This window comes from Bacillus sp. SRI_025, assembly GCF_057592095.1.
In genome coordinates this window covers 690,505-748,175 of record NZ_JBYEGB010000001.1, presented here as the reverse complement: position 1 = coordinate 748,175, position 57,671 = coordinate 690,505, and the positions used below count along the sequence as shown (strand labels likewise).

58 protein-coding genes and 1 riboswitch (2 of these 59 only partly in view) are annotated in these 57,671 nt (G+C 43.0%); of the genes, 45 read left to right on the top strand and 13 right to left on the bottom strand.

Features of this window, described 5'->3' with window-relative positions; translation table 11 throughout:
- The 3 genes from licT to bglH all read left to right on the top strand — a co-directional run.
- On the top strand, positions 1-501 hold the 3' portion of the coding sequence (gene licT, locus AC20OE_RS03845) for a BglG family transcription antiterminator LicT (protein ID WP_024423922.1). The gene continues 333 nt to the left of window position 1, outside the view; only the last 501 of its 834 coding nucleotides appear in the window; its start codon lies beyond the left edge, outside the window; it ends in the stop codon at positions 499-501.
- A 327-nt stretch (positions 502-828) separates the two neighbouring features.
- Positions 829-2,736 carry a beta-glucoside-specific PTS transporter subunit IIABC gene (locus tag AC20OE_RS03840; protein WP_126682507.1) on the top strand — a complete coding sequence of 636 codons (1,908 nt, stop codon included), beginning with the start codon at positions 829-831 and terminating at the stop codon, positions 2,734-2,736.
- The gene (bglH, locus tag AC20OE_RS03835) at positions 2,708-4,126 is read left to right on the top strand and encodes an aryl-phospho-beta-d-glucosidase (protein WP_487268443.1); all 1,419 of its coding nucleotides are present in this window, start codon (positions 2,708-2,710) and stop codon (positions 4,124-4,126) included. The genes AC20OE_RS03840 and bglH overlap by 29 nt, the downstream gene beginning before the upstream one ends.
- A gap of 53 nt (positions 4,127-4,179) precedes the next feature.
- Here the strand turns inward: bglH and AC20OE_RS03830 are convergent, their stop codons facing one another.
- From AC20OE_RS03830 to AC20OE_RS03810, 5 genes are all read right to left on the bottom strand, one after another.
- Positions 4,180-5,304 (bottom strand): 5-methyltetrahydropteroyltriglutamate--homocysteine S-methyltransferase, encoded by a 1,125-nt coding sequence (locus tag AC20OE_RS03830; protein ID WP_487268441.1) that lies wholly within the window; start codon positions 5,302-5,304, stop codon positions 4,180-4,182.
- An 88-nt stretch (positions 5,305-5,392) separates the two neighbouring features.
- Positions 5,393-5,505: riboswitch (SAM riboswitch) on the bottom strand.
- 82 nt (positions 5,506-5,587) lie between these two features.
- The gene (locus AC20OE_RS03825) at positions 5,588-6,907 is read right to left on the bottom strand and encodes a gluconate:H+ symporter (protein ID WP_151284927.1); all 1,320 of its coding nucleotides are present in this window, start codon (positions 6,905-6,907) and stop codon (positions 5,588-5,590) included.
- Positions 6,908-6,957: 50 nt separating this feature from the next.
- Positions 6,958-8,379, bottom strand: a complete 1,422-nt coding sequence (locus AC20OE_RS03820; protein WP_251180924.1) for a four-carbon acid sugar kinase family protein — start codon at positions 8,377-8,379, stop codon at positions 6,958-6,960.
- A 7-nt stretch (positions 8,380-8,386) separates the two neighbouring features.
- Positions 8,387-9,280: a 2-hydroxy-3-oxopropionate reductase gene (gene garR / locus AC20OE_RS03815; protein ID WP_059377287.1), complete on the bottom strand. Its 894-nt coding sequence runs from the start codon at positions 9,278-9,280 to the stop codon at positions 8,387-8,389.
- 198 nt (positions 9,281-9,478) lie between these two features.
- Entirely contained in the window at positions 9,479-10,336 is an 858-nt protein-coding gene (locus AC20OE_RS03810; RefSeq protein WP_175297110.1) for a MurR/RpiR family transcriptional regulator, read from the bottom strand.
- A 161-nt stretch (positions 10,337-10,497) separates the two neighbouring features.
- On the opposite strand from AC20OE_RS03810, the gene AC20OE_RS03805 reads away from it, so the two are divergent.
- Positions 10,498-11,175 (top strand): DUF3298 and DUF4163 domain-containing protein, encoded by a 678-nt coding sequence (locus AC20OE_RS03805; protein WP_039182576.1) that lies wholly within the window; start codon positions 10,498-10,500, stop codon positions 11,173-11,175.
- Between the two features lie 85 nt (positions 11,176-11,260).
- Here AC20OE_RS03805 and AC20OE_RS03800 read toward each other — a convergent pair whose 3' ends face one another.
- Positions 11,261-11,440: a hypothetical protein gene (locus AC20OE_RS03800; protein ID WP_039182574.1), complete on the bottom strand. Its 180-nt coding sequence runs from the start codon at positions 11,438-11,440 to the stop codon at positions 11,261-11,263.
- A gap of 289 nt (positions 11,441-11,729) precedes the next feature.
- Entirely contained in the window at positions 11,730-12,962 is a 1,233-nt protein-coding gene (pepT, locus tag AC20OE_RS03795; protein WP_047202931.1) for a peptidase T, read from the bottom strand.
- A gap of 226 nt (positions 12,963-13,188) precedes the next feature.
- Here pepT and AC20OE_RS03790 point away from each other — a divergent pair, with 226 nt between their 5' ends.
- From AC20OE_RS03790 to AC20OE_RS03770, 5 genes are all read left to right on the top strand, one after another.
- Positions 13,189-13,512 (top strand): WXG100 family type VII secretion target, encoded by a 324-nt coding sequence (locus tag AC20OE_RS03790; RefSeq protein WP_024427532.1) that lies wholly within the window; start codon positions 13,189-13,191, stop codon positions 13,510-13,512.
- 4 nt (positions 13,513-13,516) lie between these two features.
- Positions 13,517-14,713: a DUF6861 domain-containing protein gene (locus AC20OE_RS03785; protein ID WP_024427531.1), complete on the top strand. Its 1,197-nt coding sequence runs from the start codon at positions 13,517-13,519 to the stop codon at positions 14,711-14,713.
- A 12-nt stretch (positions 14,714-14,725) separates the two neighbouring features.
- The gene (locus AC20OE_RS03780; RefSeq protein ID WP_268501910.1) at positions 14,726-15,484 is read left to right on the top strand and encodes a hypothetical protein; all 759 of its coding nucleotides are present in this window, start codon (positions 14,726-14,728) and stop codon (positions 15,482-15,484) included.
- Positions 15,485-15,505: 21 nt separating this feature from the next.
- Positions 15,506-16,033, top strand: a complete 528-nt coding sequence (locus tag AC20OE_RS03775) for a YfjD family protein (protein WP_151284923.1) — start codon at positions 15,506-15,508, stop codon at positions 16,031-16,033.
- Positions 16,034-16,131: 98 nt separating this feature from the next.
- Positions 16,132-16,596, top strand: coding sequence for a helix-turn-helix domain-containing protein (locus AC20OE_RS03770; protein ID WP_039182560.1), 465 nt, complete (start codon positions 16,132-16,134; stop codon positions 16,594-16,596).
- Positions 16,597-16,650: 54 nt separating this feature from the next.
- Here the strand turns inward: AC20OE_RS03770 and AC20OE_RS03765 are convergent, their stop codons facing one another.
- On the bottom strand, positions 16,651-16,998 hold the full coding sequence (locus tag AC20OE_RS03765; RefSeq protein ID WP_039182556.1) for a helix-turn-helix domain-containing protein: 348 nt from the start codon (positions 16,996-16,998) through the stop codon (positions 16,651-16,653).
- Between the two features lie 205 nt (positions 16,999-17,203).
- Between AC20OE_RS03765 and AC20OE_RS03760 the strand changes: the two genes are divergently transcribed.
- The 6 genes from AC20OE_RS03760 to AC20OE_RS03735 all read left to right on the top strand — a co-directional run bounded on the left by AC20OE_RS03760 (position 17,204) and on the right by AC20OE_RS03735 (position 22,928).
- Positions 17,204-18,193 (top strand): asparaginase, encoded by a 990-nt coding sequence (locus AC20OE_RS03760; protein ID WP_024427527.1) that lies wholly within the window; start codon positions 17,204-17,206, stop codon positions 18,191-18,193.
- A 28-nt stretch (positions 18,194-18,221) separates the two neighbouring features.
- On the top strand, positions 18,222-19,643 hold the full coding sequence (aspA, locus tag AC20OE_RS03755; protein WP_228280052.1) for an aspartate ammonia-lyase: 1,422 nt from the start codon (positions 18,222-18,224) through the stop codon (positions 19,641-19,643).
- Positions 19,644-19,786: 143 nt separating this feature from the next.
- Positions 19,787-21,193: a Na+/H+ antiporter NhaC gene (nhaC, locus tag AC20OE_RS03750; RefSeq protein WP_058838438.1), complete on the top strand. Its 1,407-nt coding sequence runs from the start codon at positions 19,787-19,789 to the stop codon at positions 21,191-21,193.
- 295 nt (positions 21,194-21,488) lie between these two features.
- Positions 21,489-21,914 (top strand): YwqH-like family protein, encoded by a 426-nt coding sequence (locus AC20OE_RS03745; protein ID WP_041118256.1) that lies wholly within the window; start codon positions 21,489-21,491, stop codon positions 21,912-21,914.
- 37 nt (positions 21,915-21,951) lie between these two features.
- A complete protein-coding gene (locus tag AC20OE_RS03740) occupies positions 21,952-22,215 on the top strand; it encodes a YwqI/YxiC family protein (RefSeq protein WP_024423905.1) in 264 nt (87 codons plus the stop codon).
- Positions 22,216-22,502: 287 nt separating this feature from the next.
- Positions 22,503-22,928 carry a YwqH-like family protein gene (locus tag AC20OE_RS03735; protein ID WP_039182541.1) on the top strand — a complete coding sequence of 142 codons (426 nt, stop codon included), beginning with the start codon at positions 22,503-22,505 and terminating at the stop codon, positions 22,926-22,928.
- A 48-nt stretch (positions 22,929-22,976) separates the two neighbouring features.
- Here the strand turns inward: AC20OE_RS03735 and AC20OE_RS03730 are convergent, their stop codons facing one another.
- On the bottom strand, positions 22,977-23,180 hold the full coding sequence (locus tag AC20OE_RS03730; protein ID WP_487268433.1) for a hypothetical protein: 204 nt from the start codon (positions 23,178-23,180) through the stop codon (positions 22,977-22,979).
- 137 nt (positions 23,181-23,317) lie between these two features.
- On the opposite strand from AC20OE_RS03730, the gene AC20OE_RS03725 reads away from it, so the two are divergent.
- The 7 genes from AC20OE_RS03725 to AC20OE_RS03695 all read left to right on the top strand — a co-directional run bounded on the left by AC20OE_RS03725 (position 23,318) and on the right by AC20OE_RS03695 (position 30,407).
- Positions 23,318-25,276, top strand: coding sequence for a BglG family transcription antiterminator (locus tag AC20OE_RS03725; RefSeq protein WP_487268431.1), 1,959 nt, complete (start codon positions 23,318-23,320; stop codon positions 25,274-25,276).
- Positions 25,277-25,365: 89 nt separating this feature from the next.
- Entirely contained in the window at positions 25,366-26,676 is a 1,311-nt protein-coding gene (locus AC20OE_RS03720) for a PTS sugar transporter subunit IIC (protein WP_487268429.1), read from the top strand.
- Positions 26,677-26,707: 31 nt separating this feature from the next.
- Positions 26,708-28,141 (top strand): glycoside hydrolase family 1 protein, encoded by a 1,434-nt coding sequence (locus AC20OE_RS03715; RefSeq protein WP_487268427.1) that lies wholly within the window; start codon positions 26,708-26,710, stop codon positions 28,139-28,141.
- Between the two features lie 12 nt (positions 28,142-28,153).
- Positions 28,154-28,477 carry a PTS sugar transporter subunit IIB gene (locus AC20OE_RS03710; protein WP_041087591.1) on the top strand — a complete coding sequence of 108 codons (324 nt, stop codon included), beginning with the start codon at positions 28,154-28,156 and terminating at the stop codon, positions 28,475-28,477.
- A 19-nt stretch (positions 28,478-28,496) separates the two neighbouring features.
- Positions 28,497-28,826, top strand: a complete 330-nt coding sequence (locus AC20OE_RS03705) for a PTS sugar transporter subunit IIA (protein WP_024423898.1) — start codon at positions 28,497-28,499, stop codon at positions 28,824-28,826.
- A 65-nt stretch (positions 28,827-28,891) separates the two neighbouring features.
- Complete coding sequence (locus AC20OE_RS03700) at positions 28,892-29,740, top strand: polysaccharide deacetylase family protein (protein WP_411801715.1); 849 nt, start codon at positions 28,892-28,894, stop codon at positions 29,738-29,740.
- Between the two features lie 298 nt (positions 29,741-30,038).
- Positions 30,039-30,407, top strand: a complete 369-nt coding sequence (locus AC20OE_RS03695; RefSeq protein ID WP_047202939.1) for a VOC family protein — start codon at positions 30,039-30,041, stop codon at positions 30,405-30,407.
- Positions 30,408-30,451: 44 nt separating this feature from the next.
- On the opposite strand, the gene ribD is transcribed toward AC20OE_RS03695, so the two are convergent.
- From ribD to AC20OE_RS03680, 3 genes are read right to left on the bottom strand one after another with little or no spacing between them, the layout of a single operon-like run.
- The gene (gene ribD / locus AC20OE_RS03690; RefSeq protein ID WP_047202940.1) at positions 30,452-31,543 is read right to left on the bottom strand and encodes a bifunctional diaminohydroxyphosphoribosylaminopyrimidine deaminase/5-amino-6-(5-phosphoribosylamino)uracil reductase RibD; all 1,092 of its coding nucleotides are present in this window, start codon (positions 31,541-31,543) and stop codon (positions 30,452-30,454) included.
- Entirely contained in the window at positions 31,530-32,291 is a 762-nt protein-coding gene (locus AC20OE_RS03685) for a GTP cyclohydrolase II (RefSeq protein ID WP_024427515.1), read from the bottom strand. Before AC20OE_RS03685 ends, ribD begins: the two co-directional genes overlap by 14 nt.
- Before the next feature lie 16 nt (positions 32,292-32,307).
- Positions 32,308-33,162: a VOC family protein gene (locus AC20OE_RS03680; RefSeq protein ID WP_047202941.1), complete on the bottom strand. Its 855-nt coding sequence runs from the start codon at positions 33,160-33,162 to the stop codon at positions 32,308-32,310.
- Between the two features lie 177 nt (positions 33,163-33,339).
- Here AC20OE_RS03680 and AC20OE_RS03675 point away from each other — a divergent pair, with 177 nt between their 5' ends.
- The 15 genes from AC20OE_RS03675 to cydC all read left to right on the top strand — a co-directional run bounded on the left by AC20OE_RS03675 (position 33,340) and on the right by cydC (position 49,840).
- On the top strand, positions 33,340-33,672 hold the full coding sequence (locus AC20OE_RS03675; RefSeq protein WP_047202942.1) for a winged helix-turn-helix transcriptional regulator: 333 nt from the start codon (positions 33,340-33,342) through the stop codon (positions 33,670-33,672).
- 370 nt (positions 33,673-34,042) lie between these two features.
- On the top strand, positions 34,043-34,501 hold the full coding sequence (locus AC20OE_RS03670) for an NEAT domain-containing protein (RefSeq protein WP_487268421.1): 459 nt from the start codon (positions 34,043-34,045) through the stop codon (positions 34,499-34,501).
- Between the two features lie 20 nt (positions 34,502-34,521).
- Complete coding sequence (gene isdC, locus AC20OE_RS03665) at positions 34,522-35,178, top strand: heme uptake protein IsdC (protein WP_058838446.1); 657 nt, start codon at positions 34,522-34,524, stop codon at positions 35,176-35,178.
- A 19-nt stretch (positions 35,179-35,197) separates the two neighbouring features.
- Positions 35,198-37,033: an NEAT domain-containing protein gene (locus AC20OE_RS03660; RefSeq protein ID WP_487268419.1), complete on the top strand. Its 1,836-nt coding sequence runs from the start codon at positions 35,198-35,200 to the stop codon at positions 37,031-37,033.
- Between the two features lie 76 nt (positions 37,034-37,109).
- Entirely contained in the window at positions 37,110-37,997 is an 888-nt protein-coding gene (isdE, locus tag AC20OE_RS03655) for a heme ABC transporter substrate-binding protein IsdE (RefSeq protein WP_487268417.1), read from the top strand.
- A 34-nt stretch (positions 37,998-38,031) separates the two neighbouring features.
- The gene (locus AC20OE_RS03650) at positions 38,032-39,018 is read left to right on the top strand and encodes a FecCD family ABC transporter permease (protein WP_058838449.1); all 987 of its coding nucleotides are present in this window, start codon (positions 38,032-38,034) and stop codon (positions 39,016-39,018) included.
- Positions 39,005-39,775, top strand: a complete 771-nt coding sequence (locus AC20OE_RS03645) for an ABC transporter ATP-binding protein (protein ID WP_064498835.1) — start codon at positions 39,005-39,007, stop codon at positions 39,773-39,775. Before AC20OE_RS03650 ends, AC20OE_RS03645 begins: the two co-directional genes overlap by 14 nt.
- Positions 39,776-39,801: 26 nt before the next feature.
- The gene (gene srtB, locus AC20OE_RS03640) at positions 39,802-40,551 is read left to right on the top strand and encodes a class B sortase (RefSeq protein WP_039182494.1); all 750 of its coding nucleotides are present in this window, start codon (positions 39,802-39,804) and stop codon (positions 40,549-40,551) included.
- A gap of 18 nt (positions 40,552-40,569) precedes the next feature.
- Positions 40,570-41,508: an ABC transporter substrate-binding protein gene (locus AC20OE_RS03635; RefSeq protein WP_059377261.1), complete on the top strand. Its 939-nt coding sequence runs from the start codon at positions 40,570-40,572 to the stop codon at positions 41,506-41,508.
- Positions 41,505-42,518 (top strand): FecCD family ABC transporter permease, encoded by a 1,014-nt coding sequence (locus AC20OE_RS03630; protein ID WP_144493891.1) that lies wholly within the window; start codon positions 41,505-41,507, stop codon positions 42,516-42,518. Before AC20OE_RS03635 ends, AC20OE_RS03630 begins: the two co-directional genes overlap by 4 nt.
- A 7-nt stretch (positions 42,519-42,525) precedes the next feature.
- Entirely contained in the window at positions 42,526-43,641 is a 1,116-nt protein-coding gene (gene isdG / locus AC20OE_RS03625) for a heme oxygenase (RefSeq protein WP_326996192.1), read from the top strand.
- Positions 43,642-43,962: 321 nt separating this feature from the next.
- On the top strand, positions 43,963-45,378 hold the full coding sequence (locus AC20OE_RS03620; RefSeq protein ID WP_039182485.1) for a cytochrome ubiquinol oxidase subunit I: 1,416 nt from the start codon (positions 43,963-43,965) through the stop codon (positions 45,376-45,378).
- On the top strand, positions 45,365-46,381 hold the full coding sequence (gene cydB, locus AC20OE_RS03615) for a cytochrome d ubiquinol oxidase subunit II (protein WP_059377256.1): 1,017 nt from the start codon (positions 45,365-45,367) through the stop codon (positions 46,379-46,381). Before AC20OE_RS03620 ends, cydB begins: the two co-directional genes overlap by 14 nt.
- The gene (cydD, locus tag AC20OE_RS03610) at positions 46,381-48,117 is read left to right on the top strand and encodes a thiol reductant ABC exporter subunit CydD (protein ID WP_487268412.1); all 1,737 of its coding nucleotides are present in this window, start codon (positions 46,381-46,383) and stop codon (positions 48,115-48,117) included. Before cydB ends, cydD begins: the two co-directional genes overlap by 1 nt.
- Positions 48,107-49,840 (top strand): thiol reductant ABC exporter subunit CydC, encoded by a 1,734-nt coding sequence (gene cydC, locus AC20OE_RS03605; protein WP_487268410.1) that lies wholly within the window; start codon positions 48,107-48,109, stop codon positions 49,838-49,840. The genes cydD and cydC overlap by 11 nt, the downstream gene beginning before the upstream one ends.
- Before the next feature lie 53 nt (positions 49,841-49,893).
- Here the strand turns inward: cydC and AC20OE_RS03600 are convergent, their stop codons facing one another.
- Complete coding sequence (locus AC20OE_RS03600) at positions 49,894-50,931, bottom strand: pectate lyase family protein (protein WP_059377250.1); 1,038 nt, start codon at positions 50,929-50,931, stop codon at positions 49,894-49,896.
- Positions 50,932-51,383: 452 nt separating this feature from the next.
- Here AC20OE_RS03600 and sigY point away from each other — a divergent pair, with 452 nt between their 5' ends.
- The 8 genes from sigY to AC20OE_RS03560 form a co-directional block, all read left to right on the top strand.
- On the top strand, positions 51,384-51,917 hold the full coding sequence (sigY, locus tag AC20OE_RS03595; RefSeq protein WP_058838458.1) for an RNA polymerase sigma factor SigY: 534 nt from the start codon (positions 51,384-51,386) through the stop codon (positions 51,915-51,917).
- Positions 51,914-52,225 (top strand): YxlC family protein, encoded by a 312-nt coding sequence (locus AC20OE_RS03590; RefSeq protein ID WP_047202956.1) that lies wholly within the window; start codon positions 51,914-51,916, stop codon positions 52,223-52,225. The genes sigY and AC20OE_RS03590 overlap by 4 nt, the downstream gene beginning before the upstream one ends.
- The gene (locus AC20OE_RS03585) at positions 52,222-52,434 is read left to right on the top strand and encodes a hypothetical protein (RefSeq protein WP_039182469.1); all 213 of its coding nucleotides are present in this window, start codon (positions 52,222-52,224) and stop codon (positions 52,432-52,434) included. Before AC20OE_RS03590 ends, AC20OE_RS03585 begins: the two co-directional genes overlap by 4 nt.
- A gap of 311 nt (positions 52,435-52,745) precedes the next feature.
- Positions 52,746-54,116 (top strand): NADP-specific glutamate dehydrogenase, encoded by a 1,371-nt coding sequence (gene gdhA / locus AC20OE_RS03580; protein ID WP_487268407.1) that lies wholly within the window; start codon positions 52,746-52,748, stop codon positions 54,114-54,116.
- An 82-nt stretch (positions 54,117-54,198) separates the two neighbouring features.
- Complete coding sequence (locus AC20OE_RS03575; RefSeq protein ID WP_223250414.1) at positions 54,199-54,312, top strand: hypothetical protein; 114 nt, start codon at positions 54,199-54,201, stop codon at positions 54,310-54,312.
- A gap of 123 nt (positions 54,313-54,435) precedes the next feature.
- The gene (locus AC20OE_RS03570; protein WP_059377247.1) at positions 54,436-55,827 is read left to right on the top strand and encodes a hypothetical protein; all 1,392 of its coding nucleotides are present in this window, start codon (positions 54,436-54,438) and stop codon (positions 55,825-55,827) included.
- A gap of 59 nt (positions 55,828-55,886) precedes the next feature.
- Entirely contained in the window at positions 55,887-56,498 is a 612-nt protein-coding gene (locus AC20OE_RS03565) for a class F sortase (RefSeq protein WP_487268404.1), read from the top strand.
- Positions 56,499-56,738: 240 nt separating this feature from the next.
- Positions 56,739-57,671: the beginning of a BglG family transcription antiterminator gene (locus tag AC20OE_RS03560; RefSeq protein WP_144489838.1), read on the top strand. The gene runs 1,011 nt beyond the window's last position; only the first 933 of its 1,944 coding nucleotides appear in the window; its start codon is at positions 56,739-56,741; the stop codon falls past the right edge of the window.

The window sequence follows — 57,671 nt, the reverse complement described above, 5'->3', positions numbered from 1 at the left end:
ATGGACATCAAAAATGCCTTGCTCTGGGAAATCAAACGGCTGTATAAAGATGAGTTCAGATGTGGTTTAGAAGCGATTCGGATCATTGAGGACAAGCTGAGCATCCATCTTCCTGAGGATGAAGCGGGCTTTATTGCCATGCATATTGTCAATGCAGAGCTCAATGAGGAAATGCCAAACGTGATTCAAATCACAAAACTCATTCAAGACATTTTAAACATCGTTAAATATCACTTTCAAATTGATTTAGACGAGGAATCATTAAATTATTTCCGATTTGTGACGCATTTGAAGTTTTTCGGACAGCGTCTGTTTAACGAAACACAAATGGAAAATCAAAATGAGTTTCTGTATGAAGTGGTAAAAGAGAAAAACACTGCAGCTTTTCAATGCGCAGAAAAAATTAACGAGTATGTTCAAAAAGAATACAACCGAAGTCTCATAGAAGATGAAATGCTATATTTAACTTTGCATATAGACAGAGTAATAAAAAGAAAATAAATTCAAAAAGAAAGCGTTGACATCACAAAATTAACATGATAATTTATAACTATAAACTAAATAACCCACAATCTTTTAGGATTGTTACTGGTCAAGCAGGCAAAACCTAAATCATTGTCCCTATCTTTGATAAGGCATGATTTAGGTTTTTTTATATCTAAAGACTTATAAAAATTAAATAACGATCAATCGCTATGAAGGATTGTTACTGGTTAAGCAGGCAAAACCTAAATATCGATTAATGTCTGAATCGCTATTTCTCGGACATTAATGGATGTTTAGGTTTTTTCTATATCAAGATGAAATCAACGATTGGAGGGTAACACAATGAACCACAAACAAACAGCAAAAGAAGTGCTAGAACTTGTCGGCGGTGAAAAAAATGTTAAGCAAGTCACACATTGTATGACAAGACTTCGCTTCAACTTATACGATGAAAGCAAGGCAGATAAAGAAAAGCTGCAATCAACAGACGGCGTCATGGGCGTGAATCAAAGCGGAGGTCAATATCATGTCATTATAGGCAATGATGTCTCAAATGTCTATCAAGCGATGATTGCTGACTCTGGACTATCAACAGATGTAAAATCAGGCGGTACAGAAGAAGCGTCAAAACAAAATGTGATATCAAAGCTATTCGATTTTATCTCTGGTGTCTTCACACCGATTCTTCCAGCCATCGCTGGAGCCGGTATGATCAAAGGGATTTTGGCCCTGATGCTCACATTCCAGTGGATATCAGATAAAAGCAGCACGTATGCGATTTTAACAGCTATCGGAGATGGAGCCTTTTACTTCTTGCCGATTCTGCTTGCTGTAAGCGTAGCCAAAAAAATTGGTACAAATCAGTATATCGCAGCTGCCATTGCAGCAGCAGCACTGCACCCACAGTTAACCGCTTTACTGGGTGCGGGAAATACAGAATTTCTCGGCTTGCCAGTGGTTGCCGTTGTGTACTCTTCATCGGTGATTCCAATTCTTCTTACCATTTGGCTCGGCTCATATGTTGAAAGATTCGCAGAAAAATATAGTCCAAAATCATTAAAGATCATCCTTGTTCCAACAGTTACACTTCTTGTCGTTGTACCGGTTATGCTCATCGCGGTTGGACCACTTGGTGGAATTATCGGTAATGGCCTTTCAGGTGGAATTGATTTATTGTTTAAACATGCCGGTATTCTGGCCGGACTTTTGATTGGCGGGTTCATGTCACCATTGATCATTACGGGCATGCACTATGCACTGCTTCCAATCATGATTAACAACATTACATTAAACGGTTTTGACTTTATTCTTCCAATGATGTTTGTAGCGAACATGGCACAAGCAGGCGCAGCATTCGGTGTCTTCTTAAGATCAAAAAACAAAACATTCAAATCATTGGCGATGTCTACAAGTATTACAGCTTTAATGGGTATTACTGAACCTGCTATGTATGGTGTGAACATGCGATTGAAAAAACCGTTCTTTGCAGCCCTCATTGGTGCAGCAACAGGCGGCGTGTTCATGTCGATCTTTAAAGTAAAATCATATGTGGTATCTGGATCAGCAGGCCTCCCAGGTCTCCCAACATTCATTGGACCAACATTTGTCTACTCTATCATCGGCTTAATCATCGCCTTTGTCGTAGCATCAATCATGACACTTGTTCTAGGATTCAAAGATGTACCAGTGAAAGATGATAAAAAAGCAGACAAACCAGAAGAAAAAAAAGACACAGCAGCGCTTCAAAATGAAGTGGTACAAAGCCCGCTTGAAGGTCAATTAAAGCCGCTCAATCAAGTAAATGATGCAACATTCTCTAATGAAATCATGGGCAAAGGTACAGCCATTGTACCAACTGTTGGACGCGTTGTTGCACCGTTCAACGGCAAGGTTGAAACCATTTTTCACACAAAACATGCCATTGGCTTGAAGAGTGACCAAGGCACAGAACTTCTTATTCATGTCGGGATTGACACGGTAAAGCTTGACGGAAAGTATTTCACAAGTCATGTGCAGTCCGGTGATCTTGTTAAAGCAGGAGATTTGCTTGTTGAATTTGATATCAAGGGTATTCAGCAAGAAGGCTATGATGTGACCACACCTGTTATTGTTACCAACACAAATGATTATGCTCAAGTTGATGCGAAAACAGATGGAGCGATTACAGTGAAAGAGACACTGCTTACAGTCAGTGTAGAAGAAAAAGAGGAGGGCATTCAACATGAACAAGTTAGAAAAAACATTTCCTAAAGGTTTCTTATGGGGCGGCGCTGTTGCAGCCAACCAAGTTGAAGGCGCATATAATAAAGATGGAAAAGGCTTATCGACAGCTGATGTATCGCCAAATGGTATTATGCATCCATTCGATGAATCAATGAAAGACCTAAACTTATATCATGATGCCATCGATTTCTACCATCGCTATAAAGAAGATATTGCACTCTTTGCAGAAATGGGATTCAAGAGCTTCAGACTATCTATTTCTTGGCCGCGTATTTTCCCAAATGGCGACGATGCGGAACCGAATGAAGCAGGCCTCGCTTTTTATGAAAAAGTATTTGATGAACTGCATAAGCATGGAATTGAGCCAGTTGTCACGATCTCTCACTATGAAATGCCGCTTGCACTTGTGAAAAACTACGGTGGATGGAGAAACCGTAAGCTTGTGGATCTTTATGAAACATACGCTAAAACATTGTTCACTCGCTTTAAAGATAAAGTGAAATATTGGATGACTTTCAATGAAATAAATGTCGTGTTACATGCACCTTTCACTGGTGGCGGGCTTGTATTTGAAGAAGGGGAAGACGAGAAAAGCATTCAATATCAAGCAGCGCATCACCAATTTGTTGCAAGTGCTCTGGCTGTTAAAGCAGGACATGAAATCATTCCAGATGCAAAAATTGGCTGTATGATTGCAGCGATGACCACATATCCGTACAGCTCAAGACCAGAGGATATGTTTGCTGCAATTGAGCAAGACCGTAAAACATTGTTCTTCTCAGATGTACAGGCAAGAGGATATTACCCAGGTTACATGAAACGTTATTTCCTTGAAAATGACATCAACATTGAGTTCCAAGACGGGGACGAAGACATTTTAAGAAACCATACAGTTGACTATATTGGCTTCAGTTATTATATGAGTTTTGTAACGAGTACAGATCCAAAGGTCCTTGAACAAGTTACTGGCGGTAACCTATTTGAAGGTGTGAAAAACCCTTATCTAGAAGCAAGTGATTGGGGCTGGCAAATTGATCCGAAAGGACTTCGTACAACACTGAATCAACTGTATGACCGCTATCAAAAACCATTGTTTATCGTAGAAAATGGATTGGGTGCTGTCGATCAAGTAGAAGAAGACGGATCAATTCAAGACGATTACCGAATTGATTACCTCAGAAGTCATTTGCTAGAGGCGAGAGAAGCCATCGCAGACGGAGTAGACCTGATCGGTTATACAAGCTGGGGCCCAATTGACCTAGTCAGCGCATCAACGGCTGAAATGAAAAAACGCTATGGCTTCATTTATGTCGACCGTGATAACGAAGGAAACGGTACATTAGATAGAAAGAAAAAGAAAAGCTTCGATTGGTATAAACAAGTGATTGCGACGAATGGAGATCATTTAGACGCTTAACAAAAAGAGACAAACCGCTCATACGGCGGTTTGTCTTTTTTTCGTCAAAGGGACTAAGAAGTCCACACTTGATCAGCAATCTCAATCACATGACGCAGTTTTTCCCATTGCTGTTCTTCTGTTAACAGGTTGCCTTCCTCTGTTGAGGCGAATCCGCATTGTGGACTCAAACAAATTTGGTTAATGTCCACATATTGAGCCGCTTCCTCAATGCGTTTTTTAATCTGTTCAACTGGCTCAAGCTCACCGTATTTTGAAGTGACAAGGCCTAGTACGATTTGAAGGTTTGGGTTCTTCACATATCGAAGAGGCTCAAATCCGCCAGAACGATCGTCGTCGAATTCTAAAAAGAGACCATCAAGATCTAAGCCGGCGAAAATTGTTTCTGCCGCTGCTTCGTAACCACCTTCAGCAGCCCAAGTTGATTTAAAGTTACCGCGGCAAATGTGCATAGTAATCACCAAATCCTCTGGGCGATCGGCAACAGCTTCATTGATTGTCTTCGCAAACGACTCACGAAGTTCATCCTCTTCACGGCCAAAGGCTTTGATTTGCTCGTGACCTTTTTCAGAAAAGAACACGGCCCATGCCGTATCATCCAGCTGCAAGTAGCGGCAGCCTGCATCATAAAAAGCACGGATGGCTTTCTTATACGCCTGTGCCACATCATGGTGGAATTCCTCTAAGCTGTCATACACTCCTTCTTCAAGCTTTCCACGGAAAAAGAGCATATTCGGACTTGGAATCGTCATTTTAGCCGTATGATCACCAGCGACGCTGTGAAGGAAACGATAATCCTCCAACATTGGATGATCTGTAAAATCGATCTTGCCTGTTACCTTGATCCCTCTTGCTTTTGTCGTCGTGTTATGGAATTGAATGCCCTGATCTGCTTCAAATCCTTCAACCCCATCGAGTCCTTCCAGAAAGTCAAAATGCCACCATGCACGTCTGAACTCACCATCTGTGACAACCTCTAACCCAATTTCTTTTTGCTTCTCTACAATACGTGTAATTTCTTCGTTTTCAATTTGTCGGAGCTGCTCTGCTGTCAGCGTACCGTCTGCTTTTTGCTTGCGTGCTTCCTTGATGCGTTCTGAACGAAGTAAGCTTCCTACTTGATCTGCGCGGTATGGCGGTTTCGTTGTTTTCCTTCCAATGGTTTGTACTTGTGTCATGCTGAATCCCTTCTTTCTTCAGGTTAAAAAATCAAATAAAAAAGCTCTTCCTTGGATAAGGAAGAGCATCATATACTGTGAGAACTCTGCCTTATCTTCAAACAAGCATCTGCTTGCTTAAGGAATTAGCACCATTCTGTTCCTAGGAACAGCGGTTGCCGGGTTTCACAGGGCCAGTCCCTCCACCACTCTTAATAAGGTTACCTTTTGATTCAATTTTCTTAATAAACACAATTATTCAACGTTTTTAGGGAAAAGTCAATGGTTTTTACAATTTAATTTCCTACATGAACAAATCAGCAACAAGAACACCAGCAAGTCCGACAAGTGAAAGCACGGTGACCATCAATGTCCACGTTTTAAAGGTTTGAGCCATTGATAGGTTAAAGTATTCTTTATAAATCCAGAAACCCGCATCATTCACATGAGAGAACGTGATACTGCCGGCACCTGTTGCGATCACCATTAATTCAGGGCTGACACCCGTCAGGCCAATCAGTGGTGCAGAAATGCCAGCTGCCGTGAGACCGGCGACAGTCGCTGATCCTAAAGAGACACGAAGGACAGCAGCAATGAGCCAAGTCAGAAGCAGGGGAGAAAGTGTGCTTCCTTGCATGATCCCTGCAATGTATTGATCGACGCCGCTATCAATGAGCACCTGTTTAAAGGCGCCTCCGCCCGCAATAATTAATAAAATCATGGCAATAGAGCCGATAGAATCCGCGATGGACTTCATTACGTCCTGCATGCTCTTTCCTCTTCCAAGCCCAAACGTGTAGATGGCAAGCAGCACTGAGATTAATAGTGCAATCGCCGGTTCGCCTAAAAACTCAGCGGTAGGCAGCAATGGGGAGGAAGGGAAGAAAATTTCTAGAAATGCTCTGAAAGTCATAAGCAATACAGGCAAAACAGCGGTGAAAATGCTAATGCCGAAACTAGGCATTTCTTCTTCTGTGAATTCCTTTGGATTAAATAAGTTCTTTGGGATATGTGCGTGCAACTGGTCTTTTTTAAATAGTTTTGTAAACAGAAGTCCACCTACTAAAACAGCAGGAATCGCTAAAATAATCCCAACCAATAAGGTTTGTCCCATGTTTGCTTGAAAGACATTCGCAATGGCAGTCGGCCCTGGGTGAGGAGGGAGGAAGCCATGTGTGGTGATGAGAGCAGCGACAAGCGGCATGCCCACATACAGCACAGGAAGTCTTGCAGCCTGAGCGATCGTAAAGACTAATGGAATTAAAATAATGAATCCGGTTTCATAAAATAGAGCAATTCCAATCACAAATCCAGTCAGCATCGTCGCCCATTGGATTTTTCCGATGCCAAATCGGTCAATGAGTGTCATCGCGATACGCTGAGCACCGCCAGAATCAGCCATCAATTTTCCAAGCATCGCTCCAAAACCGAGAACGAGTGCCAGGTGTCCAAGCGTACTTCCAAGTCCTTTTTCGACGGAAGCAATCGCTTCTAGTGGTGTCATCCCTTCTAACACAGCAACAATTAAAGAGACAATAATCAAAGAAATGAAAGCGTTTAACTTAAAGACAACCATGAGTAAAAGCAATAACAAAACGCCAAGTCCAATAAACACTAACGACATGATCTTTCCTCCTTTGTGGTACATAAGGGGGCGCAAACACCCCCTATGCCTTATCCTTCAAGTATGTCTACAGCTTCTTTTAACGTATCCTTTGACCCAACATTTCCCGGGAAAATCACATAAGACATGAAAGGGAATTTACTTTCTTCTCCTGTTTGCCAAACAGGGATCCCTGGTTTGATTTGACCTGCCACGGTCGCACGTCTCACGCTAAGTCCTCTTGTCCCAATATCGCTGGAGGTAATTCCGCCTTTGGCAATGAGATACTTAGGACGAATGGTGAGGCGCTGGACAATACTTGTTACAGCATCACTAATCTGTACAGAGAGCTTTAATTCTTCCTCTTGGCGATCATCCCCAAGATCAAGCCGTTCTCTTCTTGTATAAACAGCCACAGATTGACCTGCTACCAACAGTGCTTCAGTTTGCTGAATGACACGGTCAATTTCTTTGCGAAAGGCATCAGGCTCTAACACGAGGTGGGTATTAAATTCAATAAAAGCCATCTCTTTATTTTGCTCAAGCGCTTTTAATTGTTCTGTTGTTTTTTTCACATGAGAACCGATCATAATGAGACCACCATGAGGGCTTTCTTCTTGTATCAAGTCACCTCTTGTTAATAAGGCCTGATCCCCTATACCGCCAAGTACTTTTGTGAGCGCGGCCGCACTTCTGAACATCAGCTGCTGTCCTGCTTGAATGGCTTCAATGAGAGCGGTGACAAAGACTTTGACATCGTCATAGTCCACTGCGTTTACAACCACCTTTTTGAAATCCTTCACACCCATGATCTGTTGTTTGATTTGATCGATGCGTAAAGCCCGCAGATCAGCTAACGAAATGTAGGTTGTGTTCTCTTTTGTGAACAATCCCTCTGACTTTTCTTCAATCCATTCTCCTAGATGAGAGGATTGAAAGCCGAATGTACGGTCTCTTGCAAATTCTGTATCACCAGCAGGAATTAATTCGTGTCCTTCCTGTACGTAATGAGTATTGTCGATCGTAAAGCGTCCGCCTTCTTGGAAAAAAGGAAGAAGGATTTCTCCATCGAACTGGCGGGAGCTTTGCTGTTCAATGGTCGTTTTGAGTACTTCAGTTTCAAGCGGAAAGTGTCCGCGAAGAGTAGAATCTCCTCGGCTTACAATGATGAATTCCTGATTAAGCCGTTCAGCCACCTTTACAATGGTTGCAGCAATGGTTTCGTGCGCAGCGGCAGTTTCTTTCTCTGTCATACTGCGAGAATTGGTCAGTATAAAGAACATGCGGCTGTCTTCAAGAAAACCAGCCTCAATGCTTTCTTCTGACCAATCGGTGAAAACAGAGACGCCATGTACGGTTTGAATCCCTGTTGGATCATCGTCTAATACAATGACTTTATGCTGAAAGCTGCTCAGTGCTTGTTCGTATGCTGATTGAATGGCCTTTGAATCTGCTTTTGGAATGGCATTCAGTATGTCAGTGCTTTGCTTCATGATCATCTCATCCTTTCTTTACTTCGACATGAGCCATTTTTTCGTAATATTGAACGATGCCGCCATGATCAAGCCCGGATTTTCCGTCCGCTTTGAGGGCGTGGAAGATTTCAAGCAGCTGGCTAGAAAGGGGAAGAGGAACACCGATATCATGAGCAGTTTCCATGACATTGGTTAAATCCTTCAAGTTGATGTCGATGCGTCCACCAGGTTCAAAATTTCGTTCTAAGATGAGAGGAACTTTTGCATCGAGAACGGCACTTCCTGCCAGTCCGCCGCGGATGGCTTCATACATCTTATCAATGGCAATGCCTGATTTAGCGGCTAGAACGAGCGCCTCGGACATGGCCGCAATATTTAAATTGACGATGATTTGATTGGCTAGCTTCGCTGTTGTGCCGCTCCCATTTGCCCCAACTAATACGACCTCAGTGCCCATCGCAAGCAGGACATCCTTCACTTTCTCAAAGATGGATTCTTCGCCGCCAGCCATGATGGCAAGTGTTCCGTCTATTGCCTTCGGTTCTCCGCCGCTGACAGGTGCATCGATAAATTCCACCTGATGCTGTTTGGCAAGAGCAGCTAAAGCCCTAGAGGTTACAGGAGAAATTGAGCTCATATCTACGATGACAGTGCCAGGTGCGGCTGTCGTTAAAATGCCTTGATCACCTGAAACGACTGCCTCTACATGCTCTCCTTTAGGAAGCATTGTGATGATGATATCGCTTTCAGAAGCTGCCTCAGCTGCTGAAACAGCACCTTTTGCTCCGGCTTTCTGTAACGATCGAATCGCTTCCTCATTTAGGTCAAAAACCGTTAAAGTATGACCGGCTTTTAATAGATTGAGTGCCATCGGTTTTCCCATAATACCTAGTCCAATAAATCCAATCTTCTTTGTCACGTTGACCGCCTCCTATATAGAAAACCCTTACAAAAAGCGCTTTCTTTTCTTTGTGTTAGTATATATACTATCTTTTAAATTTAATAGTAGGAAATAAACTATTGTTCATTTAATGTACATGACGTGATAGGAACGTGTCAACGGAAAATATGAAAAAAGTCACAAAAAAAGACCGGAATCAGCTCCGGTCTTTTGTGTTCATGTTTTATTTTTAGCTACGGCTAATCTAGATCGTTTCACGTTTTCAATGGCATTTGATCCTAGCTCTAAAACAGCGGCGACGTATAGCACATCAATGATCACAAGCTGGTTGATACGGGAGATCATGGAGTCCGATCGATAGGTTGTCTCTCTGGAAGAGCTAAGCAGATGAAAATCAGACCGTTTTGCGAGCTCAGATTTCGGATAGCTGGTAATAGAAGCAACCCTTGCCCCTTTTTCTTTTGCAAACTGTACAGCGTCAAGAATTTCTCTGCTTTCTCCTGAATGGGAGATTGCGACGATAAAATCGTGTTCCGTGGCGTGTGTTGCAATCATATTCATCATATGCGGATCACTGCAGAGGCTCACTTCAAAACCAAGCTGCAGGAACTTATGATAAGCATCACCAGCAATAAAGCTGGACGCACCTGCTCCAAAAAAGACGGTTTTATGTGCCTGTTTCATGTGTTCAATGAATTGTGTGACGGCATGATCCTCTAAAATATGTTTCATATCTTGGATAGAGTTTGTTGTTAACTCTATGACCTTATGCTTAATGTCAGCTACACTATCGGATGCCTCGATCTCGCCGTATATGGATTGAGGCGTATTGGTCGCGATATCCTGTGCGACATGGACACGAAACACTTGATACGATTCATAGCCAATTTTTCTTAGAAAACGAAAGATCGTCGTTTCACTTGTGCTGCATTCAGCAGCGAGTGCACTGATAGAATGAAGCACAACTTTCTGAGGGTTTTGTAAGATGTAATTGGCAATCTTTTTCTGGGTTGGGGACAAACTATGAAACGTCGTCCGAATGTGACTAAAAATATTCTCTTCTATGATAAACACCACACTTCATCTAGCATTCTACATTAAGCATACAGGAACTTATGAAAACGGTAAACAAACCAGATGTGGAAAAATGAAGAATAATATGGAAAAAATACTTCTTTTGGTTCTTTTGTCATGGTATACTCATCTGGTAATAGACAAAAATGGGGGTTTTTACTATGACAATGAAAAAAGGCCTAACGATCAGCCTGCTTATTTTCTCACTGATTGTTTCCTTGTTTGCGCCAGTTGGATCTGCGGATGCCAAACAAGCAAAAAAAGCAAAAGTAAGCACACATTATTATAAAAAGAAAAAAACGTTCAAATATGCACAGGTGAAAAACCTAAGCAAGGCGCATATGAAAACCATCAATCGTGATTTAAAAGAAGATATTGCTTTCTCTTATTCTACTTACTTGTTCTTAAAGGATGAAGCGAAAAAGGAAGGCTTTGGGAAGATCACGTACGAGAGATCGTTTAAAACGAAATTTAACAATGGGAAGAAACTAAGTATCTTAAACTATGACTACATGAATGATGGCAGCATGCACGGGGACACAATGGTTTCCAGCATGAACTATGTGTTAACAAAGAAAAAAACAAAGCAGCTGTTCTTGACTGACGTTGTGAAAACAAAGAAAAAGCGTACGAAAGTAAGAGATTATATTTATAACTACACAAAGAAACATAAAAGTAAATTCTATGCGAACCTGAAAAAAAGTGACATTGAAATCAACTACAACACACAGTATTACTTCACGAAAAAGGGAATTGCTGTTGTCTTCCAGCCATATGAAATTTCACCTTATTATGTTGGAATTCCTATGATTCAAGTTCCTGCGAAGGTATATAAATAAAAAGAAAAACGACCACTGAATCTGGTCGTTTTTTGCTGTTTATGCAAACAAAAAAGAGCCCCTCATGAGGCTCTTTTATTTGGATTTATACTTGTTTAGGTGCTTCGTTTAGTGGGTGACGGCGTTTTCCGTTGTAGTGGCGGCGCATACGAAAGATTTCAAACTCCGAAAGCTCTGCGCTTTTTCTTTTTTGGGTGCGGTTATCTTTTTTGAAAGAGAATAGTAAGTAGCAGCAAAGTGAAGCGATAATCAATAAAATCATCATATGACATTCCTCCAATTCATCCTATTCTTTAAGTGTAGACAGGGTGAGTGATGTTTATAACTGAAAATAAGCAGCAGAATCGGTTTAGTTCTTAAGGTTCATTTGATCCGCTATTTTAGGTCTAAAATACTGGTTGTTTTTAACTATTATATTTCCAGTTATTTCACTCGTCAAGAAGAATTTTTTCTGGGGTTGTCTCTATTAGTACGAATAAGTGTCATAAAAGTTTCAGAAAATTGTAAACTTTTATTAAAAAACCGTTCCCGAACAGGAACGGTTGTAAACATATCTATGCTTTTTCTTCAAATAAACGAGCAATTTCAACGATAACTTCGGTTGCTTTCACCATGTTTTCAACGGAAATAAATTCATATTTACCGTGGAAGTTTTCTCCGCCAGTAAAGATGTTTGGCGTTGGTAGACCTTTATATGAAAGCTGGGAGCCATCTGTGCCGCCGCGGATTGGTTCAATGACCGGTGTGACTGAGCGATTTTCCATAGCTTCATGAGCTATGTCCACAATATGTTTCACCGGCTCAATTTTTTCTCTCATATTATAATATTGATCCTGAATGCTGAGGGTGATGCTGTTTTCTCCGTAGGTGGCTTTTAAGTCATTTGCTATTTTTTCAAACAATGCCTTGCGATTGTTGAATTTCTCTTTATCAAAATCACGGATAATATATTGCAGCTCCGCCTCTTCTACTTCTCCTACAAATTTCGTCAGGTGGAAAAAGCCTTCGTAGCCTTCTGTATACTCCGGAGATTCGTCAGAAGGAAGTTTGTTGTGAAAGAGCATCCCGATTTTCGCAGCGCTGACCATTTTGTCCTTAGCTGTTCCTGGGTGGACGTTGTTTCCTTTAATGGATACTTTCGCACCTGCTGCGTTGAAGCTTTCATATTGCAGCTCGCCAAGCGGTCCGCCGTCAATTGTGTAAGCATAGGAAGCGCCAAAGGCATCAACATCAAACTTGTGCGGCCCTCTGCCAATCTCTTCATCTGGCGTAAAAGCGACGCGGATTTTTCCATGCTTAATGTCTGGGTGTTCAATTAGGTAATGCATAGCTGTCATAATTTCTGCGATACCAGCTTTGTTATCTGCACCAAGCAGGGTAGTGCCATCTGTTGTGATCAGCGTATGTCCTTGGTACTTTTGTAAATTTGGAAACTGTTGTGGAGATAAAACGATATGTAGATCTTCATTTAAGGTAATGTCGCCGCCTTGATAGTTCTCATGAAGCTGCGGTTTTACATTTTTGCCGGTGAAGTCAGTGGCTGTGTCGATATGAGCCAAAAAGCCAATAGTCGGCACGTCTTTGTCTGTGTTAGACGGGATCGTTCCCATGACATAGCCGTTTTCATCCATTGTCACTTCTTGAATCCCAATGGACTTCATTTCTTCAACAAGCTGTCTCGCCAGATTCAATTGTCCTTCAGTAGATGGGCAGCTTTCCTTTTCTGCATCTGACTGCGTATCTACCTTCACATAACTTGTGAAACGCTGAATCATTTCCTCTTTCATCTATACGTCACTCCTTTTGTAGAATACGTCCATTTTATCACGTCTTGAATGCGCTTCATAACAAGAAAGGCTTTCTCTGGCAATTAGAGAGGAAAAAGGCCTACTTTCATTAGGTGATGTGCTGAATGGTTCTTTAGGGTGATTTTTTTGGGTGTCTTTTTATTTATAATGAGGACATATAAAATCATCCATTTGTACGTTAAATTGGGAGAAAGGGGTGCGAAAGTTGGATTCTAGTCAAACGCTGGCACTCGCTCAAAAGTTTCAGGAAGCGGCTGATGAGATTCGGCAGTCAAAGCAGCTGCTGGAAAATCGGCTGAAGGCAGTAGGATCAGGCTGGCAGGGAGAAGCAAGAGATAAATTTGATCAAAGCTTTGAAGAAACAACGGCACGCTATGATCAATTTGAAAAGGATTTGCTTGAAACAAGTCAGGAACTGCGTGATGCAGCGGTCAAAATTGAGGAGCGTAAAGCTGAAATTGCCAGAATGGAAGAGCTTGAGCGAAAGAGACGAGAAGAACGGAGAGAAAGAAACAGAGAAGGGAGATGATGTGATGGCACGTGACATTGTGGTTGATCCAGATCAGCTGACAGGGTTGGCGAATGATTTTGTAGGCGAGCTGTCAGCCATTGAAACGAAGCACCGTGATTTACATAGTGAACTGGACGGGCTGATTTTAGGCTGCGATCCTCGGTATAGAAGCTGTTTTTCTGGTGTCGGGGATGCATGGGGAGCAGGACAAGCGTTAATCAGCAAATTGAGCAGCGATGATATTGCCATTCGTCATGCAACAGATAAAATGGTCGAAGCAGATGATATATTGCGGAAATTGTACAGCATCTATGATCAATATGGTACACTCACGAGCTTAGCAGGTATCGTGATGATGCAGGCGAAATATTACGGGCTTGGGATGACGACCTTCATTAAAGAAAATGGCCGATATGCAGCGCAGCATTCGAAGCTGCTGCTTGATCTGACCAGCCGGGTAGAAGGAACGAGATTTGACAGGTTAGCAAGGATTTGGTTGAGTAAAAAAGAATTATTAAAACGATCGAACTGGCCTATGGCTGACTTGGTCCATAAGAAATTCACAAAATTTTATCCTGACGATACAGTTGCGTTCACAAACAGTGTCCGTGATTTTACAAAAGGAAGTATTAATTGGAAGGACACAGCTGCGATCAAGTCTGTTCTGAAAAATGGTGCAAGGTTTGCGAAAGGGAATGCCATCATTGCAACAGTTGTCACTGGTGCAACAGAAACAGTGGGCTGTGGATTGAAAATTGCCGAGAACTATGCAGAATTCGGTGATCAGCCAGAAGTTCTTAAGCGTGAAAATGCAAAAGCTGTTGGAAATGCAGTGAACAATACGGTCTTTATCGCTGGCGGTTCTGTCGCAGGTGCCGTTGTCGGCGGCGCTCTAGGAAGCTTCGCAGGCCCGATTGGTACCGTTGTTGGCGGAGCCATTGGTTCAGCGGTAGGTGGATTTATTGGAGAAAAAGTCGCCAAGCTGACATCCGGTTTTGCTGAACAGATGGCAGTGAAATTAAAGGACCCGATTCATGCGGTCGTGGATAAAGGGAAAAAAGCATTCGAACTGGCGGGGCAAGGTGTGAAAGCAGTCAATGATACCATTGATCAGGCAAATCAGGTGATACATAAAGGGATAGAAAAAACAAAAGAAACCGCAGATTCGCTCATAAAGGGTGCAGGCGATTTCTTTAAGGGTGCATTTTCTTTTGGATAAGGAGAGATCAAGTTGGATCAGCTAAGTCTAAGTATTGAGGAACTCATCTTTAGTTTTTACAGTGAAGGCTATTTTGAACAAGGCATGTCCTTAAAGGAAGCGTATTATCCTGATGTTGAGGATGAGCGCCTTGGGTTTTTATTTGAAATTGCGTGCCGTTCTTTGCTCGCAAAAGGTGTACTGGAATTTCGAAACAGACAATACCGTTATAAAGCGGAATACCGTCATTTCATCCAGGCGATGAATGATGCCTCTTACACCGTCAAGGCGTCTAGATTTGGAGATTTAGATGAAGAAATCAGCACCTCCTTTCACACAACTCAGGCGGGTGTATATGCGCATCATACGCTTTATGATCAACAAGTGCATCAGATTCGTAAACTGAGCGGCGATCAGCAGGCAGAAGAGCAAGTGACAGCCTTTTTCAATCTACAGATGAATGAACACCCTGAACCTGTCATCAGCCTCCAGGCAGACGAATTTGAAATGCTGTTAGAGCAAGCAAGCGAAGCAAAAAATGAGTGGCCATCCTTTCTGAATCAAGCAGAGAATCAAGAGCTCGTGAAGGCATTTGTTTCTGATGTACAGACGAGAAAAGGAAAGATGGATTCCCTCATGAAGGTCGTCTATGACAAAAATAATACGCCTGATGTGGAGTCGATGATATTTGTCATTCCAGGTGAGAACCAGTCGTGGCTTGTATCAGGAGTAAAGGAAAATCAATTTCGCATTGAGACGGCTCATCGAGACGGGTTCCGTTCTATATTCTAATGGAGAAAAGGAGAATGACGCTTGAATCCAAGTGAAGTAATAGAAGTAAGGAGCAGACCTTTTTTAAGAGTATGGGCATTCTTAGCAACGGGCGGCTTCGGTATCATCGGTATTTGGTTATTTTCAGAAGCTCTTACATTTGAATCGAACTATACATTGTTTTTATTTTTAGGCGGACTATTAGGTATTGTCTATGGCTGGATCTCCTTTTTGATGATTTTGCCTGCTTTTACGAAGAGGGGAAATGTGATTTTTCGGATTCAGCGTGGAGAGAATGGCGCTGTGCTGTACAGGGAGCGAACGATTCCTTTTCAAGATATTCAATCAATCGACATGCGCAGGCATCGGTACAGCATAAGAGGATTTCTTTTTATGGATGTGCTCATTCGGAAAGTAGATGGAAAATTGATCAGAATTCCGGCGTACAGCATTTTAGATGAAGAAGTATTTGAGCAGACCGTCAAACAGGAGATCTATCCATATTTACATCAGGCAGCCCAAGAAAATTGGAGACAGCAGCATGGCCAGGGAGAAGAGAAGACCGACTAAGCTGTTTTGTCAGAATTGTATAGGATGAGGCGCCACTTTTTCGAAAAAATCGTGTATGATGTCAGTAAAGACTGAACACTCGAAAGAGGTGATGAGATATGGATAAAGAGATGGTAATCGACCTCGTCACAGAACAAATGGCACGGATTCGAAAAGAAAAGGATTATACGCAGGATCGCATGGCGGAGGTACTTGGTCTATCGAAACGGCATTTACAGCAGGTTGAAAAAAACAGGCTGCGTCTCAATTGGACGCAATCCGCGGCCGTATGTGCATTATTCAGAGATAGTGACATTCTGAAAGGGACACTAGGGGATGACCCGCTTGAGATTTTGGAAGTTGTGGCACATGATGAATTACATCTATCAGTTGAGCGTACGATTGGCGGAAAGGTTTGGTGGAGGACGGCTGTCAAAAAAGGCACGTTTCGCCTTCAGCAAAATGTACTTAGTCAGCACTACCGCATCCTAGATGAGGAGAATTATCGCTATTATAGTTCTTTTAATAAAGAAGAAGCGAAGCGGCGGCTAGAGGAATTAAGCCAGCTGTCTTCTCCATATTGAGATTGGAAAAGGAAAGAGAGGCACCTGTTTGATAGGTGCCTCTCTTTTCTGTGTTTATACTTTTAGAGTGTTTTTCGCCCGAATAAAGGCAACAAGCTGTTTGATTTCTTCATCATTTAGGGGAACGCCGTCTACATGAATGGTTCCTTCTTTTGCTTCCGTCAGTTCAATTTTGATATCAGAGATTTTGCGTTGTATCTCTGGCTCGTCCGTTCTACCAAGTAAAAAATCAATGGACGTATCATACAAATCAGCCAGCAGCTTCACTGCTTCAAGCGAAGGTCGTCGGTACCCAGATTCGTAACCGGCATAGGTGCTTTTGGCGATACCTAGGCGATCTGCCGTATGCTGGAGAGACCATTTTTTCTTTTTTCTAAGAGTGGTTAAACGATCGAGTATCATACATGAACGCTCCTTTATTTACAACAACAGTATATCATATTTTGGCATAGAATGTACGCGTTATGCGTAACAATTTCTTGATTAATTCGCGTTATGTGACTATAATGGCAATGAAGGTACGCGTAAAGCGTATATTATAGAATAGCACAAGCTAGCTTATAATATGTGTGACAAACGAAGTAATTTTACGAAAGAGGTGGACCTGTTGAAGAAATTATTGCTTTTAACGACTGGTGGGACGATAGCATCTGTAGAGAGTGAAAATGGATTAGCTCCAGGTGTTAAAGCTGAGGATCTTTTGAGCTATTTAAACGAAATTAATGCAGAATATACAATGGACACAAAGTCCCTAATGAGTATAGATAGTACAAATATGCAGCCTGAATACTGGGTTGATATCGCAACAGCCATTTATGAGAATTATGATCAGTATGATGGGTTTGTTGTGACTCACGGAACCGATACAATGGCCTATACATCAGCAGCGCTGTCTTATATGCTGCAAAATCCTGATAAGCCGATCGTAATTACAGGTTCACAAATTCCGATTACTTTTAAGAAAACAGATGCGAAGAAAAACATCACAGATGCGATTCGTTTTGCATGTGACGGTGTTGGCGGCGTGTATGTCGTGTTTGATGGCAGAGTCATCCAAGGAACACGTGCGATCAAACTAAGAACGAAAAGCTATGATGCATTTGAAAGCATTAACTACCCATATATTGCATCAATTGAAAACCATCAAATTGAATACAATAGCAAAGTAAAAAGAACACCAATGAAACCGCTTAAATTAGATGCATCCTTGAACACAGATGTGTGTCTGTTAAAATTGCACCCAGGCCTTAAGCCTGAGTTTTTAGATGCAGTCAAAAGCATGTACAAAGGCGTTGTCATTGAAAGCTACGGCAGCGGCGGAATTCCTTTCGAAGGAAGAAACCTTTTAGAAAAGATCAACGAATTGCTGGAAGAAGGCATTTCTGTTGTCATCACCACTCAGTGTCTTGAAGAAGGCGAAGACATGAGTGTGTATGAGGTAGGACGCAAGATCAATCAAGAATTGGTGGCACGTTCAAGAAATATGAATACAGAAGCTATCGTGCCGAAACTGATGTGGGCACTAGGCAAAACAACAGATCCAAGAGAAGTCAAAAAGATTATGGAAACGCCAATCGCAGAAGATTTAGTGATTTAACTATTCTATAGAAAGCAGGTCATAAGAGATGGTTCAAGCAACTTATCGCTATGAGAAGGATTTTCTTGGTGAAAAAGAAATTCCAGCAGACGTGTATTATGGGGTTCAAACCCTTCGTGCGAAAGAGAATTTCCCGATTACAGGATATCGGATGCACGAGGAACTAATCAGAGCCTTTGCCATCGTGAAAAAAGCAGCAGCTCAAGCCAATATGGAAGTCGGACGTTTATATGAAGGAATTGGAAATGCCATCGTTCAAGCGTCTGATGAAGTCATTGAAGGCAAACTGCACGAGTACTTTATTGTCGATCCAATTCAAGGCGGCGCAGGAACGTCCATGAATATGAATGCCAATGAAGTGATTGGAAACAGAGCGCTAGAAATCATGGGACATCAAAAGGGTGAATACATCCATTTAAGCCCAAACACACATGTGAATATGTCGCAATCAACGAATGATTCATTCCCAACGGCGATTCATATTGCTGTGCTCAAGCAGTTAGACATTCTGCTTGAAACGATGCAAGCCATGCATGACGTCTTCAAAAAGAAAGCAAAAGAATTCGATCATGTGATCAAAATGGGTCGTACGCACTTGCAGGATGCTGTTCCAATCCGTTTGGGACAGGAGTTTGAAGCTTACAGCCGTGTGCTGAGCCGTGATATTAAGCGGATCAACCAATCGAAGCAGCATTTATATGAAGTCAATATGGGTGCGACAGCTGTTGGGACGGGCTTAAACGCAGATCCTCGTTATATTGAGATCGTGGTGAAAAAGCTCGCTGATATTTCTGGTCTTCCTCTTGTAGGGGCAGAGCATCTCGTGGATGCAACGCAAAATACAGATGCTTACACAGAAGTATCCGCCGCTTTAAAAGTATGTATGATGAACATGTCTAAGATTGCCAATGACCTTCGCTTAATGGCATCTGGTCCGCGTGCAGGTCTTGCTGAAATTGCATTGCCAGCTCGTCAGCCTGGATCATCCATTATGCCTGGGAAAGTCAATCCAGTCATGGCAGAGCTCATTAACCAAATCGCATTCCAGGTCATTGGGAACGACCACACGATCTGTCTTGCCTCTGAAGCAGGCCAGCTTGAGTTAAATGTGATGGAGCCAGTTCTGGTCTTTAACTTGCTTCAGTCTATTAGTATAATGAATAACGGATTCCGCTCATTCACAGATCATTGCTTAGTGGACATTGAAGCAAATGAAATACGTTTGAAAGAATATGTAGAAAAAAGTGCAGGCGTAATCACTGCCGTGAACCCTCACTTAGGCTATGAAGCAGCCGCTAGAATTGCAAGAGAAGCCATTTTAACGGGTCAATCGATCAGAGATCTTTGCTTGCAGAATGATGTTTTAACGGAAGAAGAACTTGATATTATCTTAAATCCATTTGAGATGACAAAGCCTGGCATTGCGGGGGCAGAGCTCCTGGAGCGATAATATTATCAAAAATTTTATTTTATTAGTATGTGGAATTGCCTGTGAAAAAGAGAAAAACAGGCAATTCACTTTCTTTCGAATTGACACACTTTTTTCACAATATTTTGAAAACGCTTAACGCACGCACAAAGGGAGGAAACACAATGAAAACACCACGTCTACCATCTATTTTAGAAGTCGTAGCTGTACTTGGCTTGTTTTTAGCAATTGTTTTATCATTTACTCTTTACTTCAAATTAGATATTCAACTCGCATTGTTTATCTCATGGTTTATGGTTATTGCGTTGGGTATTCGATTGGGGCATTCTTATAAGGATCTTCAAAACGCCATTACAAAAGGGATATCGAATGGTTTAGAAGCTGTTTTAATTTTAATTGCAGTAGGTGCACTTGTAGGAACATGGATTGCTGGTGGAGTTGTACCAACGTTAATTTACTATGGACTGGAATTTATTCATCCTAATATATTCTTACTAGCTACACTGATTATCTGTTCCATTATGTCTGTTGCTACAGGAACATCATGGGGTACAGTTGGAACCGCAGGTATTGCCATGATTGCGATTGGTGAAGGTTTGGGAATTCCATTACCTATCGTGGCTGGTGCTGTTTTATCTGGAGCCTATTTTGGTGATAAATTATCTCCATTATCTGATAGTACTGTCCTTGCTTCCTCACTTTCAAAAGTGGACGTGCTCGCACATGTTCGAGCGATGATGGTCTTATCCATACCTGCCTTTGTCATAACTGCCATTATGTTTACCATTACCGGGTTTATGTATGGCGGAAAAAATATTGATCAAGGAAAAGTAGAGTTTTTGAAACAAGCACTGCAAGATACATTCACGATTAATATTTGGATGATCATTCCGGCGCTTATTGTTGTGCTATTACTTGTCTTGAAAAAACCTTCAATGCCTGTTATTGCGATTGGTGCGCTTCTTGGCGCAGTTTGGGCAATGGCATTCCAAGGAATGAATCCAGCCGATGCACTTGGTACAGCTTATAATGGTTTCTCTATTAATTCAGATGTAGAATTCTTAAATACGCTGTTAAACCGTGGCGGTATTGTGAATATGCTTGGATCTTTAGTGGTCATTATTCTCGGACTTGGTTTCGGTGGAGTATTAGAATATTTAGGCGTATTAAAAGTCATCGTTGCGACATTTGAGAAAAAATTACATAATGCAGGGAATGTAACGCTGTCTACACTCGTTGTTGCGTTCTTCGCCAATATCTTTGGCTGTGCGATGTATGTATCGTTAATCCTTACACCAAAAATTATGGAAAAGAGCTACGATAAATTAAAGTTAGACAGACGGGTTTTATCCAGAAACTCTGAGGTCGGTGGTACGCTTACTTCTGGTATGGTTCCATGGTCAGATAACGGTATTTACATGGCAGGAATCCTCGGCGTATCGACATTCTCTTATTTACCATTTATGTGGTTGAGCTTTGTCGCCATTGGTCTTGCGATCATTTACGGATATACGGGCAAATTCATTTGGTACGTGAAAGATCAACAAGAAAGAGAAGAATCGGCCTCATAAGCCGTTTGAAAAAGCCGCTCCTGCACGGGGCGGCTTTGTTTGTCCTAGGACCGAGAGACTATATGTGACATATAGCAAACGAACAGGAATTTAGGCCTCCTATAAAAGAGGTCAAAAGGGGGAGTGTGAAGCAGAGTGAAAGCATATTTATCCCATAAAAAGGGCACAAATCCCTATTCAAACATGAGTCTTTGAACCTTATAATAACAATATTGGAAAAAGTGCTATTCACCTTACGCTCGTTTAGAGGGACTCTAAGCAGCGTTTTTATTTTTTGACAGGAGGAGGAACCCATATGAGCTTATCGGATATGCTGTCTGCCCTTAACGGTGGCATTTCAAATAAAAAAGCAGAAATTGAAGAGAAAATCGCTCGGCTCAAAAAGGCGAAAAGCAAGGTTGAACGTGAACAAGATGCGGCAGAAACAGATTTAAAGCAAATCAAGCAGCCAAAGCTTGGGACCTCTTGGAAAGGTGAGCGAAGCCAGGATTTCAAAACAGACCGAAATGAAGCACATGATGCGCTGCAAACGATCGTGAATGATAAATACCCACGTTACGTCAGCCGTATCGAATTCAAAATCAGTACATTAGAAGCAGAACAAGCTGCGTTATCCTTTGCCAGTTCCTTAGCTGGAGACGCCGCACGCCTTGCTGAAAAAGGAGAAGACGCAGTAGAGGACGCAAAACGCTTGATCTCAAAAGCATGGAGCAGCTTGTAAACAAGCTTCATGCTGAACAAATCTGGAGGATATCACAATGGGACAAATTAAGTTAAACTACCAAACAGTCATGGATAAACTAGATGAAGTCTCCCAAGCAGTCGAAGCTTTAGCGATGAAAAAGGCAGCAGATAAAGCGGGTGAAAACAGCCTTGAATTTGTAACCAAGTGGACGGCACGTGAAGCAGAGGTAAGCGAAATGGTTTCAAGCTTTAAAGAAGCCCTAATCAAAAACGTTCAGGATACACGTTCTAACGTGAAAACATTAAAAGAACAAGACGAAGCGATTGCTGCAAAATAACCAGCACAATCGCTTTTATTTATGGATATCATTTACATGAAGTAATTGTAGTTATAAAGACTCATATAAAATCCAGGGTGTAAGACCTTGTATTATTCCGTTTTTCTTCCAAACGCGTCGCTAAAAGGACACCTTTTCCCTATTTAAGCCTGAGGCTTTTCACCTTATACTATACTTAATGAAAGCAGAACGATAGAAATGTCAGGATTGGAAAAATCAAGTGAGTCGATGGTTTCCAAAGGTGCTCACGCCGTGCTTTCGTATGAGGTCAGATAGAGGTGGATGACATGAGTTTATCCGAGATGCTGCACCATCTGCATATGGGAATTGAGAACAAACGTGCAGAATTTGACGAAATGATCTCTCGGTTAAAGACAGCCAAAAGCAATATTCGAACAGAACAAGATCTTGCCCAGTCAGATATCAAAGAAATCAAGAAGCCTGCTCTAGATTCGTCATGGAAAGGCGAGAGAGGAACCGACTTTCATCGCCACCGAAAAGACGCTTACAGCGTGATGCACGACATCGTCAACGATGAATATGAAAAATATATAACAGAGATTGACCAAAAAATCTTACACTTTGAATTGAAAAAAATGGAGCTGGCCGTTGCCAGTAATTTTGCAGGAAGAGCTCAGGACGTGATGGAAAAGGGCGAGGATTTTGCAAAGGACGTTAAACATTTGATTGAACGGGGCTGGAAAGCTCTTTAAAACCATAAACGAAACAGCCGTCTCATAAAAGGGCGGCTGTTTTTTTGTTTAGTCACATCCACCACCGCCGCTATCACCTGAATCACTCCCGCAGGAGGCATCAGAAGCGTGATGGGTATACGAATCAGTATATGTACTTGTCGTTGAATTATGATGTGCAGAACGCTTAGCAGATGCACGTTTATCCTTTGGTGTGAACAAGCTGGCAACGATGGCTCCTAAAGAAGCTAATATGATAATGACAACAAACATAAAAGCATCCCTCCTCTAGTTTCATATTCATACGAATGAGCCATATCCAGGTTCCCGATTTGAAAGAAAAACTGGGCAAAGAGTTCTATTTTCGTTTATGATGATAGGCAAAAGTAAATGCCAAGGGAGGAGAGCCCATGCTATCTCTACGTCAGGAGGAGCTTCTGAAAAGATTGATGCAAGCGGAGCAGGAACTGACAAGTGAAGAAATTGCCCGTGTGATCGGAGTCACATCACGAACCATCCGCACAGATATGAAAGCGCTTAAAGTGATCTTAGAAGAACATGGTGCCGCACTACATATTAAACGCGGGGCAGGCTATACATTGAGCGTTGAAGATTATGGGGCATTTCGTACATTTTTGAAAAAATCACTGAGAGAAAGAAATGAGAAAAAGGAACAGTCCATTCCCAATCAGCCTGAGGACCGCGTGGCTTATCTATTGAAAAGGCTGCTTCTGTCAGAAGAATATATCAAATTAGAGGGATTGGCAGAGGAATTATTTGTGAGTGAATCCACAGTGAAAAATGATTTAAAAGCTGTCAGGCATTTGTTTTCATTGCATGGACTTTCTATATCGCACCGCCCTAAATATGGACTGCGTCTGACAGGCGATGAAATGAAATTAAGATATTGTATGGCAGAGCATGTATTTCAGCAGGATCAAGCGCACTCTACACTGTTACCTGAAGAAACGTATCAACTGATTCAGGACATCGTGCGTTCACGTACAAAAGCCACCGGGCTTCATTTATCAGAAATCGGTTTAAGTAATTTAGTGACCCATATTGCCATCGCATGCAAACGAATAGAAGAAAAAAAGCTGGTTCAGATGCCAGAAGCGGAATTGAGAGAAATTCAAGTGCAGCCAGTTTTCCAAATAGTTCAACAAATGACAGAAGATATTCGCCGCGTATTAGCGATTGATTTTCCGTTATCTGAAATGGCGTACATCGCAATTCACTTAATGGGGGCAAAGATGATGGCATATGGAGAGGCTGGCCATACGCTATTTCATCTGCTGGACGAAGATCATTTTTGTTTCACTCACCAATTGCTTGCTTATGTGGAGGAGCATATGTCACTTGATATTCAGTTTGATAAGGAGCTGATCGTTGGTTTAAGTCTTCATTTGCGTTCCGCCATTCATCGTTTTAGATACGATATGAATATTCGAAATCCCTATTTACCAGACATTAAAAGGCACTATCCCATTGCGTTTGAGGCGGGTGTTTATATGGGCAGGTGGCTGAAGGAAAAAGAGGGTGTTGAGATTCCTGAGGATGAAATCGGATATTTGGCACTTCATATTGGAGCTGCAATCGAGCGGACAAAAACACAGCATGTGAGAAAGACATGTCTTATTGTGTGTGCGACGGGTGTCGCCAGCAGTCAGCTTCTTCTTCATAAGCTCACGGCGGCATTTAGCGGAAGACTGGAGATCGCTGGAACTGCAAGTGTGGGGGAACTTCCTTCGTATGATTTGAAAAGCATTGATTTTATTATTAGTACCATTCCGCTTCAGAATACATTGCCTGTGCCAGTAATTGATGTACATACGATTCTAAGTGATGATGATATTGTCCGGCTGAAACGATTTGTGCAAAATTCACAGGATACAGGGGTTTTGCGGTATGTGAGTCCGGCGATGACATTTTTTCAGCAAGACCTTCAATCAAGGGAAGAGGTTCTTCAATTTTTCGTGAACGTGTTAAAGGAGCAGCATCGAATCCCAGACGAGTTTGAACAATTATTGCTAGAAAGAGAGCAAGTGTCACCCACCTCTTTCGGTCATTTGGTTGCGATTCCTCATCCAATTAAGCCGGCAACAGACGATACGTTTTGTGCAATCTGTACGTTAAAAAAGCCGGTGTTGTGGGGAGAAGATCGAGTACAAGTCGTTTGCTTATTAAGCATCCAGAAGACGTATCAAAAAGAATTACAGTCGCTTTATCAATTTCTTGTGCGGCTGACAGAACGGAAGGAAGTGGTGGAACAGCTCATCAAAGCCTCTTCATTTGAAGAACTGACAGCAGCACTTCAAGTATTGGAGCAGCCAAATGAAAAAACGCGACACCCATTTCCGCATCTGTGAGGAAAAAGATTAGATGTTAATGAAAGCGCTTTTAAAATAACATCAAAAAGGAGGATGATCACGAGTTTGTGCAAAGGGGGAGACGGATCATGAGCTTCAAGGAGAAAGCGGCAGATGTCATGGGGCATGTGGCTTATCGCATCACCAATCAGAAATATATTATGGCGATTAAACAGGCATTTGTCACACTGATGCCGATCATCATTACAGGAGCTTTTGCTGTACTGGTGGCAAATATGATCATGAGCCCGGAAACAGGGCTTGCTCATTTTGAGATATTCAGGTTTTTAGCAGAGCTTCAGCCTATTATGAAGGCAATCAATTATGCCACGCTGAACTTTTTAACCATTGGGGCTGTGTTCCTCATTGGGATTGAGCTTGGGAAAATCAACGGGCACAAGTCGCTGTTCCCAGGATTGATGGCGTTGATTTCATTCATATCCGTTATTCCAACAACACTTCTTCTTGAAGTTGATGGATCGATGCGTGAGGTTGTAGACGTGTTGGCAAGACAATTTTCCGATCCAAAAAGCTTATTTTTAGGGATGATCATTGCGATCGTATCTGTGGAAATCTTTTGTAAGCTGACTGAGGTGAAATGGCTGCAAATCAAGATGCCAGATTCGGTTCCGTCGAATGTGGCAACGTCTTTTTCGTCACTTTTCCCATCGATCATTACGATTACAATCATTAGTTCATTCGGGTTTGCATTTCATCGTGTGACAGGCATTTATTTGCATGAAGCAGTGTATAACGTTGTGCAGCGTCCGCTAGAAAGTGTTGTGCAGGGGCTGCCAGGGATTTTAACGTTGATGTTTGTGGCACAATTTTTCTGGGTGATCGGCATCCATGGCAACCAGATGATTAAGCCGATCCGGGAGCCGCTCTTATTAGGATCGATTGCAGTGAATATGACAGCATTTCAAGAGGGAAAAGAGATCCCGAATATTATCACGATGCCGTTTTGGGATGTGTATATGAGCATCGGCGGTTCAGGTGTGACCATAGGTCTTTTGATTGCGATTTTTATTGCTGGGAGAAGGGAAGAGATGCGAAGCATTGCCAAGCTCTCGTCAGGACCCGGACTGTTCAACATCAATGAACCTGTTATTTTTGGATTACCTGTCATGCTAAACCCTGTGATGGCGATCCCATTTATCATCACACCGCTTGTGACAGGTACGATTGGTTATATTGCGACGGCTACAGGATTCGCTGGAAAAGCGGTCGTGATGGTGCCGTGGACGACACCGCCGCTTGTGAATGCATGGCTGTCCACTGCTGGCAGCATGGGAGCCGTCATCACACAGCTTATCTGTATTGTGGTTGCTGTTTTCATCTATTTACCGTTTGTTCTCTTGTCTAACCGCAAGCCAGAAGCAGCACCAGATTCAGAATAAACATTCAGACAAAGAAAAGGGAGGCGGCGACATGAACAGCATTGAGATTCCAAGAGATTTTATCCTAGGTGCTGCGGCTTCTGCATGGCAGACGGAGGGATGGAAGGGAAAGCGGGCACATCAGGACTCGTACATCGACTTATGGTATAAGGAAGGGTATCACGTGTGGCACGAAGGCTATGGGCCGGCTGGTGCGACGAACTTTTACGAGCGCTATCCTGAGGATGTAGCCTTAATGAAAGAGATTGGGCTGACACATTACAGGACATCGATCAATTGGTCGAGATTTCTCATAGATTACGAGAATGGGATAGTGGATGAGGCCTACGCTCGTTACATTGATGATCTGATCAATGAATTAATCACAGCAGGTGTAGAACCGATGTTTTGCTTAGAGCATTATGAGCTTCCTGCCGTTTTGCTTGAGAAGTACGGCGGATGGTCATCAAAGCATGTCGTCGATCTGTTTGTTCTCTATGCAGAAAAAGTGTTTGAGCGCTACGGGGACCGGGTCAAGCATTGGTTTAGTTTTAATGAACCGATTGTTGTCCAGACACGTGTTTATCTAGATGCCATCCGATATCCGTATGAGCAAAATACGAAGAAATGGATGCAGTGGAACTATCACAAAGCACTGGCAACAGCAAAAGTGGTGAAGCTGTTTCAGGAGATGGGTTTGAAGGAATCGACAGGAGCCAAAATCGGCGTGATTCTCAATCCAGAAGTGACGTATGCAAGATCGTCTGCTCCGCATGACCAAGAAGCGGCGCGTATGTATGATTTGTTTTTTAATCGAGTGTTCTTAGATCCTTCCATCAAAGGGGAGTATCCAGAGGAACTGATCGATGTGTTGAAAAAGCATGATATTCTTTTCGATTCCACAGAGGAAGAGCTTCAAATCATCAAGAATCATACGGTAGATGTCGTCGGACTTAACTTGTACTATCCGCATCGTGTCAAGGCGCCGAGTAAGGCTTGGAACGAAGGGACACCTTTTCATCCATCCTATTATTACGATATGTTTGAGCTTCCAGGGAGAAAAATGAATCCTTTCAGAGGCTGGGAAATCTACCCGAAGATTGTCTACGATATGGGGATGAGGATAAAAGAAGAATACGGAAATATTGAGTGGTTTGTGGCCGAAAATGGCATGGGTGTAGAAAAGGAAGAACGGTTTAAAAAAGAAGACGGTATCATTGATGACCAGTATCGCATTTCATTTATCAGCCAGCATTTGAAGCGGGCACTTCAAGCGAAAGCAGAAGGATCAAATTGCACGGGTTATATGCTTTGGGCATTTACAGACAATGTCTCACCGATGAATGCCTTTAAAAACCGCTATGGCTTAGTCGAAATACAGCTGGAGAATGAACGAAATCGTCAGCTGAAAGCATCTGCGTTTTGGTATCAGACATTAATCAAAACTAGGGAACTGACAGTTGAAACAGAAGTCATTTATCAATAGGAGTGATGGGATATGAAACGAATCATTCTCGCTTGTGCAGCAGGAATGTCGACGTCCATTGTGGTGTCGAAAATGAAGGCCGCCGCAGAAGCTAAAGGGCTGGATTACTATATTTATGCTATACCTGAAGGAGCCATTGCGGATGAACTAGAAGAGCATGGAGAGGATGTAAAGGCGATTTTACTTGGACCGCAAGTAAGTTTTATGAAAAAAGCAGCAGAAAAAACAGCGGCACCTTATCAAATCCCTGTCGATGTCGTCAATGTGAGATTATACGGAACAGCAAACGGAGAAAAAATCCTAGAGCATGCACTGAAACTAGCAAATGAATCTTGAGTAATTGGAGGAGAAGCAGATGACGGTATTAGAGGAAATGCAGGGAGCAGCCTTTCAAATCATTGCCCATGCAGGCGAGGCAAGAAGTCATTATGTAGAAGCGATTCGTCTAGCAAGAGCTGATGATTTTGAAAAAGCGCAGCAGTTGATCGAAAAAGGGGAGGAAGCGTTTCGAAGCATCCACAACCTGCACTTGTCGCTGATTCAAAAAGAAGCGGCAGGTGAACAGCTTCCGTTTTCTTTACTGCTGATACACGCAGAAGATCAAATGCTCACAACAGAGACCATTCATCTGCTCGCCATCGAGATGATCGAAATGTGTAAAAAAATGAATACCCTGTCAAAATAGATATCAATGAATAACCAATTTCTGTTATAATCATTCGGTAGATAAAGAGAAAGCAGGATTGGTGAATGAAGAAAACATGTATGCTGATGACGGTTGGTCTTATGCTGCTGCTCATTTCGGGCTGTATGGGAATGAAGGAGCAGGCGGAAGGAAGCCAGCAAGTCGTCAAAGAGGAAAAGGGTCCATTACAAACAAAAGATATGCATCAGAAAAAAGAAACGGCAGTGATAAAGACACAAAACAGGATGAAGCAAAAGGAGCCGGTCGAGCTTCCAATTTTGATGTATCACAGCATCTCAAGCGGTAACTCGTTACGTGTGCCAAAGAGCGAATTTGCATCTCATATGAAATGGCTGAAGGACAACGACTATGTCACACTGTCGCCAGAAGAGGCGTACCGCGTTTTCACAACAAATTCGATGCCAAGTAAGAAGAGTGTCCTCATTACATTTGATGATGGATATACGGATAACTATACAAAGGCATTTCCGATTTTAAAACAGTATGGAATGAAAGCAACCATTTTCATGATTGAGCAATCCATTGGCCGTCCGAATCACTTAACGGATGAGCAAATGGATGAGATGATGGCACATGGGATCTCGATTGAGAGTCATACGATTCATCATTTAGAGCTCAATCGTTTATCAAAGCAGCAGCAGGAAGAGGAGTTAAAAGGATCAAAGACATTCTTCGATCAGCGATTTTCTCAGCGTACGAGAATGGTCAGCTATCCTGTCGGGCGCTATAATGAAGAGACGTTGAAGCTGGCGAAGGAAGCCGGATACCAAATGGCTGTTACCACTGAACCAGGACATGCAAAGAAGGAACAAGGCATGATGTCCTTGCACCGGGTCCGCATTTCACCGGGACTTTCACCAGAAAGCTTTGGCAGGCTCGTTGAAGCGAAGTAAAGATCAATGTTTCACATGAAACATTTTACGACAAGTTTCATCAAAATGAATCATGATATATCTAGGTTTCAAATGTCATGACAAGAGACACTTAGATGGACAGAACTTTCATGACCATGGGAGTTCTGTTTTTGAAAAAAATACTGCATTCAAACACTACATCTTATGAAACACCTCAAAGAAAATCTTCAAGTATCAAGCCCACCAATGAGGTAACAATCAAATTTGTTCAGCATCATAAAAACTGAAGAAACACTACTTTGAAAAACCAATTGAGAACAGAAAGGGAGAGGGAAATATGTCAAACTTTTTGGGAATCGACCATGTTCAACTAGCTGCCCCAAAAGGCAGTGAAGAGAAAGCTCGCTTGTTTTTTGGTGAAATTTTAGGGATGAAAGAAATACCTAAGCCTAGCAATTTAGCTAAACGAGGAGGTGTCTGGTTCCAATGCGGTCATCATCAGCTTCACATTGGCATTCAGGAACATTTTCAAGCTGCAAAGAAAGCTCATCCAGCTTTTCTTGTAAAGAGCCTATCAGAATTAAAAGAGGTATTATTGAAGCATCAGATTAGTATAAAAGAAGATGAGCCATTGGAGGGAGCCAATCGGTTTTATGTAGAAGATCCATTTGGGAATCGAATTGAGTTTTTAGAGAGAAGAGACTAGAAGACAAAAATAAGGCTGTCGAGATTTCCTCGACAGCCTACTTGTTATTGATAAACGGGATAGCCCGTCATTTTGATATCTTTCCCGAGTGGTTCCACGGTGAGTTGATCCAGTTCAATGGCATCACTCATGAGGCGTATGCCTTCGCCTCCGAAAAAGGAAGGGGAAAGTCGTCCGCCAATGAGTTTAGGCGCCATATAGATGACCAATTTATCTACAAGCTGCTGTTCTAAGAAAGAGGCGTTAATCTGGCCGCCGCCTTCAATCATGAGGGAGGAGATATTTTTTTCTCCCAGTACTTGAAGCACTTCCTGCAGGGGAACCCGCGTGTCGCTGTCAGTCATAAAGACACGGACGCCAGCTTCTTCTAAAGCCGCTCGTTTTTCCTCATCGGCTTGCTTTGTTGTAAAAATCCATGTAGGTGCCATCTGATCTGTGACGATCTTTGCTGTCAGTGGTGTAGACAGCTTAGAGTCTAAGACAATTCGAATCGGATTGTTTCCATTTGGAATCCGCGCAGTTAATGAAGGATCATCGTGAATGACAGTTTGAGCACCGACCAAAATCGCATCATTGATACTGCGGATATGGTGAGCATCATAACGGGATGTCTCAGATGTAATCCACTTGCTGTCAGACGTGGCAGAGGCGATTTTCCCATCTAAGGTAATGCCCGCTTTGAGCGTCACGAAAGGTGTTTTTTTCGTAATAAAGTGATTAAATACTTCATTCATCAGTATGGATTCTTGTTCAAGTACGCCCGTGATAACTTGGATGCCCGCGTCTTGTAAAATGGCAATCCCGCGGCCAGCGACAAGTGGATTCGGATCAAGAGCCGCGACGACAACGGTTTCGACGCCGGCTTTCACAAGTGCTTCGGCACAAGGGCCTGTGCGCCCATGGTGGGAACAAGGCTCAAGGGTCACATAAATCGTGGCTCCTTTTGCCTTGTCTCCAGCCATGTTAAGTGCATGAATTTCAGCATGCGGTTCACCGGCTTTCATATGAGCGCCGACGCCAACAATCTCATTCTCTCGCACAATCACAGCCCCGACGAGCGGATTCGGAGATGTCTGACCTTTCATTGCCCGTGCATTATCAAGGGCTAGCTTCATATATCGCTCATGATGTGGCAATCGTACGCACCTCTTGCTCCGCCTTCATGTGACCTGAGCGGTTGATTTTTGTCTGCAAGTATTTCTCGTTAAATTCAGAGACATCTCCCCAAAGCGGAATGCGTCCAGAAAGAGATAAACCTGCATGGCTGATCGCATCTGTCTTTTTCGGGTTATTGGTAATGAGTCTGACCGGCTTTGTACGAAGTGTTTGAAGAACGGCAATGGCTTCTTCGTATTGACGTGTGTCATCTTCAAAACCAAGTGCTTCGTTCGCTTCTACTGTATCATAGCCGTTTTCTTGAAGAATATAAGCCATGGCTTTACTGAATAGACCAATGCCGCGGCCTTCATGATTGGCTAAGTAAAACAGGGCTCCTGCTCCATTGTCCTCAATCATTCGCATAGACTGCTTCAATTGGAATCCACAGTCGCAGCGCTTGCTTCCGAAAATATCGCCAGTGTGGCAAATGGAATGCATACGGATAAGAGCTTCGTCAGCGTGCTCGAAATCCCCATACACAAGAACGCTTGACTGCTGATGATCAGCCAGCTGGCGCGACGAAAGGCTTTCAATTAAAGCTTCATCTGACAGTGGCTCTTTTCCATCGTCTTTTAACCATGAATACCAGTTAAACATCACGGTTCTGCCGTCTAAATTCACTGGCAGTTTAATGGGTCCAGTGATATAGATATACCCGTCTTCTTGCTGTACTCGTTTGATTTTATCTTTTAATATGGCTGTTTTAAGCTCTGTGTGTTTGTCCATATTCTGCACCTTCTTTTTAGTCTGTTTCTTCAATCTGTAAACGAACGAGAACGCCAAATGGATCAACAAATTCGCTGCTTTTTCCTGTCGTGTTGACTTGAGTGCCTGCTTTTGTCAGACGTTCGACGACGGATTGTCTGTCTGCTTCTTCTGGGAAAACCAGTGTATAGCTTCTAATTCCTGAAAAACGTGGATCAATGGCTCCTTTTCGTCCGCGTCCCCATGCATTAAAGGCAAGGTGGTGGTGGTACACACCAGCGGCGATAAATACGCTTGCTGGGGGAGCCATTCGGATATGAAAACCGAGCGTATTGACATAAAATGAATCCGCTTCTTCTGGGTTGAGATGGAAATGCAAGTGTCCCATCACTGTACCGGCAGGGAGTCCTTCCCATGTGGTATCAGCAGCTTCTTGCAGGAGGCCATCTCCATCAAGCGGTGCATTTCCGCCACCTTTCAGTTCTCCATGCTCACCGACCCAAATGTCCTGAGGACGGTCAGCATAAATTTCTACGCCAATGCCGTCAGGATCACTTAAATAAATGGCTTCACTGAAAAAGTGATCGCTTGCTCCAATTAAAGGATAGCCTTTTTTGATTACATGTGCCAGCCATGTGCCCAGGTTTTTTCTGGTAGGTAATAAAACAGCAAAATGATAAAGTCCTGGCTCATGATCAGGCTTTTCTTTCAGTTGTGCATCTTCTTTTAACAAAAGAATCGGTTCCTTTGCATTGCTGCCAAGTGTCACCGTGGAATCTGTCTTTTCTAATATAGAAAATCCTAAAATGTCTGTATAAAAAGGTAAAGAACGATCAAAGCTGGACACATGTAATTCTGTTACACCCAGCCTTAGCTGCTCAATTGTCTTCAAGCTCGGTCATCTCCTTCATGATATATGCATCGGCATGTTCAAATGTTTTTGAAAATCTATAAAAAATGAATACCTTGTTACTTTTAGTAACTAAACTATATAATAGTTAGTGACTTATTTCAAGTAATTAATTGTGTTATAATAAAAAAAAGAGAAAAAAGCAGGAGGGAGTAAGATATGGCTCAAGTAGATGGCTGTCCAATTACAGATGCCATGGAGATTCTAGGCAAGAAGTGGGTCATTCTCATCATCAATCAGCTTCTGACAGGGCCTAAGCGTTTTTGTCAGCTTGAAAATGAAATGAACATCAGCGGAAGATTACTATCAGAAAGGCTGAAGGATTTAGAAGCTGAGGGACTTGTTGAGAAAAAAGTATACCCCGATATTCCAGTACGGATTGAATACGAATTAACAGTTCAAGGGAAGAAAATTGAACCGATTATTCGTGAAATGTATGCTTGGTCTTTAGATCGTAAACACAGCAAAATAGAGGAACATGTTTCATCTTAATCCATTTCGATCAGTGTGTCTGATCGAAATTTTTTTGTGTGATTTTCCAGAAAACTAAGACAATAGTATGAAAAATGATGTTGACAATCATTTCATGCATTATATAATATCAAGGAGAAGAGGGTTCTTTTCCCTGTAATGGAATGGAGGTTATGCCATGGTATTATAAATGGGACAGATTGCCTAAAACTCGTATCAATCCATCATTTAGAAGCAGACATCTTTGACTTTTAGGAAGCAAAGATTTATTTTTTTAACTCAATTGATAATGATTATCATAATCATCTATAAGTGTGTTCCAGCACTTGTGAAGGTTATTTTTTTTATTATCTATTGAGAATAATTATCAATATCATTTAGGAGGGTTCACATGAAAGTCATTCGTTCAACATCACCCGTATTATTATTCCTTAGTTTTGTTCTATTATTTGCTCTAGCACCTGTTAGCTCGGCCTCAGCAGCTGGCTTAGCAGATGGTCAATATTCAGCGCAATATGTGGTATGGAAGGCAGATAGCGATTCGACTTCAACAGCGAATATGTATTTTGAAAAACCAGCCAAGCTTGTCGTAAAGGATGGAAAAATCAAAGCACAAGTCACGTTAACGAACAGCTCTTGGATCACAAGCTTTAAAACGCTCGATCAAGGTGTCTACAAAGATGCGAAGGTGATCAGTACAAATACAGCTGCGAATAAGAGAACAGTAGAATTCAATGTGAACAGCCTGACTGAGGTTGTACCAGCAAAAGTGAGTGTGACTGTACCAGCCATCGGATATACAGGCAATTACGACATTCGCCTCAAGTTTGATGCGCCATCTGTTCAATAGAAAGGGAGGAAATTCGCTTGATGAAAAAAAGAATGAAGCTGTCAGTCTTCATGGCGGTTTTTTTACTGGCACTTATGCTGCCTTTTTCAAACGCACAGGCTGCCGCATTAAAGGATGGTACATACTCCGTCAATTATACAGTGCTAAAAGCTGAAGGAAATGCGGTCTCAATGGCAAATGATTACTGGCTGAAGCCAGCAAAAGTGATAGCGAAAAATGGGAACCTGACAGTACAAATGACGATTAAAAATAGCAGCTGGGTAACGGAATTTAAAGTGCCGGGAAATGGCGGCTATGTCGATACAACCGTTCTCTCAACAAATAAAAAAGCCAATACAAGGCTCGTTCAGTTCCAAGCTCAAAGCTTGTCTAAACCGATCAAGTCCAAAATTCATGTCACTGTGAAATCTGCTGATTATGATCATGATTACACCATTCAGCTGAAATTTGATGAAAGCAGTATGAAATCGCTATCGTCTACCAGTGAAAATAAATCAACGGGTGCACAAGAAAGTCAGCAGCCATCAAAAGAATCAACAAACAAAGCTGATACATCCACAACGAAACAACAAGAAGACAACCCTCAAACTGGTGATACAAGCCAGATAGGATGGCTCCTTGTGTTTGTCTTATGTTCTGGCGGGTTTTTAGCAAGAAAGTGGATCATCAAGCATTAACGGAAGGAAGTGTCACCATTTGAAACGTCTTTTTCATCTAAAGGCAGCCATTCTGCTTGTTTTATTCAGTTTGTTGACTGCGTTTCAGATTCCTCAAGGAACAGCTCAAGCGGCATCATTCGTTGATGGGGAATACACAGTCGGATTCACCATTTTAAAAGATGGTACCTCAGAAGCGTCTATGATGGATACCTATACAGAAAAGCCAGCTAAGCTGATTGTGGAAAATGGCAAGACAACAGCTTATGTCACACTGAAGCAAAGCAAAGAAATAACAGATTTCAAGGTTGAACAAAATGGTGCTCTCGTTACCACTGAAACGGTCAGTGAGGACGAAACAGCCAATACACGTGTGATCAAATTTGATGTCGCCGACTTATCAGCGAAATTAAACGGCTGGGTGAAAATTTACTGGGATTTAGGCGGCTTTATTTATGACGAAGCATATGACGTACAGCTTGCATTCGATCAAAGCAGCTTAACACTCGTTACGCCTGCAAAACCAGACGATAACGAAACAAAACCAGATGATCAAAACGGTACAAAACCAGACGACAATGAAACTAAACCGGATGACCAAAACGGTACAAAGCCAGATGATCAAAACGGTACAAAGCCAGATGATAACGAAACAAAGCCGGATGATCAAAACGGTACAAAACCAGACGATCAATCGACAACACCAGGCAATAACAATGGCACAAAACCAGATGATTCTGCGCAAAATCAATTAAAAGATGGCGTATATCGTATCAATTACAGTGTGCTAAAAGGGGATACGGATGAGGCATCTCGAATGAATCAATACTTCTCACATCCCGCATCCTTAACCGTCAAAAATGGAAAGCAGACCATTTCCTTTACAGTGAAGGATCATAAGTCTGTCGCTTCTTTGAAAACAGAGAAAAACGGTTCTTATCAAGAAGCAAAGACAGTGAGCACAGATGAAGCGAAGAATACAAGAGTGGTTTCATTTGATACTGCTGATTTGAAAAAAGCGGTGAAAGGAAAAGTGCACATTGTAGTAGCAGCCGCTAACTATGACCAAACCTACGATATTCGTTTTCAATTTGATTCAAAGAGTATCGCTCCAGTGAAGGATGGACAGGTGGTAGAGGAAGAAACACCAGCTACACCAGAAACGCCAAAACCAAATACACCATCACCAGAAACAAATAACAGCGGAGCTGATCAAGAGACTACTCAGCTAAAAGATGGTGTATACAAGCTTCCTTTCTCAATGAAGAAAGCAGACAAGGATGAGCTTTCCCGCATGAACGATTACGTCGTGAGCCCTGCGACACTGGTTGTGAAAAATGGCCGCCATTTCGTTTCATATAAAGTGAAAAACAGCTCAGCCATCACGTCATTCCAAGTAGGAACAGGCGGAAAGTTTGAAGAGACACTTGTCGCGAAAACAGATCAAAAAGCAGATACACGTGTCATTCAATATGAAGCAAAAAGTTTAAGCAGTGCTCAGGCTGCACGCGTAAAAATTGATATTCCAGCTGCGAACTATCATGAGCAGTACGATGTCAAACTTGTCTATGACACAAAAGGAATCGCTCTCGGTGAGGGAAGCGGCATTTCAACAGTCATTGGAGACGATGAGAGTATCGGATTTGTCAAAAATCCAAATGATCACGATTCTCAAACAACTCAACTTGAGAATGTAGCACCAGAGGAAACGGGTGCGGAGCAGATGACATTTACGCCATCAGATGACCAAACCAAATCTGAGTCTGGACAGCTGAATCCGAAAACGGGAGATGCCTCTCTTCTTTGGGTGTATATTCTTTTATTCGGCGGTTCGTTATTCGTACTCGTCAGAAAATATCAAACACGGACAAGATAGTTCGTTTTATTTTAAGTGAGATGCGCCTTTTACCTCGGCGCATCCACTCTCTTTTTTCGAAAGGAGGCTTCTGTTTTTGAAGCATCGAATGTTATGTACCTTGATCGCTGCCTTCAGTGTGTGCATGATCTTATCGGGCTGCTCACAGTCAGCTGAAAGCTCAGCAAAAGGCAAAAAAAGCGCTGAATCAAGTGAGCGTATTGTAGCAACGACTGTAGCAGCCGCGGAGATCATGGATGCTTTAGAGGTTGATCTTGTCGGGGTGCCAACAAGTCAAAAATCCTTGCCAGCTCGTTACAAAGGACTGCCGGAAGTCGGCAATCCCATGAGCCCGGACATGGAAATCATCCAATCACTTCAACCGACAGATGTCCTGTCTGTCACAACCCTTCAATATGATTTAGAGAAACCCTTTCAGCAAGCAGGTGTCCCTGCCACATACTTAAATCTCGAGAGTATGGCCAACATGGAGAAGGCCATCACGAAGCTTGGGGATAAGTATGACAGGAAGAAGCAGGCTGAGCGCATTGTGTCTGCGTTTGAGCAAAAAAAGAAAGACATACAAGAGAAGACAAAAGGAAAACGCAAGCCGTCCGTTCTGATTTTGCTTGGTGTGCCAGGAAGTTATTTGGTGGCGACAGAAAATTCATATATTGGTGATCTTGTACGTATCGCAGGAGGAAAGAACATTGTGGAAGGCGAGAAAATGGAGTATTTGGAATCCAATACGGAGTATTTACAAAAAGCGAATCCAGATATCATACTCCGAGCCGCACATGGGATGCCGGATGAAGTCGTCAAAATGTTTGATCAAGAATTTAAAACAAATGACATCTGGAAACATTTTAATGCGGTCAAACAAGACCGGGTGTATGACCTCGAAGAAAGCTTATTCGGAACAACAGGTAATTTAAAGGCAGCAGAGGCATTAGATGAATTGACTCGTAAGTTGTATCCGTCATAAGTTTGCGAATCTTAATGATAAAAGGACGTTCAAGATGAAAAAAACAGGATTTTTATTTCTGATAGTCAGTCTCTTACTGGTCTGCGTGTTTATTTATTCAGCCATTACTGGGAGCATTCATGTCACCCCCATTGAATTAATAGAAGGGCTCATCACCGGTCAACATGCACAGGTAGAAATCATTAAAGATTTGAGAATCCCCCGCGTGCTCATCGCGATGTTTACAGGGGCCGCCTTATCTGTCTCCGGTGTACTGCTGCAGTCGGTCATGAGGAATCCGTTAGCTGATGCCGGCGTCATTGGGATTTCATCAGGAGCCAGCTTCTTTTCATTAATGGCGATTACAGCGCTTCCTCAATTTTATTTCTACTCACCTTTATTTTCGGTATTAGGCGGGGCGATTGCGTGTTTCCTCGTATACGTTCTATCTTGGAAGGGTGGTTTAAGCCCGATCCGCATGATCTTAGTTGGGATCGCCATCAATGCCATGTTTACTGGAATGGCTGAAGCATTTGTGACCATTTGCAGCTATTTCAATATCACAATTAATCAGTCAGGACAGTCGAATCTCACGATGAAAACGTGGGGAGATGTCCGTTTAATCGGTGTCTATGGTGTCGTCGGTCTTGTCGTTGCACTCTTCTTCAGCAGATGGTGCAATCTCCTGGCCCTTCAAGACAAGACAGCGAAAAACTTAGGCTTGCGTGTGACCAGAATGCGCCTTTTGATTTCCATCACAGCCGTTTTACTTGCGGCAGTGACAGCTGCAGTAGCGGGCGTGATAGCCTTTGTCGGCTTGCTCATTCCGCACATTTCAAGAAGGCTTGTCGGCTCGGATCACCGAGTACTGATTCCATTTTCTGCGTTAAGCGGGGCTTTGCTTATTTTGACGGCTGATACGCTTGGCAGGACGCTTGTGGCGCCAAATGAGATTCCTGCTTCTACGATCATGGCCGTGATTGGCGGGCCGTTTCTGATCTTTTTATTAAGAAGGGGGGACCGTCTCCATGGACATTCGTGAGGTGTCATTCTCATATGACCAGCAGAAGGACATCGTTCAATCGGTCACAACACAGATTGAAAAGGGGAAAATCACAACCATTATCGGTCCAAATGGATCGGGAAAATCCACACTGCTTTCCTTAATGGCAAATAATCATTGTCCAAATAAAGGGCAGATTCACTTAGACGGGCAAGCGCTGAATGCGTTCAAGCCAAAGGAGCTGGCAAAAAAGCTGGCTGTCGTCCATCAGCAAAATGAAGCACCTCTTGATTTAACGATCGAACGGGTCGTGGCATTCGGCAGAACGCCGTACCAGACAATGCGCGGAGGAGACAAGGAAGAGGATGAGAGAGCGATAGAGTGGGCGCTGTCCAGTACAAAGCTAACGGACAAACGAAAGGTGCCGCTCGCCTCACTGTCAGGTGGAGAGCGGCAGCGTGTATGGATTGCGATGGCACTTGCGCAAAAAACACCGATCCTTTTCTTAGATGAACCGACAACTTATTTGGATATCTACTATCAATTTGACATTCTTGAGCTGATTCGTGAGCTGAATGCCAGGCATGGATTAACCATTGTCATGGTGCTCCACGATATGAATCAGGCTGTCCGCTACAGCGATATCATCATAGCGATGAAGGATGGACAGATTATCAGTGAAGGACAGCCAAACGATGTGTTAACAGAGGAAAACGTGCGGCACATTTATGATGTGTCCGTGACGATTAGACAGGATGCAGAAACAGGAATGTACATCGTGCCTGTTGGCATATAAGCTGGGCAAAAAGCAGGTGAGACAGTGTGAAACGAGGAAAAAAGCTCTGGCAGCGGATGCTGACGATTGTTTGTTTAGGCGTATTTATTTATAGCGGTACAGCTATCGGCTTCGAGCTTTTCGGTTATTATCAAAATCGCCAGGTGCTTGCAAAGGCCCAGACGATGTATGGACATGAAGAAATGAATGAAAAACGGGAGTCGGGAAATATCCGTTCGTCATTTGATGAGTTGCGGAAGGTGAATGAGGACATTGTCGGCTGGATCAATATGGAGGATACGATGATTCAGTATCCGATCGTTCAATCTCGCGATAATGCGTTCTACTTAACTCGTAATTATTTAAAAAACGACACCCGGGCAGGCAGTATCTTTATGGATTATCGTAATGATGTCCTGCATGAAAGCCCAAATACAGTGGTGTACGGCCATCGGATGAGGGATGGATCCATGTTTGCTGGACTCACAAACTATCTAAAAAAAGATTTCTTCCATGAGCACCGGACATTTCAGTACGATACGCTGTATCAAAGCTATGAAGCGGAGATTTTTGCCGTGTATGAAACGACGGTTGACTTCGATTATATTCAAACCGATTTTCAGGATCTTGGCGAATATGCCCATTACTTGCAAGCTGTGCGGAAGAAATCAATCTATCAAACGAAGACAGACGTGTCCACAGATGACCTCATCCTCACCTTATCGACCTGTGATCATGTACTTGCACCTAAAAACGGGCGTCTTGTGGTACAGGCAAAGCTAAAGAAAGTTTACTAGAAAAGGAGAGACAGACGGTTGAAATTTTCACATGTGATCTTGGCGGGACTCGTCTTGATGCTTCTCCTCAGCGGATGCAGTCAGGCAGCACCTGTAGAGAAAGAAAGCGCGGCAGGAGCGCTGAAGATAAAGGATTTTACCGGAAGAACGCTGTCATTTGATGAATCCCCTCAGCGTATCGTCGCCTTATCGACCGGGGACTTGAGCATTCTATATGCTTTAGGCGGTGAGGCGGTCGGCAGGCCAACTGCCGAGTTACCAGACAGCTTACAAAAGGCAAAGTCCGTACAAACGATTGGCACAACGCATCAATTTGATGTAGAGCTGATCACAAGCCTACAACCTGATGTTGTGCTTGGAAATGAACAATTAAACAGCAAGGACATCTCGACAATAGAAGGAATTGGTTCACAGCTTCTTTTGACAAGCGCCAATTCAGTGAAGGACATCCAGCGCCAAATTTCGTTATTTGGGGAGTTGCTTGGGAAGCAGCAAAAGGCTAAAGCACTCAATGATCAAATTGATGAGCGGAAAAAGCAGGTCAAGCAGCCTAAGAAAAAAGTAAAAACACTCGTTGTGTACGGTGCACCCGGCACATATATGGCGGCGCTTCCTCAATCCTTAAGCGGAGATTTATTGCATATCGCCGGGGGTGCAAACATTGCTGAGAATGAACCGGCACTCGAAAAATTCCCTCAATACGCCCAAATCAATGCAGAAATGGTGATCGAAGCCGATCCTGATCTCATTCTGCTCATGACACACAGCAATCCTGAAGATGTGAAAGCGGGCTTTATGAGTGAAATGAAACAGAATGCAGCATGGCACGACGTATCAGCTGTCAAAAATGGCCGCGTGGAGATTTTGCCTAGTGATTTATTTGGGACGAATCCAGGCGCAGACGTCATCAAGGCGATTGATGAACTAGAAAAGAGATTGAAGCGATTGTCATCATGAAGGTGAATGCAGAGTTAGATTTTCAAAAAAGACAGTCGAGACGAAGGTGGCTGATACCAGGACTGCTTCTTTCGCTAGGTGTGGGCATATGTCTAGGGCTTGCATTAGGCTCTGTTCAATTATCGCTGCCAGATTTGATCGCTGCTTTGACGGGATCAGGCCAGCCTGTCCATGAAAAAATCGTCATGGATTTACGCCTGCCGCGCGTTCTCATAGGCTTCATCGTCGGGGCCTGTCTCGCAGCATCAGGAGCGATTTTACAAGGAGTCGTCCGAAATCCACTCGCTGATCCCGGCATCATCGGTGTGACCGCCGGCGGTGGGTTAGCTGCTGTACTCAGCATGATTGTGTTCCCACAATTCACATATCTGCTTCCAGCGGCTGCCTTTCTTGGCGCTTTATTAGCGGCACTCGTTGTGTATATCCTGTCGTTTGACCAAGGGGTTTCGCCACTGAAATTGATTCTGGCGGGAGTGGCAGTCAATGCCCTGCTTGGTGCGGTCATGAATGGGTTGATGGTGCTTTATAGTGAGCGTGTGCAGGCTGTTCTGCCTTTTTTATCAGGAGGATTAAATGGACGGAGCTGGCATCATCTGAGCTTTGTGTCACCCTATGCGCTTGCTGGATTGTGTCTTTGTTTTTTTGCAATCAAGCCGGCAAATCTCCTTTTGCTTGGTGATGATTCAGCGCAGCTGCTTGGCCTTAGAGTCGAGCGAACCCGATTTTTCTTAATTGCACTGGCGGCGCTTTTGGCGGGTGCGGCGGTAAGCGTGAGCGGTTTAATTGGATTTGTCGGTCTTGTCGTCCCTCATTTTATCCGCCTTTTAATTGGAGATGACTACCGGTACCTGCTTCCGATCTCAATGCTTGGCGGCGGCGTACTTGTGGTCTTTGCTGATACAGCGGCACGGGTATGGTTTACACCGGTTGAACTGCCTGTGGGTATTCTGCTTGCCTGTATCGGTGCACCTTTCTTCCTCTATTTATTAAAAAAGAAAGGGAGGGGTTAAGTTGGATGTGATTGCGATGGATGACGTGAGCCTCAGTCAAGGAGGCTTTCGGCTGTCGTCTATTTCAGCAGCTGTGCCTAAAGGGAGTGTAACAGGAATTATTGGACCGAATGGGTCAGGGAAGTCGACGTTTATTAAAGCGGCCGCACGCCTTACGTCGATCGAAAGCGGCATGATTTATATTCACGATATCCCGCAAAAAGAAATGACAGCGCAGGAGATTGCACAGGAAATCGCCGTTCTAATGCAGACGAGAACTGCCATCCCATCGATGACAGTACGTGAGCTGGTTGCACTTGGACGCAGTCCGCATCGTTCTATCTGGAAAAAGAGCTCGCAGACAGATCAGGAAGCGATAGAGTGGGCGCTTGATGTGACCAATAGCCGCGTAAATGAAAACAGGATGCTGCATACATTGTCAGGCGGAGAAAGGCAGAAGGCGTATATTGCAATGGCACTGGCTCAGAAGACAGAGACGATTATTCTGGATGAGCCTACCACTTTCTTAGATATTGCGCACCAGCTTGATTTACTGGAGCTGCTCAAACAGCTGAATGAAACGCATGGGATCACCATTTTAATGGTTCTTCATGACCTGCAGCAGGCAGCAAAATATTGTGATCGCCTGATTGCGATGAAGCGTGGTCAGGTTTACCAAATAGGGACACCGAACGAAGTATTAACAGAAAACTTTTTCAAAGAAGTCTTTGGGATTCAGGCAGAGGTTCACTTAGATGGAGAGCATCCGCTCATTATCCCAATCGCTTCGATCCAACAACAAAAGGGAGATGAATCAAACATGATCATTGTAAACAACCAGGTTAGAGTAGAAAAAGGCAGTGCAGACCACCTCGTTAAGCGTTTTAACAAGCAGGGACAAGTAGAATTCATGGAAGGATTTTTAGGCATGGAAGTCTGGGTCACACAGCAGACAACCGATTACGATGAAGTGACCATTCATACCCGCTGGAATCGAAAAGAAGATTTTGTGAACTGGACAAAATCTCAGGCATTTGGAGATGCACACGCTCATGGAAAAGCGAAACCTGAAGGACTATTAAAAAACAAAATTACGTACTATGAAGTACAAGTGACAAGACCTGCTTTACAGAAAAAAGCCTAAAAAAGAAACACAGCGCTGCGGCCCACATGCAGCGCTATTTTTTTCGCTTTTTTATTTTCCGTCACATATTTTTGACAAAGTATTCAAACAACTGACACAATACCATCCAATTTTTAGGTAAAATTTACTTTATTTTTGAAGCGTATGGGTGTAAAGTACAGGTATAAATAACTAACCGAATGAAAATCAAGAGTAAAATTTCACCGAGTGAACCATTTCAAATGGACTTTTATTTGTGAAACATTGAACAAATAGTGAACATTTTGTGAAATGGTGAGCATGAATCGTTCGGCATGTGAAAGTAAGGGAGGATGTAAGGCTGTGAGTGAGCTGTTTTTAGCAAGATTTCAATTTGCTTCAACGACATTATTTCATTTTATTTTTGTTCCTATGTCAATAGGTTTGGTGTTTATCGTCGCATTGATGCAGACCCTTTATGTCGTCAAGAAAAAAGACATCTATAAAAAGATGGCGAAGTTTTGGGGTCACCTGTTCTTACTTAACTTTGCAGTAGGTGTGGTGACAGGGATTCTGCAGGAATTCCAGTTTGGGATGAACTGGTCAGATTATTCAAGGTTTGTCGGTGATGTCTTTGGTGCACCGCTTGCCATTGAAGCGCTTTTGGCCTTTTTCCTTGAATCTACATTTATTGGACTTTGGATATTCGGCTGGGATCGTCTGCCGAAGAAGATTCATTTATTGTGCATTTGGCTTGTTTCCCTTGGTACGATCTTTTCGGCGTTTTGGATTTTACTCGCCAACTCATTTATGCAGGAGCCAGTTGGATTTGCCATTAAAAATGGTCGTGCAGAAATGAATGATTTTGGCGCTCTTGTAACGAACCCGCAGCTTTGGGTTGAATTCCCGCACGTTCTGTTTGGTGCACTGGCAACAGGAGCTTTCTTTATTGCAGGAGTTAGTGCCTATAAAATGATTAAAAAACAAGAAATCGCCTTTTTCAAAAAGTCATTCCAGATTGCGATGGTCCTCGCTTTAATTTCTGGCTTAGGTGTGGCGTTCTCTGGACATGATCAAGCGAAGCATTTAATGAAATCACAGCCAATGAAAATGGCAGCAAGTGAAGCCCTTTGGAAGGATAGTGGAGATCCAGCGGCTTGGACACTATTTGCCAACATTGACACGGATAAAAAAGAAAACTCTGCGGAGATCAATATTCCGTTTGCCTTAAGTTATTTGGCTTATTCGAAGTTCAGTGGAGACGTTCCAGGTATGCTGACGCTTCAAAAAGAATATGAAGCCAAGTTTGGCCCTGGAGACTACATTCCGCCAGTGAAAACAACATTCTGGAGCTTTAGAATTATGGTCGGTGCCGGCATGCTGATGATTTTTGCTAGTATGATTGGCTTGTACTTAAGCTTTAGAAAGAAACTTGAAACAAACAAATGGTATTTACGCTTCATGGTATGGATGATTGCGTTCCCGTTTATTGCGAACTCAGCCGGCTGGATCATGACTGAGATCGGGCGTCAGCCGTGGACCGTCTTTGGCATGATGACGACGGCTCAATCAATTTCACCGAACGTATCGTATGGCATGCTGTTATTCTCAGTCATTAGCTTTACGGCGATGTATCTGATTCTTGCTATTGTGCTCGCTTACTTATTCATTCGAGAAATTAAAAAAGGTGCACATTCTGAAGAAGATACAGATCAAAAGGATGAAACGGACCTGTCTACAGATCCATTTGATGGAGGCGCATATCATGGCATATCTTAACGAGATTTGGTTTATTCTTGTCGCAGTATTGTTTGTTGGATTTTTCTTCTTAGAAGGATTTGATTTTGGTGTCGGGATGTCCATGCAGCTGCTTGGAAAGGACGCGCACGAGCGCCGCATTTTAATCAATACGATTGGTCCTTTCTGGGATGCGAATGAGGTCTGGCTGATTACAGCTGGCGGCGCTATTTTCGCTGCATTTCCTCACTGGTATGCCACGATGTTCAGCGGATACTATATTCCGTTTGCGGTTCTCCTCTTAGCGCTCATTGGGCGCGGGGTCGCCTTTGAATTCCGAGGGAAGGTTGAGAAAGCCTCTTGGATCAAGACATGGGACTGGGTCATCTTCTTTGGCAGTCTGCTTCCGCCATTTTTACTAGGTGTATTATTCACGAGTATTTTACGCGGGATGCCAATTGATCAAGACATGAACATGTACGCTGGTTTTACGGACTTTGTGAATCTTTATTCAGTGATCGGCGGGGTAGCTGTGACAGTTCTTTGCCTGTTGCATGGCTTGATTTTCGTCACACTTCGTACAGAGGGTGAATTAAGAGATCGTGCAAGAAAACTGGGCCAGCGTGTCCTGCTTATTGCACTCCCTGTTCTTGTTATTTTTGTCGGTGTGTCCATCATAGAAACAGACATTTATACCGTACGCCCGATCATCACCATTCCGTTAACTGTGCTGATTGTGGCTTGTTATATAGCTGCTCTTGTTTTGATGAGAAAAGAACGTGATGGCTGGACATTCTTATTCACAGGCGCAGGCATCATGGTGACGGTGTCCATGCTGTTCACTGCATTGTTCCCGCGCGTCATGATTAGTTCAATCAGCCATTCATTTGATCTCACGATTCAAAACGCTGCATCTGGATCTTATTCACTGACGGTCATGACGATTGTAGCCATTTCTTTGCTGCCCTTTGTGCTTGGGTATCAAATTTGGAGCTATTACGTCTTCCGTAAACGTGTAAGCGGTAAGGAGCCAATGACCTACTAATGGATAAACGTTGGCTTCAACTAAAAGGAATGAGAGGGCTTCTTGCCCTCTTAGGTATTGTGTCACTCATCCAAGGAGCAAGTATTATTTTCCAAGCACAGTGGCTGGCACATGCCATTACAACGCTGTTTGACGGGAAAAGCCTCTCGCAGGCAACGCCATATGTCCTGCTGTTTCTTGCTGCCTTTCTTGTGCGGCACGGTCTCACCTTGATTCGGGAGAAGGTTATGTTTACGTACTCTTCCCGAATTGGAGCAGACGTCAGAAAGCAGCTGCTAGACCAACTCTTTCGATTAGGGCCTGCCTTCGCAAAGAAAAAGGGGACAGGTAAGCTTGTCACATTAGCAATGGAAGGAATTGCTCAATACCGTCAGTATTTACAGCTGTTTTTGCCGAAAATGGTGAACATGGCAGTGATTCCGGCAATGGTCCTTATCTATGTGTGGACATTAGATGAAACATCGGCCGTCATTTTAATTGTGACGCTGCCTATTTTAATTATTTTTATGATTTTGCTAGGCCTTGTTGCTCAGCGTAAAGCGGCCAAACAATGGAGATCGTATGAGAAATTATCCAATCATTTTACTGACTCTCTCCGCGGCCTTGAGACGCTTCGTTACTTAGGTATCAGCAAAAAGCACTCCCGTAATATTGCAGAGGTGTCAAAGCGATATCGAAAAGCGACCATGAGCACACTGAAGGTCGCCTTTCTGTCATCGTTTGCGCTCGATTTCTTTTCCATGCTATCAATTGCAACCGTCGCTGTTTTTCTTGGCTTGCGATTAATTGAAGGAGAGCTTCTCTTATTGCCGGCTTTGACGGCGCTTATGCTGGCGCCAGAGTATTTCCTGCCGGTACGTGAAGTAGGAAATGATTATCATGCGACGTTAAATGGAAAAGAAGCGAATGAAGCTATGCAGGTCATTTTAGAAGAAAAGGGCTTCCGCACGCAGGAGACACAATCTGTGCAGCTGGATAAGTGGGATGCACAATCCGTCCTCACGCTGCAAGATGTTTGTGTCCAGCATGATGAACATGCCCCTTATTCCATTCAGGATGTAGATCTCATTGTCAAAGGGAAGAAAAAAATCGGCATTATTGGTGCCAGTGGTTCAGGGAAATCGACGTTAACCGATGTCCTCGGCGGCTTTGTTGAACCGTCTTCGGGTCAAATCACGCTAAACGGCCAGCCGCTTGTTCATTTACAGATGAAGGAATGGCAAAAGGAAGTTGTCTATATGCCGCAGCACCCCTATTTATTTCACATGACATTAAGAGAAAACATTCGTTTTTATGAACCGAATGCAACAGATGAAGAAGTGGAAAGAGCTGTGCATGAGGCTGGTTTAACTCAGCTTGTCACACAGCTGCCAAATGGTCTGGATGAGGTCATTGGAGAACAGGGAAGAGGGCTAAGCGGCGGACAGGCGCAAAGAATTGCCCTTGCTCGAACTGTGCTGGGCCAGCGGTCGATTATGCTGTTAGATGAACCAACGGCGCATCTCGATATTGAAACAGAGTATGAATTGAAAAAAACAATGCTTCCACTGTTTGAACATAAACTTGTGTTCTTAGCGACACACAGACTCCATTGGATGCCGGACATGGATGAAATCATTGTCATGGATCAAGGAACCGTCGCAGAAATGGGGACACATGAATCATTAATGCAAAGAAAAGGCGTGTATTATCAATTGGTACAGGAGCAAATGGGGGCGGTCACACATGATCAGTAAAGGCTGGTTTATACCTTATATCAAGGAGAATCGAAAGCTGTTTGCCTTGGTTTTATTTTTAGGAGCCATTGCGGTATTCTCTGCTTCTATGCTGATGTACACGTCGGGCTTTCTCATTTCAAAAGCCGCGACAAGACCTGAGAATATACTCATGGTCTACGTCCCAATCGTGGCTGTACGTACCTTTGGAATTTCGCGCTCTGCTGCACGCTATGCAGAAAGGCTGGCGAGCCATCAACTCATTTTGACAATGATTGAAAAAATGCGTGTGCGTCTGTATGACATGGCTGAACGAAGTGCCAAACAGACAAAGCTGGGGACAGGTGAAATGCTTGGCCTCTTGTCAGATGATGTGGAGAGACTGCAGGATGCCTATTTAAAAACCATCTTTCCATCCATCGGTGCACTGCTTTTATATGCCGCATCCATTGGAGCACTTGGCCTTTTCTCATGGCCTTTTGCTGGACTGATGCTGCTTTATATGGCACTTCTCGTCTTCGTCTTCCCATACGTCACAGTGCTTGTGAACCGGGCAAGACAAATTCAAATGAAAAAAGGCAGAAATGAACTGTACAGCCATTTAACAGATGCAGTCATGGGCGTTAGTGACTGGCTGTTCAGCGGCAGGCAGAAAGATTTTGTTGATGGTTATGAACAAAAAGAAGCGCAGCTGTTAGCGCTTGAATCAGCAAAGCACCGGTTTATCCGCCTGCGCCAATTTTTTGCACAGCTCATCATTGGAGGAGCTGTCGTGCTTGTCGTGTATTGGAGCGGCTCGGTCGTTCAGTCAGGATCCATGTCACACACCCTGATTGCAGCCTTTGTACTTGTGCTGTTTCCATTAACAGAAGCCTTTCTTCCGCTGTCAGATGCAGCAGGTGATATCCCTGTCTATCAGCATGCTGTCAACAGATTACATCATTATGAAAAGCAGTCATATGAAGGAGAAACTGAGAGCGAGGCAGTGGATCAGTCAACCCTTTCTCACGATGAAGCGGTCTGTTTCAATCAGGTGTCCTTTCGGTATGACACGCATCAATATGTACTTCAAGACCTGTCCTTTTCTCTGAAGCAAGGGGAATCACTCGCACTATTAGGAAAAAGCGGTGCAGGCAAATCGACCATTTTAAAATTGTTAGAAGGGGCAGTCGTTCCAAATCAAGGAGCTGTCAGCATTCAAGGAAAACCGGTTCAAAGCATTCAAGAGAATGTGTCTGCCTATGTGTCTGTGCTCAATCAACAGCCTTATTTATTTGATACGTCTGTTTTAAACAATATCCGTTTAGGATCTCCAGAGGCGACAGAAGAGCAGGTAAAAGAAGCAGCTAGACAAGTGCAGCTGCATGATTACATCGAGTCTTTGCCAGAAGGTTATCACACAGGTGTTCAGGAGACAGGGGTTCGATTTTCAGGTGGAGAAAGACAGCGTATGGCATTAGCTCGGATTTTGCTGCAGGACACGCCGGTTGTTGTATTAGATGAATCGACCGTCGGGCTTGATCCACGGACAGAGCGTGAATTGCTTGAAACCATCTTCCGTGTGTTAAAAGGGAAAACAGTTATTTGGATAACCCATCATCTGACTGGCTGTGAGGCGTGTGACCGCATCATGTTTATTGAAGACGGACGCATTGAGATGCAGGGTCAGCATCAGGTTTTACTAAAAGAAAACAAGCGTTATCAAAAGTTGTATGAAATGGATCGTCCTTTTTCTACAATCTAAATGAAATGACAAAAACGTTCGGACAGGAAATCTCTGCCCGAACGTTTTGTGGTTTAAGGGTTTACTTTACCAACACCTGCATTTGAGATCACTTCTGATTTCACATTGTTCACGTTAAGCAAAGAGTAGTTATAAGGAGGGTTATACGTACCTGTTGAAGATGTTGGCAGACTGCCTGTGCTGTTAATATAAGAGTTGTTGATGACATGCCATGTTCCAACTTGACGGCTGTCCCAGCTTCCAATGGCATTATTGGTGTTTTCAAATACGTTGTGTTCTATTCTCATCTTTGCGCCCATACGTGAGTTAATCGCTGTTGCCAAGATGCCTTTATAATAGTTGTTATAGACATGGCCTTCCCCGAAGCGCATAGACGGTACACGAGAGTTCAGGTTTTCAAAACGGTTGTTGTGGAACGTAATTTTTCGATTATAGTTATCGTTATCGGAGCTGCCCATGAGCATTGTTTTCCAGCTGTCATGTACATAGTTCCACGAGAAGGTAATATAGTCAGAGTCATTTTTGACATCAAATAAACCATCGTAGTCATCCTTCCCAGAATTCAATGTGTTGTACAGTTCATTATGGTCGACCCATATGTTTTTAGAACCGCCTTCGATCCCGATTGCATCTTTGTCACCGATTTTGCTGTGGTGGATTTTCAAGTTGCGGATGATGATGTTATTGGCACGCCATACTTTAATGCCAATCCCATTAAATTCACCGTTCGTCCCTTTACCGACGATCGAAACATTATTTGTATCTTTCACATCGATTTTATTGGCTGATGTATTAGAAGGGGTAATCGTCCCGTCTACTACAATTTTTAATTTTTCGTTTGTTCCTTTATTTTTGAGGGCAGCCAATAATTCATTTCCAGTTTTGACTGTGACGGTTTTACCACCTTCACCGCCTGTTGTGCCGCCATTTAATGTGGAGAAGCCTTGTTGATTAAAGTTGGCCATAATAGAAGGGCTTTCTGGGTATTTGTTTGCTGCCTTTGCCTCCCCGTTTGGTGCAAATAATGAAGTGACGAGACCAACAGCTAATACACCGGCTAACATTGGAACTTTTCTCTTCAAAGTCAACATCTCCATTCTCTATTTTGTTTTAATGAAAACGTTTCCAAAATAAGCTGTGATTCACCCAATCCTCCTTCCTTCACAAGCATCGCCTCATTTGGAATGTAGGAAGAGCATAGCATGCAAAAAGGTATCATCGGCTAAGGATAGGCGCAGCGTATTCCATGATTTTCTAGGAAGCTAAGCCAATGATTATTTTATTTCATCTTCATGAGATAAGGACCATTGTCGATAGGTATGTGGATGACATCATGATTATGGAGAGGAGGCTCTCCATTTGCTAGAAAATCAAAACGCATCATTTTGTTAGAGAAGAAGGAATGCCATAATCATTACATAAGAAAAAATGGCATATAAAATGGGTTTCATAGAAGTTATGCTAAAAAATAAGGTCTATTTTAAACGGTATTGTCATTCGTGTCGTCTCATGAGTAAGAGAAGAAAAGAAAGGAGGGACGTGTTTGGAGCAGACAGAAGAGACATTATTGATTCAGCGGGCAAAACAGGGCGATGATGCTGCGTTTACAGCCCTTTATCGGCATCATTATTCCTTTCTTTACCGATATATGTTGAAGCTGACCCTTCAACAAGAGCTGGCAGAGGAAATCATGCAAGAAACGATGCTGAAAGCGTATATGAAACTTTCTTCATTTAGAGGAGATGCCTTATTTTCAACCTGGCTCATTTCGATTGCATCTAGGCAATTTTTAGATCACCAGAAGAAAAGAAAACGTGAACAATTGAGAGAAGGAAAAGCGAATCAGGAGGCCATACGCCGTTTCAAATGGAACGTTCAGCAAAAGGGGAACACATGGCATGACATGTGGGATGCTTTAAATGAATTAAAGGCTCAGGAGCGAGCACCCATTATTCTGCACTATTATTATGGCTTTACCTACCCAGAAATGGCTTCAATGCTCGGAATGAGAGAAGGCACTGTGAAATCGAGGGTTCATCATGGATTAAAGAAAATTCGAAAGGAGTGGGATGTATGAAGGAAGATCGTTTGACCGAACGTTTAAAAGAAGAGCTGCAGCAGCTAGATGAACAAATTGAAGTGGAAAAGCCAAGTGAGCAGGCTGTCATGATGATGTTGAAACAGGCGAAGGAACAAGAGAAAAGGCGTTTTAAACAAGAAGTGCTGGCATACGTTTTGATCAGTTTGACCATTCTGGCCCTCTTTGCAGCTGCCATTACCCATTTGCCTATCATCTTTATTCTTCTCCAAATAGTGAGCATACCCATCTGCTTTATTGTTGGCTACAAGGAATATCAACATATCAAAGGAGGGTCTTCCTTATGAGTCAGACGGAAATGATCATCTTATTGTGCGTCTTGCCGTTATTGTTTGCACAGGGCTTTCTTTTATTTATGGATGCAAAGAAAAGAGGGCGTTACAAGTGGTTCTGGGGTATTGTCGGTCTCATTAACTTTCCATCATCTTCTATTTTATATTGGCTTTGTGTCGTGCTACCTGATCGAAAAAGAGGCGGGAAGCTTCGAAAAGATTGAGTGCATCCGATCAAACTTTTGACCCTTTTTTCGTTGGAAAACAAGCTAGAAATTCATCATGATTCATGTATTTGTCAAAGAAAACGGGACAAGAAACATCCGCTTGTTCGTTTCTAGCACATTAGTCATTCCCTGAGCGCTTATTTTTAAAGTCAATTGCTTCGGCTGCTTGATCTATCTCAATTCGGCATCATTTTCATCTGTTATCAATATTGATCAGATTTTACAATTGGTGTTAAATTAATCTCAATATGCGTTAGAAAATCTAACAATTAAAAGTGTGGAGATATCTACAAGGAGGCAGATGCGACATGTTGACCTTAGATCGAGCAGCACAAACAGCACAAAGCTACATCCACCGTGTGTTAGAAGAGGTGGAAAAACGAAATCCCGGCGAGGAGGAATTCCAGCAAGCGGTAAAAGAAATTCTGGAATCACTTGTCCCAGTTTTTGCGAAGCATCCAGAGTATGAAAAACAGGGCATTTTAGAACGGCTCATTGAGCCTGAGCGGCTTGTGGTATTTCGAGTGCCATGGGTAAACGATGAGGGCAAAGTACAAGTCAATCGAGGGTTTAGGGTTCAATTCAATAGTGCCATCGGTCCTTATAAAGGAGGTATTCGTTTCCATCCAACCGTCAATGCAAGCATTATCAAGTTTTTAGGGTTTGAACAAATCTTTAAAAACGCACTGACTGGTATGCCAATTGGCGGCGGGAAAGGTGGATCGGATTTTGATCCTAAAGGAAAGTCTGATGGAGAAATCATGCGTTTCGTTCAAAGCTTTATGAGTGAACTCGGCCGATATATTGGACCTGATCAAGATGTGCCAGCAGGTGATATTGGTGTAGGTGCACGCGAGATTGGCTATATGTTCGGACAGTACAAGAAAATGCGCGGTGCTTATGAAGCGGGTGTACTCACGGGGAAAAGCCCTGGATTCGGAGGCAGCTTAGCGAGAAAAGAGGCGACAGGCTACGGACTGGTGTACTTCATGGAGGAAATGCTGAAAGCACATGGGCTCCAATTTGAAGGGCGTTCAGTTGTTGTGTCGGGCTCAGGAAATGTGTCTATTTATGCAATGGAAAAAGTAATGGAATTAGGCGGTAAGGTTGTGGCTTGCAGTGATTCAAGCGGAGCAATATATGATCCTCAAGGGATATCACTTGAGACCATTAAGCAGCTGAAGGAAGTCGAGAATCAGCGGATTGGGACATACATAGACATTCACCCGCATGCTGAATTAATTGAAGATTGCGAACAAATTTGGTCCGTTCCTTGTGATATTGCGCTGCCATGTGCAACACAAAATGAAATATCAGAGGCGCATGCACAGCAGCTTGTGGCAAATGGTGTCATCGCTGTTGGAGAAGGAGCCAATATGCCGTCCACTCTTAAGGCGGTCAAAGTATTTGAAGAGAATCGTATTTTGTTTGCGCCGGCAAAAGCGGCGAATGCTGGTGGAGTAGGTGTCTCAGCACTGGAAATGGCGCAAAACAGTGCAAGAATGTCTTGGACATTTGAAGAAGTAGATGATCAGCTGAAACAAATGATGCAGTCTATTTATCGTCAGTGTACAGAGACAGCGGACGAATATGGACACTCAGGGAACATCATGGTTGGAGCAAATATTGCAGGATTTCGTAAGGTGGCAGATGCCATGATCGCACAAGGCGTGATTTAACTCCTGCTCTCCCGCACCTGTTTATTTCATGACAAGATGGGGAATCGTCCTTTAAGAATGACAATAAGGAGGCGCGGGAGAAATGAAAAAATGGCTGAAACAAATTGTCAAATGGGCACCTGTGATTTATCCAGTGGTGAGGAAAATATATAAAGAGCGAAAAGCATCTAAACGTCGTAACGTATCAGCCGGATAATCCGGCTTTTTTTTATGCAAACATACAGATCCTGTGTTGTAAAAAAAATAATAGAATCGAATGATCCATTTCATCCCTCTCTCCGTTAAGTACATAACAAACGGAAAGAGGAGGAAATAAAAGATGAACATGAAGAAAGCAATGTTAACCATTCCACTGAGCGCAGCGTTACTATTCCCAGCGGCTCATAGCGCAAGTGCACACGAAGGACATATGCATGGGGAGGCGAAGAAGACGTCTTCGTCACAAGAGGTTTCAAATAAAGCAACAGATCTTCGAGCAGCACTAGATCAGCTGTTTTCAGAGCATGCCTATTTAGCGGTGATCACGATGCAAAAAGGAATTGACGGCAGTAAAGACTTCGATCAAGCAGCGGCGGCTTTAAATGACAACACGAATGACTTATCAGATGCAATAGCCTCTGTGTATGGTAAAAAAGCAGGCAAACAATTCAAAGACATTTGGTCAAGTCATATCGGCTACTTTGTTGACTATGTACAAGCCACAGCGAAAAAAGATGATGCAGGTAAAAAGAAAGCGATCAAGCAGCTTGACCAATATCGAATGAAACAAGCCGATATGCTCGATCAAGCAACAGACGGCAGACTGAAAGCAAGTGAGCTTGAAGAGGGCTTGAAGATGCATGTGAACGAACTGCTAAAAGCGTTTGATAGCTATAATGAAAAGGATTTTGATACGACCTATGAAACAGTGAGAAAATCCATTCATCATATGTTTGAGGTAGGAAAAGGCGTGTCATGGGCCATCACAGATCAATTTCCTGGGAAATTTGATCAAAAGTCAGTGGATACACCAGCAGCGGATCTTCGTGAAGATTTAAACTACTTGTTTTCAGAACATTTGGCACTCGCAGTAGTTGCCATGCAAAAAGGAAATGATGGCAGTAAAGACTTTAAGCAAGCAGCAGCGGCTTTAAATGAAAACACAAATGATTTATCTGATGCAATTGCATCTGTTTATGGTAAGGATGCAGGCAAACAATTCAAAGACATTTGGTCAAGCCATATCGGTTACTTAGTTGATTATGTCAAAGCGGATGCATCAGGGGATCATCAAGCAAAAGAAAAGGCTGTCAAAGATTTAGATGCGTATCGAATGAAGCAAGCGAAATTCCTAGATCAAGCGACAGATGGACGTTTGAAGGCAGCTGATTTAGAAGCTGGTTTGAAAACACATATTGATGAGCTGATCAAAACGTATACGTCTTACCATAATGGCGAATATGATCAGCTTTACCCGACAGTGAGAGAGGCTTATGGTCATATGTTCATGGTTGGTCAAGATGTCACAGCAGCAATTGTTGAACAGTATCCTGAGCTGTTCAAATCCAACATGCCTAATGAAATGCCGAAAACAGGTATGGGAGGCACAGCCGGTCCTTTAGGCATGTCCTATGAAGCATTTGCGGGAATGATCGCAAGTTTGATCCTCGCAGGCGGCGTGGCAGGTGCATTCTTCCTTAATCGCCGTAAGGCATCAAATTCTAACTCATAAAGACAGACGGGAACGTGCACAATCGTGCCGTTCCTTTCTTCAAAAGGAGGCCGGCTTAGATGAAGAATTGGCTGCTCAGCATATTTTCATTTCTCATCATCACAGGCTGTTCATCACAGTCAATGGATGAATCGTCATCCTCAAAAAACATATCAGCTTCTAAGGAAATGACCACACATCAAGCTGAGAAACAGAACCACTCACACGAAACATTTAAAGACGAGCCATCTGGTATAGTACCAACTGAAATCGCCATTCCCGCTATTGATGTCAAAGCAAAAGTGGAGAAAACAGCTTTATTAAAGGATGGCAGTATGGGTGTCCCTCGGGATACAGACAACACGGCTTGGTTTGAAGATGGTCCAAAACCGGGGGATAAAGGGAATGCCGTCATGAATGGCCATGTAGATAATAAATGGGGGCCATCGGTATTTTATCGATTAAAGGAGCTAAAAAAGGGTGACAAGGTGATCGTCACGTCCTCATCGGGAAAAAAGCGAACCTTTGAAGTCATAAAAGTAAGAAGCTATCCGCGTGAGGAGAAGCCCAATGCGTTTTTTGGATACGCTTTTACACGGAATCTCAATTTAATCACTTGTACAGGGACATTTGATCATGCAGCAGGCACGCATGAAAAAAGATTGGTTGTCTTTACCCAGATGATCTCTTGATAAACAAGGCGGATACACGATGGTGTACGCCTTTTTTTCGTGGTTTTCGCAAGTATCTTTCAAAAAGATTCATAGGACATTAGATATGGTTAGTTGTATAAATAGGGGCATTTGTCATATAAATGAGTTGGCAATTTTTATTTCTTTTCAGTAGAATATGAGTAATGAAGAGAACTGCAAGCGTATACAACCTGTCCAGACAAGGCAGATTCTCCACCCCTACATAAGGAGGCCGATCTGATGCTGAGTAAAAGACTGGCGCACATCTTAAGTCAGCTCATGGCAGCTGAGACCCCGCTCACAAGCGCTGCACTATCTGCCAGTTTACAAGTGACAAGCCGCACCATTCGTACAGACATAAAGGAACTGAACGACCGTCTTGCCCCTTATCAAGCAGCTGTAACAGCTGTAAGAGGAGCTGGCTATGAGCTGTTGATCAACGATGAGAATGCCTTTCGCCGTTTTATGAAGGAGGAGGTTGAGCAGGAAGAGCCGCTTGCTGTGCTGCCAGAGGAGCGAGTTCGGTTTATTTTAAAAAGGCTTCTTTTGGCAGAATCCTATGTGAAGCTGGAGGATTTACAGGAGCAGCTGTTTATTAGTAAATCGACGATGAGCAACGATGTGAAATCGGTCAAACGTAAGCTGGAGCCCTTTGATCTGAAGCTGGAAGCGAAGCCGAGCAAAGGCTGCCGGATCAAGGGATCAGAGATGAAAATTCGTTATTGCATGTCAGAATATTTATTCAATGAACGTCGTTCTTATCAAACGATGCTGAATACAGCGGTCACCATTTTGCCAAAGCATGAACTCGAATTGCTTCAGAAAACAATGATAGATTATATCAATGAGGAAGGCATGAATCTATCAGACATTTGCATGAATAATTTAATCGTTCATGTTGCTATTGCCTGCAAACGAATTAGACACGGAAACTATGTATCTGTTCTTCCAGAGGAAATCAGCGAAATTCCGCGGGCAAAAGAATACAAGGTCGCTAAAAAAATGGTGGAGCGTCTTGAAGGGCTGCTGGATGTCTCATTTCCACAAGAGGAAATCGTCTATATCACCATTCATTTACTAGGAACAGCCAAAATGGTACAGTCCTTTTCCTCGAGCGGTCAAAAACAAATTGTCGATGATGACACGAGTCGGCTTGTACAGCTCATGCTGAAG

Coding starts and splice junctions, on each gene's coding strand:
- AC20OE_RS03840 (WP_126682507.1), top strand. CDS start 829: ATGAACCACAAACAAACAGCAAAAGAAGTGCTAGAACTTGTCGGCGGT.
- bglH (WP_487268443.1), top strand. CDS start 2,708: ATGAACAAGTTAGAAAAAACATTTCCTAAAGGTTTCTTATGGGGCGGC.
- AC20OE_RS03830 (WP_487268441.1), bottom strand. CDS start 5,304: ATGACACAAGTACAAACCATTGGAAGGAAAACAACGAAACCGCCATAC.
- AC20OE_RS03825 (WP_151284927.1), bottom strand. CDS start 6,907: ATGTCGTTAGTGTTTATTGGACTTGGCGTTTTGTTATTGCTTTTACTC.
- AC20OE_RS03820 (WP_251180924.1), bottom strand. CDS start 8,379: ATGAAGCAAAGCACTGACATACTGAATGCCATTCCAAAAGCAGATTCA.
- AC20OE_RS03805 (WP_039182576.1), top strand. CDS start 10,498: ATGACAATGAAAAAAGGCCTAACGATCAGCCTGCTTATTTTCTCACTG.
- AC20OE_RS03800 (WP_039182574.1), bottom strand. CDS start 11,440: ATGATGATTTTATTGATTATCGCTTCACTTTGCTGCTACTTACTATTC.
- pepT (WP_047202931.1), bottom strand. CDS start 12,962: ATGAAAGAGGAAATGATTCAGCGTTTCACAAGTTATGTGAAGGTAGAT.
- AC20OE_RS03785 (WP_024427531.1), top strand. CDS start 13,517: ATGGCACGTGACATTGTGGTTGATCCAGATCAGCTGACAGGGTTGGCG.
- AC20OE_RS03770 (WP_039182560.1), top strand. CDS start 16,132: ATGGATAAAGAGATGGTAATCGACCTCGTCACAGAACAAATGGCACGG.
- AC20OE_RS03765 (WP_039182556.1), bottom strand. CDS start 16,998: ATGATACTCGATCGTTTAACCACTCTTAGAAAAAAGAAAAAATGGTCT.
- aspA (WP_228280052.1), top strand. CDS start 18,222: ATGGTTCAAGCAACTTATCGCTATGAGAAGGATTTTCTTGGTGAAAAA.
- nhaC (WP_058838438.1), top strand. CDS start 19,787: ATGAAAACACCACGTCTACCATCTATTTTAGAAGTCGTAGCTGTACTT.
- AC20OE_RS03745 (WP_041118256.1), top strand. CDS start 21,489: ATGAGCTTATCGGATATGCTGTCTGCCCTTAACGGTGGCATTTCAAAT.
- AC20OE_RS03740 (WP_024423905.1), top strand. CDS start 21,952: ATGGGACAAATTAAGTTAAACTACCAAACAGTCATGGATAAACTAGAT.
- AC20OE_RS03735 (WP_039182541.1), top strand. CDS start 22,503: ATGAGTTTATCCGAGATGCTGCACCATCTGCATATGGGAATTGAGAAC.
- AC20OE_RS03730 (WP_487268433.1), bottom strand. CDS start 23,180: ATGTTTGTTGTCATTATCATATTAGCTTCTTTAGGAGCCATCGTTGCC.
- AC20OE_RS03725 (WP_487268431.1), top strand. CDS start 23,318: ATGCTATCTCTACGTCAGGAGGAGCTTCTGAAAAGATTGATGCAAGCG.
- AC20OE_RS03720 (WP_487268429.1), top strand. CDS start 25,366: ATGAGCTTCAAGGAGAAAGCGGCAGATGTCATGGGGCATGTGGCTTAT.
- AC20OE_RS03715 (WP_487268427.1), top strand. CDS start 26,708: ATGAACAGCATTGAGATTCCAAGAGATTTTATCCTAGGTGCTGCGGCT.
- AC20OE_RS03710 (WP_041087591.1), top strand. CDS start 28,154: ATGAAACGAATCATTCTCGCTTGTGCAGCAGGAATGTCGACGTCCATT.
- AC20OE_RS03705 (WP_024423898.1), top strand. CDS start 28,497: ATGACGGTATTAGAGGAAATGCAGGGAGCAGCCTTTCAAATCATTGCC.
- AC20OE_RS03700 (WP_411801715.1), top strand. CDS start 28,892: ATGAAGAAAACATGTATGCTGATGACGGTTGGTCTTATGCTGCTGCTC.
- AC20OE_RS03695 (WP_047202939.1), top strand. CDS start 30,039: ATGTCAAACTTTTTGGGAATCGACCATGTTCAACTAGCTGCCCCAAAA.
- AC20OE_RS03685 (WP_024427515.1), bottom strand. CDS start 32,291: ATGGACAAACACACAGAGCTTAAAACAGCCATATTAAAAGATAAAATC.
- AC20OE_RS03675 (WP_047202942.1), top strand. CDS start 33,340: ATGGCTCAAGTAGATGGCTGTCCAATTACAGATGCCATGGAGATTCTA.
- AC20OE_RS03670 (WP_487268421.1), top strand. CDS start 34,043: ATGAAAGTCATTCGTTCAACATCACCCGTATTATTATTCCTTAGTTTT.
- isdC (WP_058838446.1), top strand. CDS start 34,522: ATGAAAAAAAGAATGAAGCTGTCAGTCTTCATGGCGGTTTTTTTACTG.
- AC20OE_RS03650 (WP_058838449.1), top strand. CDS start 38,032: ATGAAAAAAACAGGATTTTTATTTCTGATAGTCAGTCTCTTACTGGTC.
- AC20OE_RS03645 (WP_064498835.1), top strand. CDS start 39,005: ATGGACATTCGTGAGGTGTCATTCTCATATGACCAGCAGAAGGACATC.
- AC20OE_RS03630 (WP_144493891.1), top strand. CDS start 41,505: ATGAAGGTGAATGCAGAGTTAGATTTTCAAAAAAGACAGTCGAGACGA.
- cydB (WP_059377256.1), top strand. CDS start 45,365: ATGGCATATCTTAACGAGATTTGGTTTATTCTTGTCGCAGTATTGTTT.
- cydD (WP_487268412.1), top strand. CDS start 46,381: ATGGATAAACGTTGGCTTCAACTAAAAGGAATGAGAGGGCTTCTTGCC.
- cydC (WP_487268410.1), top strand. CDS start 48,107: ATGATCAGTAAAGGCTGGTTTATACCTTATATCAAGGAGAATCGAAAG.
- AC20OE_RS03600 (WP_059377250.1), bottom strand. CDS start 50,931: ATGTTGACTTTGAAGAGAAAAGTTCCAATGTTAGCCGGTGTATTAGCT.
- AC20OE_RS03590 (WP_047202956.1), top strand. CDS start 51,914: ATGAAGGAAGATCGTTTGACCGAACGTTTAAAAGAAGAGCTGCAGCAG.
- AC20OE_RS03585 (WP_039182469.1), top strand. CDS start 52,222: ATGAGTCAGACGGAAATGATCATCTTATTGTGCGTCTTGCCGTTATTG.
- gdhA (WP_487268407.1), top strand. CDS start 52,746: ATGTTGACCTTAGATCGAGCAGCACAAACAGCACAAAGCTACATCCAC.
- AC20OE_RS03575 (WP_223250414.1), top strand. CDS start 54,199: ATGAAAAAATGGCTGAAACAAATTGTCAAATGGGCACCTGTGATTTAT.
- AC20OE_RS03570 (WP_059377247.1), top strand. CDS start 54,436: ATGAACATGAAGAAAGCAATGTTAACCATTCCACTGAGCGCAGCGTTA.
- AC20OE_RS03565 (WP_487268404.1), top strand. CDS start 55,887: ATGAAGAATTGGCTGCTCAGCATATTTTCATTTCTCATCATCACAGGC.